44 protein-coding genes and 10 pseudogenes (1 of these 54 running past the window's edge) are annotated in these 57,671 nt (G+C 57.5%); 27 read left to right on the forward strand and 27 right to left on the reverse strand.

Features of this window, described 5'->3' with window-relative positions; genetic code table 11:
• A partial coding sequence (locus SB764_RS34175; RefSeq protein WP_410866114.1) for an IS3 family transposase occupies window positions 1-211 on the forward strand: 211 nt, incomplete at its 5' end.
• On the opposite strand, the gene SB764_RS34180 is transcribed toward SB764_RS34175, so the two are convergent.
• Together SB764_RS34180 and SB764_RS34185 are read right to left on the reverse strand one after the other, a co-directional pair.
• On the reverse strand, window positions 208-777 hold the full coding sequence (locus SB764_RS34180; protein ID WP_410866115.1) for a reverse transcriptase domain-containing protein: 570 nt from the start codon (window positions 775-777) through the stop codon (window positions 208-210). The genes SB764_RS34175 and SB764_RS34180 overlap by 4 nt on opposite strands.
• Entirely contained in the window at window positions 674-1,090 is a 417-nt protein-coding gene (locus SB764_RS34185) for a hypothetical protein (protein ID WP_348966422.1), read from the reverse strand. The genes SB764_RS34180 and SB764_RS34185 overlap by 104 nt, the downstream gene beginning before the upstream one ends.
• A 418-nt stretch (window positions 1,091-1,508) precedes the next feature.
• Here SB764_RS34185 and SB764_RS34190 point away from each other — a divergent pair, with 418 nt between their 5' ends.
• The 3 genes from SB764_RS34190 to SB764_RS34200 all read left to right on the forward strand — a co-directional run bounded on the left by SB764_RS34190 (window position 1,509) and on the right by SB764_RS34200 (window position 3,760).
• Window positions 1,509-1,730, forward strand: a complete 222-nt coding sequence (locus SB764_RS34190; RefSeq protein ID WP_373864848.1) for a DUF2866 domain-containing protein — start codon at window positions 1,509-1,511, stop codon at window positions 1,728-1,730.
• Between the two features lie 60 nt (window positions 1,731-1,790).
• Window positions 1,791-2,947 (forward strand): IS3 family transposase gene (locus SB764_RS34195; protein WP_205998011.1). Its coding sequence is split into 2 segments (ribosomal slippage): window positions 1,791-2,058 and window positions 2,058-2,947, totalling 1,158 coding nucleotides; the frame shifts between segments, so codons are not numbered across the junction.
• A gap of 636 nt (window positions 2,948-3,583) precedes the next feature.
• Window positions 3,584-3,760, forward strand: a complete 177-nt coding sequence (locus SB764_RS34200; protein ID WP_348966421.1) for a hypothetical protein — start codon at window positions 3,584-3,586, stop codon at window positions 3,758-3,760.
• A gap of 1,015 nt (window positions 3,761-4,775) precedes the next feature.
• Here the strand turns inward: SB764_RS34200 and SB764_RS34205 are convergent.
• Together SB764_RS34205 and SB764_RS34210 are read right to left on the reverse strand one after the other, a co-directional pair.
• A pseudogene (locus SB764_RS34205) lies at window positions 4,776-4,961 on the reverse strand (IS3 family transposase); the annotation flags it as partial.
• A 31-nt stretch (window positions 4,962-4,992) separates the two neighbouring features.
• Window positions 4,993-5,202 (reverse strand): annotated as a pseudogene (locus tag SB764_RS34210) (transposase); the annotation flags it as partial.
• Window positions 5,203-5,258: 56 nt separating this feature from the next.
• On the opposite strand from SB764_RS34210, the gene SB764_RS34215 reads away from it, so the two are divergent.
• A complete protein-coding gene (locus tag SB764_RS34215) occupies window positions 5,259-5,972 on the forward strand; it encodes an IS3 family transposase (protein WP_348966420.1) in 714 nt (237 codons plus the stop codon).
• Window positions 5,973-6,002: 30 nt separating this feature from the next.
• Here the strand turns inward: SB764_RS34215 and SB764_RS34220 are convergent, their stop codons facing one another.
• From SB764_RS34220 to SB764_RS34235, 4 genes and pseudogenes are all read right to left on the reverse strand, one after another.
• On the reverse strand, window positions 6,003-8,504 hold the full coding sequence (locus SB764_RS34220; protein WP_348966419.1) for a S8 family peptidase: 2,502 nt from the start codon (window positions 8,502-8,504) through the stop codon (window positions 6,003-6,005).
• Entirely contained in the window at window positions 8,482-9,504 is a 1,023-nt protein-coding gene (locus SB764_RS34225) for an ATP-binding protein (protein WP_348966418.1), read from the reverse strand. The genes SB764_RS34220 and SB764_RS34225 overlap by 23 nt, the downstream gene beginning before the upstream one ends.
• A 376-nt stretch (window positions 9,505-9,880) precedes the next feature.
• Window positions 9,881-9,973: pseudogene (locus SB764_RS34230) on the reverse strand (hypothetical protein); the annotation flags it as partial.
• A gap of 30 nt (window positions 9,974-10,003) precedes the next feature.
• Entirely contained in the window at window positions 10,004-10,363 is a 360-nt protein-coding gene (locus SB764_RS34235) for an IS66 family transposase (RefSeq protein ID WP_410866116.1), read from the reverse strand.
• Between the two features lie 628 nt (window positions 10,364-10,991).
• On the opposite strand from SB764_RS34235, the gene chrA reads away from it, so the two are divergent.
• From chrA to SB764_RS34265, 6 genes are all read left to right on the forward strand, one after another.
• Entirely contained in the window at window positions 10,992-12,227 is a 1,236-nt protein-coding gene (gene chrA / locus SB764_RS34240; protein WP_348966417.1) for a chromate efflux transporter, read from the forward strand.
• A 392-nt stretch (window positions 12,228-12,619) separates the two neighbouring features.
• Complete coding sequence (locus tag SB764_RS34245) at window positions 12,620-13,522, forward strand: LysR substrate-binding domain-containing protein (RefSeq protein ID WP_110330098.1); 903 nt, start codon at window positions 12,620-12,622, stop codon at window positions 13,520-13,522.
• A 109-nt stretch (window positions 13,523-13,631) separates the two neighbouring features.
• Window positions 13,632-14,381 (forward strand): SDR family NAD(P)-dependent oxidoreductase, encoded by a 750-nt coding sequence (locus SB764_RS34250; protein ID WP_110330097.1) that lies wholly within the window; start codon window positions 13,632-13,634, stop codon window positions 14,379-14,381.
• A gap of 134 nt (window positions 14,382-14,515) precedes the next feature.
• Window positions 14,516-15,844, forward strand: coding sequence for an MFS transporter (locus SB764_RS34255; protein WP_110330096.1), 1,329 nt, complete (start codon window positions 14,516-14,518; stop codon window positions 15,842-15,844).
• A 25-nt stretch (window positions 15,845-15,869) separates the two neighbouring features.
• Window positions 15,870-16,721, forward strand: a complete 852-nt coding sequence (locus SB764_RS34260; protein ID WP_348966416.1) for a transketolase — start codon at window positions 15,870-15,872, stop codon at window positions 16,719-16,721.
• On the forward strand, window positions 16,718-17,719 hold the full coding sequence (locus tag SB764_RS34265) for a transketolase family protein (protein ID WP_348966415.1): 1,002 nt from the start codon (window positions 16,718-16,720) through the stop codon (window positions 17,717-17,719). The genes SB764_RS34260 and SB764_RS34265 overlap by 4 nt, the downstream gene beginning before the upstream one ends.
• A 1,260-nt stretch (window positions 17,720-18,979) precedes the next feature.
• Here the strand turns inward: SB764_RS34265 and SB764_RS34270 are convergent.
• From SB764_RS34270 to SB764_RS34280, 3 pseudogenes are all read right to left on the reverse strand, one after another.
• Window positions 18,980-19,159, reverse strand: a pseudogene (locus tag SB764_RS34270) (IS5/IS1182 family transposase); the annotation flags it as partial.
• Window positions 19,160-19,162: 3 nt separating this feature from the next.
• Window positions 19,163-19,601: pseudogene (locus SB764_RS34275) on the reverse strand (IS3 family transposase); the annotation flags it as partial.
• A gap of 898 nt (window positions 19,602-20,499) precedes the next feature.
• Window positions 20,500-21,038 (reverse strand): annotated as a pseudogene (locus SB764_RS34280) (IS3 family transposase); the annotation flags it as partial.
• Between SB764_RS34280 and SB764_RS34285 the strand changes: the two are divergent.
• A pseudogene (locus tag SB764_RS34285) lies at window positions 21,039-21,536 on the forward strand (IS5 family transposase); the annotation flags it as partial.
• Window positions 21,537-21,655: 119 nt separating this feature from the next.
• On the opposite strand, the gene SB764_RS34290 reads toward SB764_RS34285, so the two are convergent.
• A complete protein-coding gene (locus SB764_RS34290; protein WP_348967017.1) occupies window positions 21,656-22,306 on the reverse strand; it encodes an NAD(P)-dependent oxidoreductase in 651 nt (216 codons plus the stop codon).
• Window positions 22,307-22,502: 196 nt separating this feature from the next.
• On the opposite strand from SB764_RS34290, the gene SB764_RS34295 reads away from it, so the two are divergent.
• Window positions 22,503-22,895, forward strand: coding sequence for a helix-turn-helix domain-containing protein (locus tag SB764_RS34295; protein WP_348967016.1), 393 nt, complete (start codon window positions 22,503-22,505; stop codon window positions 22,893-22,895).
• A 996-nt stretch (window positions 22,896-23,891) separates the two neighbouring features.
• A complete protein-coding gene (locus SB764_RS34300) occupies window positions 23,892-24,359 on the forward strand; it encodes a hypothetical protein (RefSeq protein WP_183717687.1) in 468 nt (155 codons plus the stop codon).
• 524 nt (window positions 24,360-24,883) lie between these two features.
• Here SB764_RS34300 and SB764_RS34305 read toward each other — a convergent pair.
• A pseudogene (locus tag SB764_RS34305) lies at window positions 24,884-25,914 on the reverse strand (tyrosine-type recombinase/integrase); the annotation flags it as partial.
• A gap of 129 nt (window positions 25,915-26,043) precedes the next feature.
• On the opposite strand from SB764_RS34305, the gene SB764_RS34310 reads away from it, so the two are divergent.
• Both SB764_RS34310 and SB764_RS34315 read left to right on the forward strand, forming a co-directional pair.
• Window positions 26,044-27,054: a DNA-binding protein gene (locus SB764_RS34310; RefSeq protein WP_348966810.1), complete on the forward strand. Its 1,011-nt coding sequence runs from the start codon at window positions 26,044-26,046 to the stop codon at window positions 27,052-27,054.
• Window positions 27,051-27,254 (forward strand): hypothetical protein, encoded by a 204-nt coding sequence (locus tag SB764_RS34315; protein ID WP_348966811.1) that lies wholly within the window; start codon window positions 27,051-27,053, stop codon window positions 27,252-27,254. The genes SB764_RS34310 and SB764_RS34315 overlap by 4 nt, the downstream gene beginning before the upstream one ends.
• Before the next feature lie 257 nt (window positions 27,255-27,511).
• Here the strand turns inward: SB764_RS34315 and SB764_RS34320 are convergent, their stop codons facing one another.
• Entirely contained in the window at window positions 27,512-27,862 is a 351-nt protein-coding gene (locus SB764_RS34320) for a hypothetical protein (protein WP_348966812.1), read from the reverse strand.
• Window positions 27,863-28,120: 258 nt separating this feature from the next.
• Here SB764_RS34320 and SB764_RS34325 point away from each other — a divergent pair, with 258 nt between their 5' ends.
• The 4 genes from SB764_RS34325 (at window position 28,121) to SB764_RS34340 (ending at window position 32,298) form a co-directional block, all read left to right on the forward strand.
• Window positions 28,121-28,507: a hypothetical protein gene (locus SB764_RS34325; protein WP_410866117.1), complete on the forward strand. Its 387-nt coding sequence runs from the start codon at window positions 28,121-28,123 to the stop codon at window positions 28,505-28,507.
• Window positions 28,405-29,511 (forward strand): IS5 family transposase, encoded by a 1,107-nt coding sequence (locus tag SB764_RS34330; RefSeq protein ID WP_348966814.1) that lies wholly within the window; start codon window positions 28,405-28,407, stop codon window positions 29,509-29,511. Before SB764_RS34325 ends, SB764_RS34330 begins: the two co-directional genes overlap by 103 nt.
• Window positions 29,512-29,755: 244 nt before the next feature.
• Window positions 29,756-31,453, forward strand: coding sequence for a methyl-accepting chemotaxis protein (locus SB764_RS34335; RefSeq protein ID WP_348966815.1), 1,698 nt, complete (start codon window positions 29,756-29,758; stop codon window positions 31,451-31,453).
• A 446-nt stretch (window positions 31,454-31,899) separates the two neighbouring features.
• Window positions 31,900-32,298, forward strand: coding sequence for a hypothetical protein (locus tag SB764_RS34340; RefSeq protein WP_348966816.1), 399 nt, complete (start codon window positions 31,900-31,902; stop codon window positions 32,296-32,298).
• 676 nt (window positions 32,299-32,974) lie between these two features.
• Here the strand turns inward: SB764_RS34340 and SB764_RS34345 are convergent.
• From SB764_RS34345 to SB764_RS34360, 4 genes are all read right to left on the reverse strand, one after another.
• On the reverse strand, window positions 32,975-33,778 hold the full coding sequence (locus SB764_RS34345) for a sulfite exporter TauE/SafE family protein (RefSeq protein ID WP_348966817.1): 804 nt from the start codon (window positions 33,776-33,778) through the stop codon (window positions 32,975-32,977).
• Window positions 33,779-34,004: 226 nt separating this feature from the next.
• Window positions 34,005-34,904, reverse strand: coding sequence for a sulfate ABC transporter permease subunit CysW (gene cysW / locus SB764_RS34350; RefSeq protein WP_348966818.1), 900 nt, complete (start codon window positions 34,902-34,904; stop codon window positions 34,005-34,007).
• Window positions 34,901-35,782, reverse strand: a complete 882-nt coding sequence (gene cysT, locus SB764_RS34355) for a sulfate ABC transporter permease subunit CysT (RefSeq protein ID WP_348966819.1) — start codon at window positions 35,780-35,782, stop codon at window positions 34,901-34,903. Before cysT ends, cysW begins: the two co-directional genes overlap by 4 nt.
• Window positions 35,783-35,801: 19 nt before the next feature.
• Window positions 35,802-36,821: a sulfate ABC transporter substrate-binding protein gene (locus SB764_RS34360; RefSeq protein ID WP_348966820.1), complete on the reverse strand. Its 1,020-nt coding sequence runs from the start codon at window positions 36,819-36,821 to the stop codon at window positions 35,802-35,804.
• 419 nt (window positions 36,822-37,240) lie between these two features.
• Between SB764_RS34360 and SB764_RS34365 the strand changes: the two genes are divergently transcribed.
• Entirely contained in the window at window positions 37,241-37,576 is a 336-nt protein-coding gene (locus SB764_RS34365) for a hypothetical protein (protein ID WP_348966821.1), read from the forward strand.
• 11 nt (window positions 37,577-37,587) lie between these two features.
• On the opposite strand, the gene SB764_RS34370 is transcribed toward SB764_RS34365, so the two are convergent.
• From SB764_RS34370 to SB764_RS34390, 5 genes are all read right to left on the reverse strand, one after another.
• Window positions 37,588-39,303 carry a peptidoglycan D,D-transpeptidase FtsI family protein gene (locus tag SB764_RS34370; protein WP_110329865.1) on the reverse strand — a complete coding sequence of 572 codons (1,716 nt, stop codon included), beginning with the start codon at window positions 39,301-39,303 and terminating at the stop codon, window positions 37,588-37,590.
• A 78-nt stretch (window positions 39,304-39,381) separates the two neighbouring features.
• On the reverse strand, window positions 39,382-40,674 hold the full coding sequence (locus SB764_RS34375; RefSeq protein WP_410866118.1) for an N-acetylmuramoyl-L-alanine amidase: 1,293 nt from the start codon (window positions 40,672-40,674) through the stop codon (window positions 39,382-39,384).
• Between the two features lie 92 nt (window positions 40,675-40,766).
• Window positions 40,767-41,984, reverse strand: a complete 1,218-nt coding sequence (locus tag SB764_RS34380) for a D-alanyl-D-alanine carboxypeptidase family protein (RefSeq protein ID WP_348966823.1) — start codon at window positions 41,982-41,984, stop codon at window positions 40,767-40,769.
• Window positions 41,985-42,072: 88 nt separating this feature from the next.
• Window positions 42,073-43,101: a sterol desaturase family protein gene (locus SB764_RS34385; RefSeq protein WP_110329874.1), complete on the reverse strand. Its 1,029-nt coding sequence runs from the start codon at window positions 43,099-43,101 to the stop codon at window positions 42,073-42,075.
• Between the two features lie 20 nt (window positions 43,102-43,121).
• Complete coding sequence (locus SB764_RS34390) at window positions 43,122-44,111, reverse strand: beta-propeller fold lactonase family protein (RefSeq protein ID WP_183040707.1); 990 nt, start codon at window positions 44,109-44,111, stop codon at window positions 43,122-43,124.
• Between the two features lie 1,072 nt (window positions 44,112-45,183).
• Here SB764_RS34390 and SB764_RS34395 point away from each other — a divergent pair.
• Complete coding sequence (locus SB764_RS34395; RefSeq protein ID WP_348966824.1) at window positions 45,184-48,051, forward strand: EAL domain-containing protein; 2,868 nt, start codon at window positions 45,184-45,186, stop codon at window positions 48,049-48,051.
• 103 nt (window positions 48,052-48,154) lie between these two features.
• A complete protein-coding gene (locus SB764_RS34400) occupies window positions 48,155-49,702 on the forward strand; it encodes a methyl-accepting chemotaxis protein (protein WP_348966825.1) in 1,548 nt (515 codons plus the stop codon).
• Between the two features lie 364 nt (window positions 49,703-50,066).
• Here SB764_RS34400 and SB764_RS34405 read toward each other — a convergent pair whose 3' ends face one another.
• Window positions 50,067-50,543, reverse strand: a complete 477-nt coding sequence (locus SB764_RS34405; protein ID WP_348966826.1) for a helix-turn-helix domain-containing protein — start codon at window positions 50,541-50,543, stop codon at window positions 50,067-50,069.
• A 395-nt stretch (window positions 50,544-50,938) separates the two neighbouring features.
• Between SB764_RS34405 and SB764_RS34410 the strand changes: the two genes are divergently transcribed.
• The 3 genes and pseudogenes from SB764_RS34410 to SB764_RS34420 all read left to right on the forward strand — a co-directional run.
• Window positions 50,939-52,033, forward strand: coding sequence for an NmrA family NAD(P)-binding protein (locus SB764_RS34410; RefSeq protein ID WP_348966827.1), 1,095 nt, complete (start codon window positions 50,939-50,941; stop codon window positions 52,031-52,033).
• A gap of 483 nt (window positions 52,034-52,516) precedes the next feature.
• Window positions 52,517-53,476 carry a CPBP family intramembrane glutamic endopeptidase gene (locus SB764_RS34415; protein WP_348966828.1) on the forward strand — a complete coding sequence of 320 codons (960 nt, stop codon included), beginning with the start codon at window positions 52,517-52,519 and terminating at the stop codon, window positions 53,474-53,476.
• 130 nt (window positions 53,477-53,606) lie between these two features.
• A pseudogene (locus SB764_RS34420) lies at window positions 53,607-54,110 on the forward strand (transposase); the annotation flags it as partial.
• 667 nt (window positions 54,111-54,777) lie between these two features.
• On the opposite strand, the gene SB764_RS34425 reads toward SB764_RS34420, so the two are convergent.
• A protein-coding gene (locus tag SB764_RS34425) for an IS3 family transposase (RefSeq protein ID WP_410866126.1) occupies window positions 54,778-55,976 on the reverse strand; the annotation gives its coding sequence in 2 pieces (ribosomal slippage) (window positions 54,778-55,661 and window positions 55,661-55,976; 1,200 coding nt in all).
• A gap of 309 nt (window positions 55,977-56,285) precedes the next feature.
• Window positions 56,286-56,594: pseudogene (locus SB764_RS34430) on the reverse strand (transposase); the annotation flags it as partial.
• A 276-nt stretch (window positions 56,595-56,870) separates the two neighbouring features.
• Between SB764_RS34430 and SB764_RS34435 the strand changes: the two are divergent.
• Entirely contained in the window at window positions 56,871-57,356 is a 486-nt protein-coding gene (locus SB764_RS34435; RefSeq protein WP_146230131.1) for a winged helix-turn-helix transcriptional regulator, read from the forward strand.
• 47 nt (window positions 57,357-57,403) lie between these two features.
• Here the strand turns inward: SB764_RS34435 and asd are convergent, their stop codons facing one another.
• On the reverse strand, window positions 57,404-57,671 hold the end of the coding sequence (asd, locus tag SB764_RS34440; RefSeq protein ID WP_110329857.1) for an aspartate-semialdehyde dehydrogenase. 848 nt of this gene lie beyond the right edge of the window; the window shows 268 of its 1,116 coding nt (coding positions 849-1,116); the start codon falls outside the window, past its right edge — the gene reads right to left on this strand; its stop codon occupies window positions 57,404-57,406.

Consider the following 57,671-nt stretch of genomic DNA (forward strand, 5'->3'; position numbering starts at 1 on the left):
AACGATTAACGGCCTGTACAAGACGGAACTGATTCATCGGCGCGCCCCGTGGAAAACGAAGGAATCCGTCGAACTGGCAACGCTGCAATGGGTGGCCTGGTTCAATCATCATCGACTGATGGAACCGCTCGGCTATATCCCGCCCGCTGAAGCTGAGGCAAACTACTACAGGCAACTCAGAAATACTGCGGATGCGCCTGCTTTAACTTAAACCCAATAGCCTCCACGATTCCCGGCTCGGTTCAAGTAGCCCAGGAAATCAAAGCGTTGCACCGGATAGCTGCCGCGTCGGTTATCGTCCTTGCAGTAGACGATTTTCGTCTTCTCCGGATGAAGCTGTAGTTTGCAAGCCGCAAGCCGGGCATCGAGCTCCGCTCGTAATTGCTTGGCCTGCGCCTCGCTCTTGCAGTGGCAAATGACATCGTCGGCGTAACGCTCAAACAGGACGCGGGGATAGTTCCGTGACATCCATTGATCGAACGCGTAATGCAAGAACCGGTTAGCCACAACTGCCCCTTGCTGTGTCCCCCGATCCCGCGATACCAAAGCGCCATCGGGCATACAAACCGGTGCGACCAGCCATCTCTCGACGTATAGCAGCACCCACTTGCAGTTCGTATGTCGACGTAGCGCGCGCATCAGAAGTTGACGGTCGATATCATCGAAGAAGCTTTTAATATCGAGATCCAGTACCCAGTCCGCGCGCCAGCAACGCTGACGCGCAACTGCGAGCGCCTGATGCGCTGAGCGGCCCGGTCGATAACCATCGATCGTCATAGAACACTGGCTCCAGAATCGGTTCGAGGTATCGCCGTACCACCATGTGTGCTATGCGATCCAAAACGGTTGGTATTCCTAACGGCCTTGTCTTGCCATCAACTTTTGGAATATCCACGCGGCGCACGGGTGGCGGAACATAAATGCCCGAGGACAGCCGGTTCCAGAGTCGGTAGAGGTTATTACTCAGGTCCTCTTCGAACTCGGCAATCGATTGCCCATCGACACCCGCCGCGCCGTGATTTGTCTTCACCTGCTTGAACGCTTCCCACACTTCGCGTTTGGAAATATCAAACGGCTTTGCCTTATCCATGCGAGGCCTCCCCTCGGGGGTTGCTCGCACGGTCAAGCCAGACGACGGCGCTCCTTCGGTCCAGCCCCATCACAGAGCCTTCAACCCTACTACGAACGCCTCCGCCCCTGTGCCCCGCATCGGTACTCTCATCCTTGCGGATGACTATCCGCTCGGATTTCTCCCTTGGCATCGGGACGACAGGTTCCTGCGTTCCTTATCAAAGCCTGGGTCAAGATCACGCCGCCTTCGTGCCGGAAGCCAGTTGGGCAGCAAGCAGGTTAGCCCCCAACCTTTGACGCGGGATAGAAGTTCAATGTCGTCTGCCCACGCTGGTTTAAGACTTGCTTAAGAAAGCAATTCTAAATTCTCAATCGATAAGCAAAAATTATCGACATTTATGTGGAAAGCCAATTGTATGGATAACAAAACGTTGAAAATGCGCGGCTTTCGAATTTCATTGGAAACGGTCAATCCATTTGGTCATGTCTGTCAAATTGTCGAATGGGTCGACCCAGAGGGGCATATCGCAAGGCGGGTCGCAGGCGCTCATCTCACAACTTCTGCGGTCAACGGATTGGCCCAGTCTTTTGTAGCGGGAGTTAGGCATACGTTGAGTGACGATGAGCCACAGCCAAAGGCAACTCTCCGAAAGCGGTAGTGGCCTTCCCCTGTTCTCCCGGACACATCAGCTAAGCTGACGTAATCCTGAGAGGATGGAATGAGCAGAACAAGAAGGCACTTCACCGACGAATTCAAACGCGAGGCGGTCCGGCTATGCAACGAGCCGGGTGCTGTCGTAACCCAGATAGCGCGCGACCTTGGCATTGGCGAGAATCTGCTGCGCCGTTGGGTCAGGTTGGCGCGAGATGGGGCGCTGGAGATGGACGCCAGCAAGCCACTGCGAGCCGAAGCACTTTCCGAAGTACAGCGCCTGCAGCGCGAGTTGAGGCGGGTCACGATGGAACGCGACATTCTAAAAAAAGCGCTCGGCTACTTCGCGAAGGACCCGCAGTGAAGTACGCCTGGATAGTACGGCAGCGCGGCGTCTGGCCGACTCGGGCCATGTGCCGGTTGCTCGGGGTCTCGCATAGCGGTTTCTACGAATGGCTCGGTCGAGCACCGGGCAAGCGTTCGCAGGAGAATGTTCGACTCGCGCGGCTGGTCCGGGAAAGTTTCGAGTTAAGCGACAAGACCTACGGTAGCCCACGCATCTGGCACGATCTGCGTGCAGCGGGCGAACGCTGTGGAGTGAATCGTGTTGCCCGACTGATGCAGCAGGCTGGATTGCAGGCTCGACAGCGGCGACGTCGCATGCCTGGCAATTCAGGGGCTGCGGCGGCTCACGGCATCGCGCCGAATTACCTGCAACGCCAGTTTGAAGCTGACGCGCCGAACCGGAAATGGGTCGCCGACTTTACCTATATCTGGACTGCGGAAGGCTGGTTGTTCGTTGCCGCCGTGATGGACCTGTACTCGCGCCGCATCGTCGGCTGGTCAATGAGCAATACGATGCACGCAAAGATGGTGGCCGATGCGTTGCTGATGGCGCTCTGGCGTCGAGGGCGACCAGCCGAATTGATACATCACAGCGACCAGGGCAGCCAATACACCAGCGAGGACTTCCAGTCGCTACTCAGGCAGCAAGGCATTACCTGCAGCATGAGTCGTCGCGGTGATTGTTGGGACAATGCCGCGATGGAAAGCTTCTTCAGCACCCTGAAGACAGAGCGTGTGAACCGAAGCGTCTATCGCACGAGGGACGCGGCGCGGGCCGACGTGTTCGATTACATCGAGCGTTTCTACAATCCGCATCGCCGACATTCAACACTGAACTTCCTTAGCCCGGTTCAGTTCGAGCAACGCATGACGGGCTAGTTTACCTGTCCGGAAAAGCGGGGGAAGGCCAGTAGTGTCACGACGACGTAAGTAGTGGGATGCTACTCCTACCGCATGATCCCTTGAACCAGGCTGAATCTCACAGCAGGGTTGCTGGCGACGGGTAACGAAGCGTTAGGAGACTCCCCTGTCGGCTGGGCGTCAGTGGAAGCGATGGCGACAACCACCTCCCGTTCTCCGTGCCCTCAGGGCAGACCCCAAACAGACAACCTACACGAAAGAGGCCGTGGCATAGATAATCGCCATTTTCATGCGTGCGCTTTGTGAGCAAGGCCTGTTTTGCTCTTCAGCGCTCAGTTACTGCTACGGCGAGCAGAAATTCGAACACGGGCGGCTCATTCGCCCTCAGAAAACCTAAATCGTGAACAATGCAATCGGTGGCAGCCTGCTCGCGCAGTTGGCCGAATACATCCAAGCCGGAACGCGTCAGAGGAGGAGTGGGGCCGAGGTCTGGAGAATTCTGGGGAGGCCCTCACGAAAGACCTCGTCGTCGATGAGCGGAATGCCGCCGTGGCAGGCCATTAACCACGCGCGTCACGTTCACATCCGCCCCAACTATGTGCAGTCTCCGTGTGCTGACGCGAGGCGCGCACTCGATCCATTGGACCGTCGGCCATGAACGACATTCAGAATGTGCGTTCGTTCGCCTCTGCGCAGCCGGGATGGCATCAACAACGCTTCGCTCCAGCGCGCCCCTCGACCCATTGGCGCAAAACGCTCTGCGCGATTACAAAAATAAAGTGGATCTTGGGCCTCGATGAAGCGAACCCAGCGTACCATTTTGAAGACTAACTCGCCATAGCCAGCGAGGCATGAATAGCCGAGACGGGAAATACTGGACATGAGACCGAAAGCATTGCTCACGTATTTTGTAATTTTCCCATGCTTTCTGCTGCAAACCGCGCAAGCGCTAGCGGATCAGATTTACATATGTGGCTATGTCAATGACAAGACTTCGATGTACAACAAAGATGATGTCATCATTTCCGTGGACGGTGAAACGGCCATAGCCGTCGCGTGTGCGCCGGTCTCGTCAGCTTACAGATCACGTTTTCATGTGGTCGAGAACAATTCTACGGACGTCGTTTTTTCTGCAGAAATGGTGCCTGGACTAGGTAAAGGGCCTACGTCTGTTTTTGGTCTGGATCGACGTAAAGGGAGGCTGTATCACTGCGTGGACCGATTCCGGATGCCCAGCGAACCCGTTTGGATTGCTACGTGTTTCCAAGTTAGCAAGCACCAGATAATTTAGGACAAGGCGATAGAATGATGGCTGATACCCAGCTACTTGCGGCGTCACCGGTTGTTGGTTCCAGACTGATAAAGATACTGATAATTCTGTCAGCCGCAGCATTCAATCGCACCGGAGACTTCCCGAGCGAACTAACGTTTCCCGAAATCGGCCAGGTCGAGATACGTGCTGAGGCCCGAGCTCCAGGGGTTAGAGACAGTGGTTTTCCTCGCCTGAGGACGCGATACGGCGACACGCTGCGTGTTACACGCAATAGAGCGGCGTCCACAGGAACGGCCAGAGATACAAAAGAAGGGCAGACTATGGCAGCACAGGACTCCCTCAGGAGGCACGCCTTCTATGGCGCGGGTAGCGTCGGCTTGAGTGCCCTGGGTCGAATGGCTCTATGAGGTGGGTGCAGCCTGTCGCCGAAGGTAGCGACGATTTACGTCATCTGCTGCAGGGAACCCGGCACAAATTTCGATCGGCTTATATGTCGTGCGTGTCCGGTGAAGTCTGATCGGCAAGTCGTGTCAACCGACGATTGACCCTGCCTCGTTACCACGTACAAGCAGATCATGCAGCGATCAACGCGGCCTCGTAGTCGACGGGAGTAAGAAATCCTATCGAGGTGTGCAAGCGCTCTCGATTGTAATAGCCCTCAATCCAGTCGACGATATCCAGACGAGCCTCTGCGCGCGTTTCGTAGTGAACCTGATAGATTCTCCCGACTTTCAGGGTCTTGAAGAAGCTTTCCATCGGGGTGGCCTTTGTTGAGGGCTACGAAGTGCACGAGCATCAGCTGAGTGAAGACGACGAAGTGCAGGCCAGCGAACGTTTCGGGCAATCGCTCGTAGTCTCTGGCCAGGCGCCGGAAGCGATTCAACCAGCCGAAGCTGCGTTCGACCACCCAGCGACGTGACAACAGAACAAAGCCCTTTTTCACCTCCGGCAACCTGACCACCTGAAGCTCGATGCCTTCATCGAGCGCGGCCTCTGCAGGTGAGGTCGGCTGAAAAAAGTGGAAGCCAACGTTTCGTAAAATCGTGAAACGGAGGCATGAATGAATCGAATTCCCAAAGCGGTCCCGAGCGCCTGCAGAAGCATCTTGAGCAGCACGGTGTTTGTGTCGGCGTACACCGGATAAAACAGTTACGCAGGAAATTGGGCCTGCGGTGCAGGCAGAAGCGCGAGTTCAAGGCCACCACCAATTCGAAGCATGATTTGCCCGTCGCGCCGAACCTGCTGGGCCAGGACTTCTCGGTTGCAGCGCCCGATCAGGCTTGGTGCGGCGACATCACGTACATCGCGACCGACGAGGGCTGGTTGTATCTCGCTGGCCTGAAGGATCTGTACAGCGGCGAAATCGTCGGCTACGCGATGAGCGAGCGCATGACGAAAAATCTGGTCATGCAGGCGCTGTTTCGCGCCGTCTCGATCCGGCGCCCGAAGCCGGGCCTGATTCAGTACACCGACCGCGGCTCGCAATATTGCGCACAGGCATACCAGAAACTCCTCAGACAGTTCGGTATGCGCGCGTCGATGAGTCGCCGCGGAAATTGCTACGATAACGCGCCGATCGAATCATTCTGGGGCTCACTCAAGAGCGAACTGATCTATCATCAGCGCTTCGCAACGCGCGAGCAGGCCAAGCTCGCCATCGGCGAGTACATCGAAATATTCTACAACCGGCAGCGCACGCAGGCACGTCTGAACTACCTGTCGCCCGCTGCATTTACGCGGCGATTCTATCTGGATCGTACCGCTGCTTAACGTGTTGGCCTCCACCAATTCCGACCGACCTCAGTTTTGCACAACGACACCCAACTTATTCGTGATGGCGGCATAGAGATCAACCTCGACCTGTTCCGTATGCAGAGAAACTACGAGGCTATAACGGGCAGGAAGATCGAAGCGCTTCAAAGCTGACCGAGTACGCCACCATCCCATGCCCGGATAGACAACGATGAAGCCTCGGCTGGCAAGCTCTGCAGCGGTTCCTTCCCAGACGTCTTGGTGTATCGAGCCTTTGTGCCGTTGTTTGTCACCAACATACCAGTCCGGATCTTTGGGGTTGACGGCATCGCCATTTTCGTCGCTCGCAACCGCGGCGCTAATCCGCGCAACGAAGTCGTCTGTTGACGTGTCTAAAGGACGTTGCACGTCAAACCGTAGGCGATGCGATGGATAGTGATACTTCGAAGTTTCGCCTCGGGCCGACGGATTGGGTTCAACGAAGTAAGAGAGCGTAACCCTCATTTGTACCCGGGTGTCCTGCAACGCTTCGAGTTCCTCACGAGGCCATGGAAGGGCGTGCAGATTCATATGCCGAGTAACGACACCTTTACCTTGTTTCTTTGCGTAAGGATGAACCTCATCTTCGATGACGAGGGTGAGTGAGTTGCTCGCACTCCAAAGGGCTGCGTCTAGATTTGGGACGCCCCATCCGCAGTGGCGGATGAGATTGACATAGTCCTGTTTGGTGGGTTTCTTCCCTTCGGGAAGAAACATCTCACGCATGGCCGGCGTCCATTGCGCAGAGTGCACGATCAATGCACGGATCGTCTCTGGACGCAATTCTGGGTATGCGGCCATGAGCTGCGCAGCCATGCGCGCGCCAAGTGCTGAGGCCGCGCTTGTCGCGTTCGTTGTGGTGAAAAGGCGCTCTAGGTGACGATGGTGGGTTGTGAGCAAATTGAGACTCGGCATCCCAGCTGCGCCAAGCTCATCGATACCAAGATTGCCGCCTTCGAAAACAACATCGGGCTTGAGCGGCCACGCGGAGTCCCATGTCCGAGAAGTCGTTGTAAACGGACTAAGGCCGCCATCTGATGCCAACGGGGAGACTTCGTCAATCTCCGTATCTGTCTTCTCGGTAAAGGCACCAACTGTGATGGCGTTCCAGGCCTGACCAGGATCGTGAATCAGATTTGTGGACAGACTTGCCGGATACTCCATCCAGGCATCGTGATGGCGGGTATTCCCCGCGGAAAGGACAATCAAGCGGGGAAACTCCCCAACACCGTCGACATCGGCCGCGAGTCGATCCACGGTGGCTGACCAGGATGACGGTCGGCCCCGATCGCGATAGTCCGATGCACTGACCGCGGAAGTGAAAACTCTCGGGCGAGCAGGGGCCGCGATCTCCGGACGGCTAACGGCTTCGGCAAACAGATAGGCATGATGTCGCGCGTCACCTTCGTTCGCAGCTTCTGCGGGAGTGAGCTTCACCGATTCAAGCCTGTGCGTAAGCGTGATGGGAATGGCCGATCCGAGGACATCAATCAGATCGCCATATGCGGCAAGACCCGCTAGCCCCGATCCATGGTTGGCCGTGTCGTCGGTTCCCCACGTTGGATCGACGGTGTGTGTATCGCCCTCATCTAAAAGCGGAGCGAGAAGAGGGTGCCCGCGATTCACGCCGGAGTCGAGCAGACACACACGCGGGATATCATCAGCGCCCGGTGGGAATTCCGTTAGCCTGAGGGCGTCACTAAGCCAGTCCTGTTGCTCCACAGATGGCATCCCGTCAAAAAATTCAGCGGTGTCTTTTGCGCGCCGAAGTTCCGCAACGCAGTTCAGTGACATCACAGATTTCGAGAACTGCTCTTCCGAGCCGTACATCAGCAGGACGGTCCGCTCGGGGAAATTTGCTTGTTTGTCGCTGACGATGCAACCGGCTGAAGCTGAAAGTGCCTTAAAGTCCCTTACGACAGCCGCGCGATCACTACGAATAGGCAACCAGACTTCCCACCAGAATTGTTCAGTTTTGTCGGCGGGGAGCATGTCGGGATCGTCAGTCCAGAGTGCGCGTACTTCAGCGGCGCGAATCGCTGAGATCGTGTTCAAGAGCGATTTATGGTCGAGTGCCTGACCGTTTTTGTTTTTCTTTTCTTCGATATACTCAGTAATGTAGCGATCGAAGTGCTCAAGCTTGCCGTCAGGGACGAACACGTTTGCGAAGGTAGTATCGCCTTCGGTATAGACGCTCAGAAGCTCGATTTTCTGTGTGTCGTTGCCCAGACTCTGAAATGGCAACTCAATATCGGGTTGGCCTTGGAACTGGATTTGCAAACCCAGCCCGCTTTCGAGGCCCAATTGGCGCTGTGATTCCGCGGTTGCGAGCGCCATCGGCTGAAGCGCGTCGAGTTGCGCTTTTAGTGCCTGGCCGTGCTGCTGACGCGGAAGCTCAGGAATTTGGGGCTTCTCACCGCCCCCGGACGGATGTGCGGTGTAATCAAGTGGTTTGGAGGTGCTATTCAGCAGGAAATGTTTGCGTCTCTCAGGTGCGTGCTGGTCCGCCATTTTTACTCGTGTGATTATGTTTTAGTTTTTCACTCAAACGCTTGCGTTCTGCCAACGCTTTCCCAAGTGCCGAGGCTCCGACTTGCGATTCATCGTGCATTACGGCTTCTTTGATTGCCTCATCGACTGCCCGACGGATCTCAGCATAGCTTAAGCCGAACGCCTCGCTCGCGATGGTCTTGGCCGGGAAAGGCTTCGGCCGGAAGCCTCCCAGTCGGGTACGCACCAGTTCAGTGGCTTGAATGGCGGTCGGCAGATGATATTCAAGGACGTCATCGAACCGACGAAACAGGGCGTAATCCAGAATCTCGGGGTGATTGGTCGCTGCAATGATCAGGCTATTTGACTGGTCCTGTTCGATCATTTGCAGAAAGCTATTCAGAATCCGACGGATTTCCCCGACGTCATTCGCCAGGCCGCGCTGTGAACCGATTGCGTCGAACTCGTCGAAGAAGTAGACGCCCCTGATATCGGCGATTGCGTCAAAGACTTGACGCAATTTTGCCGCAGTCTCGCCCATGAACTTCGTAATGAGCGCATCAAGTCGCACAAGAAAGAGTGGTACGCCAAGCTCCCCTGCCAGCACTGATGCCGTGAGGGTCTTTCCAGTTCCTGGGGGGCCCACCAGAAGGAGTTTGCGCCGGGGTGATAAGCCATGGTCACGAAGACGCGCGTAATGACGCTGTTCCTTCATGATTCTCTGAAGTTGGCTCTCGACGTCGGCGTCCAGCACCATGTCGGCAATCCGATTCTTTGGATAGCTGACGTGTAACAGGCTCGCAAGCTCTCCCTTAGGCCGGGCCAGAGGGACGAGAGTGCTGCTGGTGACCCCGCCGCGCGCCTTCGCGGCATCTATCATGTCGCGCAGTTCTTCTGCGAGCTTCCCATGGCCCACCTTGGCTTCGTGGGCGGCAACCTGCATGGCAACCGAATAAAACTGGCCGTCATCGCGATTGATGTGGGATTTTACGAGCGCCTTGAGCTGGTCTGCGCTGGCCATTTTTGTGCCTGATCAGGTATTGCGCCACCTAAGATTTCCGGTCTGTCGTATCCGAGAGCGGAGGGCCTACGGCCTGCGAACTGTACAAAGTCCGCGGAGGTCCGAGAGTGACGCTGATAATGTGATGCTGCCCTTTTTTGTGGGGCATTTTCCTAGCAGTATACCGGGAGATGCCGTCCATGCGCATTCAGATGGCCGGGCGGGCGATTTCTGTCGTCATCCCGACGCTTACTCTGGGCACGATCTGGGGTTTGGCAGCCACGGAGCCGCTGGCCGTGCCGGCCCCTTGACTACCTTTGACGATGCGCCCGCCGACGCGGGAGTCAAATGGTCGCCGGCCGTCGGCTTTATGTAAGTGATCAATGAACGACGCCCCTCAGGGCGTCTGCATGGCCCATGGGCAGTAGCGTTGCATAATCGTCAGCGGTCGGGTCGTAGCGAGCGGCAATTTCGCAAACAGCCAGACGAGATAGCGATACGGCTCGACACCGTTGGCCTTTCATGTCTCGACGAGCGAGTACAGATTGGCGCTGGCCTGCGCGCCTGCAATGGTATCGGCGAACAACCAGCCTTTACGGCCGACAACGAACTGCCGGATCGCGTTCTCGCACAGGTTGTTCGAGATCGGCCAACTCCCGTTCTCGACGGAACGGGTCAGCTTTGGCCACTGGCCGCCCATGTATTGCAAAGCCTTGCCAAGCAGGCTCGACGGCACGACGCCGGGCAGATGTTCGATCAACATGCGCTCGATGATGGCAAGCACACGAGCGCTGTAGCGCGCACGCAGCCGCTGCCGACGCTCCGGCTTCCACTTCGCACTGCGCGCCTCGGCGGCAAACAGCTTGCCGATCAGCGCCACGAACCGCGTCGCAAGCAGATCCGGCGAGCGGGCCGCTTTGCGTAGGACGCGATAAATGTGTCATCGCCGGCGCCGGTTCGACCGTTCGGAGTTCTGAGTCGCCGAAGTGACATTTTTGCTTCCACTCGAAGCGCTATAAAAACGTCACTTCGGCTCCGTCCGCATTAAATCTGCCACTCCGCATCGAAAAAGCCGCGACCGGAATTCCCGCGGCTCGATCAGCGCGAGTGCAGTTTCGTCGAAAAACGCGGCGGTATCGCTAATATCTGTTAGCGACTGAGCCGCGCTTTTGCGGCGATGTCGACCAGTGCACGCTGCTGTGTGTGGCCGGTCTCGGACGCTACGTCAGGCGCTAGCCGGCCACAAGCCGCCGCTCAGGCACACCGATATCCGGACATTCAGACGTCGGCTCCCACCTGTAAACGTTCCGTCATTTCGCGGTGTTGATGTGTGCCGTCAGCCCTCCGGCGTGCCGGTAAAATTCTGGGCTTTGTTGTTGGGGTGATGTTATCAGACGCGGTTATCGTGCTTTCACCAGTTGTGGTGGATCGTGGAGAACCGTTCGAAGACGCCCCAACTTACGAATCATCGCTCGCGGCAAGCCGTAATCACCGAATTTCAGGATCATATGGAAACTGGCATGACCTCATCGAGCCCAGCCCGAAGCGGCACCGCGCCAGAAGTTCTTGCGGTCTTTCTCAGGCTAGGAGTGACTTGTTTCGGCGGCCCCATAGCTCACATTGGCTACTTCCGCCGAGAATTCGTCGAGCGACGTCGATGGCTTGATGATGAGACGTTTACAGACTTGGTTGGCCTATGCCAGTTCCTTCCGGGACCAGCCAGCAGCCAGGTTGGATTTTCCATTGGCCTGCTCAGGGCAGGGTGGCTCGGTGGACTTGCCGCCTGGTGCGGGTTCACGCTTCCCTCCGTCTTGCTGCTGCTCGCTTTCGCGGCAATTGCACCGAGCCTGGGCGGACCGGTCGGCGAGGGTCTGATTCATGGCCTGAAACTCGTTGCTGTCGCTGTTGTGGCGCAAGCTGTGTGGGACATGGCCCGGCGCCTGTGTCCGGATCACCGCCGCGCCACCATCGCGCTTGCTGCGCTGGCCGTTCTCAGTGTCCTAACGACCGTGTACGCACAACTCATCGTGATCGCCCTGGGCGCGGCACTCGGCTTCGTATTTTGCCAAACCACGGCCTCGACAAGCACGGTCGGCGTAAGGCAACACGCACATGAATTCCGCGTCTCGCGCGCAGCGGGGGGCATAGCGCTGGTGCTGTTCTGCGTACTGCTCTTTGGGCTTCCGGTACTGGCGCACCTGGACGCTGGCCATGCCATCAGCGTTTTTGAAGGCTTCTATCGCTCCGGCGCGCTCGTCTTCGGCGGCGGTCATGTGGTACTGCCGCTCCTGCAGCAGCAAACGGTCACAACGGGCTGGGTATCGTCGAATGACTTTCTCGCTGGTTATGGCGCCGCGCAGGCAGTCCCCGGCCCCCTCTTCACATTCGCCGCTTTTCTGGGCTGGATTATGTCGGAGACACCGAATCACTGGGCTGGGGCACTCCTGGCCACCGCAGGCATCTTTCTGCCAGGTCTGCTGCTCGTTCTTGCCGCGCTGCCGTACTGGCAAGCGTTACGCGCCCGTCCGTCAATGGCGGCCGTCCTTTCTGGTGTGAACGCAGCGGTCGTCGGACTACTGGCAACAGCGTTTTACTCGCCCGTCTGGACCAGCGCTGTCCACTCCGAGATCGACTTCGCCATCGCAACGATTGGCTTTTTCCTGTTGACGCGCTGGAAGATTCCTCCACTTGCGGTCGTCATGATCTGTGCACTGGCTGGTGTTGCCGAAGCCGTAATGAGGTAAATCTCCGTCGCGAAAACTGCGAACGAACGTCTCCAACTGCCAGCCGCAAGAGCAGTTGGCAGCCAGTCACATTTTCTGAAGGCTTAACCGAGTAGCTGGGAATGCGCCGTGCCGAACTCGGCCATGGTCGTCCGCGCTAGCTCCGTACGGCCTTGTCGTGAAGGAGCGATTGCTTACGGGAAGGGGAAGTCAGGTAATCCATGAACGTCTCCTGAGCGGTTGCTGCACCGCGCAATATTTATATGAGGCAAGACTTTAGGCCACCAGGCGTGCCTGACACGGGTAACATTTCATCAGCTTTCGTGTCCGTATCGCTTGATGTCGAAGATGGCAGCGACCCCAGTCCGAAGGCAATGCAGTTTTGTTCAACCGCGGCTGAAAAAAATTTGACCATGAGAATTCCTCCGTTGAAGGCCATCATCGCCTTCGAGAGCATCGCACGCACGAAGAGCGTTAATCGGGCAGCAGAAGAGCTTGACCTCACAGCGTCGGCCGTGAGCCATCAGCTAAGCAATCTCGAGTCAATGATTGGCCAATCCCTGTTTCAACGGACAGGGCGTGGTCTCGTCCTCACGCCAACGGGCGAACGCTATCTGGCGGATGTCACGGGCTCGCTGGCAGACCTCAGCCGGGCAACTGAGCGTGCCTCGAGTCAGAAGGAAGTCGACATCCTGCGCGTGCATTCGAGCCCGAGTTTCGGCCTGATGTGGCTATTGCCGCGGCTACCCTCATTTCAGGAAGCAAATGGCGATGTTCAGTTGAACGTCGCCTGCTCGTACGAAAACGTATCGTTTTCGAACGGGTATTACGACATCGACATTCGTCATGGCTATGGAGAATGGAGCAACCTTGAAGTGCGCACGGTCCGGGGCGAATTCATTGCCCCGCTGGCGTCGCCCGCCTATCTCGAGCGGCATCCGGTGAAGACTCCAGATGACCTGCTGGCCCAGCGGCTCGTCTATTCGGAGACACCTCTCGTTCAGTGGCGCCAATGGTTTGGGCGGGCCGGGGTTGCTGGTGCGAACAAGACGTTCGACTTCTCGTTCGACCGTTCCTACATGTCCATCGAGACAGCTTCGCTAGGGCTCGGAATTGCTCTGGAAAGCGTGATGATGGCTTCGCAAAAGATAAAGGACGGCGCACTTGTGCAGGTCTTCGACAATAGCCATTCGGTCGAGGTTGGCGCACATCATCTCGTTTACCCTAGCCAGAACGCCGAATTGCCCCGAGTTGCAAAATTTTTGACCTGGATTGAAGAGGAAATTGAACGCTGCAAGGTGGGCTCGCAGGGATAACCCTGGGGGCTGAAAATTTCTCAGCTACGGTTGAGGGGAACTGCGTTGATGCAAGGTTCGCCGGCGGACAAACTTCGCCTACACCTAGTTCATCAATGGAGACACCCACATGTTGCTCGAGAATCAAGTCGTGATCGTCACGGGCGCGGCATCGGCACGCGGCATCGGTAAAGCGACGGCAAAGGCGATGGCTGCGCAAGGCGCGCGCATCGCGATTCTGGACCTGAACCTGGCGGACGCGGAAAGCGCTGCGCGTGACCTCGGGGAAGGTCATCTCGGTCTGGCGTGCGACGTCACCGACAAGGAAGCCTGCGTAGCCGCAGCAGATGCAGTCGCTGCTAAATACGGCCGAATCGACGCGTTGATAAACAACGCCGGGATTACGCAGCCCATCAAGACACTCGAAATCTCCAAGAACAACTTCGACGCGGTTGTCGGCGTCAGCCTTCTGGGCACTCTGTACATGTCGCAGGCGGTCATCCCCCACATGAAAAAGCAGCAACGGGGCAGCATCGTGTGCATGTCATCCGTATCCGCGCAACGCGGCGGCGGCATCTTCGGCGGCCCCCACTACAGCGCAGCGAAGGCTGGTGTTCTCGGGCTTGCCAAGGCGATGGCCCGTGAATTCGGAGGAGACCATATCCGCGTCAACTCCATTACGCCGGGCCTCATTCAGACGGACATCACGGGAGACAAGCTGACCCCTGAGATGCGCGCAGACATCATCAAGGGCATCCCGCTCGGGCGTCTCGGCGAGGCAAACGACATCGCCAACGCCTGCCTCTTCCTGGCGAGCGACCTCTCCACGTATCTGACCGGCATCACGCTCGACGTCAACGGCGGCATGCTCATTCACTGAAGGAGCGTTCGCTTCGGACTTTGCCGAGGCATACGACGCACTTGGATTAGCCGAGGCGTCCTGCCGCAAAAGCGGCTCAGAGACATGGCGCCGAGCCCATCACCGTGATTGGCTCGGATGACAGGAGACATTTCATGAAATCAAGACTGGCCACACCGGGAATAGGTGCAGACCTATCCGCTTCCAGCGATGCAACGAACTTCGAGGCGAGAACCTACGCAAAGGTCGCCCGTCGTCTGATTCCATTTCTGATGCTTTGCTATCTCGGCGCATATCTCGACCGGGTGAACGTGGGTTTCGCAAAGCTGCAGATGCTCAACGACCTTCGCTTTTCAGAAACCATCTATGGCGTGGGCGCAGGCATCTTCTTTCTGGGCTACTTCCTCTTCGAAGTACCGAGCAATCTCATCCTTCACAAAGTTGGCGCAAGAAATTGGCTCGCGCGCATCATGCTGACCTGGGCGGTGATATCCGCGAGCTTTGTATTTGTGAAAACGCCCGCTACATTTTATGTTTTGCGCTTTCTGCTCGGCGTTGCTGAAGCGGGATTTGCGCCGGGCGTGATTTTGTACATGACCTACTGGTTCCCCGCAGCCAGGCGCGCAAAAGCGCTCTCGATGTTCTTCATGGCTATTCCGATGGCCGGCATCCTCGGTGGCCCGCTCTCTGGCTGGATTCTGCATTCATTCCAGGGAGCCCAGGGACTTGCAGGATGGAAGTGGCTTTTCATGCTGGAGGCACTCCCATCGTTGCTTCTTGGTATCGCAATTTTTCTGTATCTCGACAACGGCATCGCCAGTGCCAAATGGCTTTCAGACGATGAGAAGGCGTTACTCAAGCGCAACGTGGAAAGTGACCGTTCAGCGACTACGCAACACGTGTCCATCCGCGCCTTCATCCGCGACCGCCGTCTTTGGCTAATGGCTGGAATTTACTTCTGTGTGGTCCTCGGTCAATACGGACTGACGTTCTGGTTGCCGACAATTGTCCGCCGCACAGGTGTTGCCGACCCGCTGTGGGTTGGTGTGCTGACCGCGATTCCCTACCTTTGCGCCATCATCGCGTTGCCCCTTCTCGGAAGTAGCGCCGATAAGCGACGTGAGCGCCGTTTGCATCTGGCAATTCCAATGCTGGTTTCTGCCACCGCGTTTGCCACACTGCCGATGTTGGGAAGCGTAGGCGCGTCGATTGTCTGCGTAAGCATCGCTGCTGCCGGCATCCTCGCCTCATCGTCGCTATTTTGGGCGCTGCCCACAGCGGTTCTCAGCGGCATGTCCGCCGCAGCCGGAATTGCCGCGGTCAACTGTTTCGCGAATCTGGCGGGCTTCTTCTCGCCCGCCATTGTCGGATGGCTCAACGACTTTACCGGCAAGGCAACAGCAGGCCTCATCTTCATTTCGACGGCCGTCGTGCTGGGTGCGGTGTTGGTGTTCTTCGTGCCCGCAAAGACTGTCAATCGCTAACGAACTCTTTCAAGGATACGAGTAAATGAGTACAACCGTCATCGAGGATGTGTCGCTCGCTGAGCGCGCATACCGCATCCGCCGCAACGCTTTGCTGATGGGCGAAGTACAGGGCCAAGGTTATATCGGCCAGGCGCTCGACATCGCTGACGTTCTGGCCGTTTCATATTTCGGCGCGATGAACTATCGCGCGGCGGAGCCAGACTGGGAGGACCGGGACCGATTCCTGTTGTCGAACGGTCATTACGCAATCGCGCTCTACGCCGCATTGTTCGAAGCTGGCATTCTTCCCGAAGAAGAGCTGGAGACCTATGGCAGTGACGACAGTCGTCTGCCGATGTCCGGTATGGCGAGCTACACACCGGGGATGGAAATGTCCGGTGGGTCGCTTGGCCAGGGGCTAACGATTGCCGTGGGCCGGTGTCTGGGACTCAAGCGCAAAGGCTCCAGGTCGTTTGTGTACACGCTTTTCTCGGACGGCGAACTCGACGAAGGCGCCGTCTGGGAAGGCCTTCTCTCCGCGGCGCACTGGAAGCTGGACAACCTGATTGCGATGGTCGACGTCAATAACCAGCAGGCCGACGGCCCGTCGACGCAAATCATGGCCTTCGAGCCGCTCGTTCCGAAGCTTGATGCGTTCGGCTGGTACGTACAACGCGTGAACGGGAACGATATCAATGCCGTGAAGGCAGCCTTCGACAACGCTCGAAACCTGAAGGAGGCGAAGCCGAGAATCATCGTGTGCGACACGAAGATGGGCTGCGGCGTCCCGTTCCTCGAGCAACGGGAGAAGAACCACTTCATCCGGGTGGACGCACATGAATGGAAGTTGGCGCTGGAAGCACTTGATGAAACTTTTGCAGGGAGCAAAGCATGAACTCGGTCGTCGATAAAAAACCTCGTCTGAAGACCTCGGCGATGATTGCGTCCATCGCCGGCGAAGGCCAGGTGACACGCTCCGCGCCGTTCGGGCATGCACTTGTCGAACTGGCTCGCGCGAAGACGAATGTCATTGGCATGACGGCCGACCTGGGCAAGTACACCGACCTCCATATCTTCGCGAAGGAGTTTCCGGAGCGCTACTACCAGATGGGCATGGCAGAGCAACTTCTCATGGGTGCCGCCGCTGGCTTCGCCCAGGAAGGAGCGCAGCCGTTCGTCACTACCTATGCAGTATTCGCGACGCGGCGGGCGTACGACTTCATTCACCAGACCATCGCCGAAGACAACCTTGATGTCAAAATCGTTTGCGCCCTGCCAGGCCTGACGACCGGTTATGGCCCGAGCCACCAGGCTGCTGAAGACCTCGCGCTCATGCGCGCGATGCCGAACATGACGGTAATTGACCCGTGCGATGCTCTCGACATTGAACAGATGGTACCTGCCATCGCCGCGCACAAGGGTCCGGTCTATGCGCGACTTCTGCGTGGCAACGTGCCCGTGGTGCTCGAAGAGTACAACTATCAGTTCGAACTCGGGAAAGCCAAGATGCTTCGCGATGGCAACGACGTGCTCATCATCTCGTCGGGCATCATGACAATGCGCGCGCTGGAAACTGCAAAAGCGCTGGCGTCGGACAAGGTGGACGTCGCGGTGCTGCACGTCCCGACCATCAAGCCACTCGACACGGAAACCATCATCCGCGAGGCAAAGCGAACCGGTCGCATGATCATCGTCGCCGAGAACCATACGGTTATCGGCGGTTTGGGTGAAGCTGTCGCAACCACGCTCTTGAGCGCCGGCGTTTCGTGTACGTTCAAACAGGTAGCGCTGCCCGACGAGTTTCTCGACGCTGGCGCATTGCCGACGCTCCACGACCGCTATGGTATTTCGACAAATGTCATGGCGGCCAACATCAAGCAGTGGCTGGCTTAAGAATGGGCCCGCAAGTTGGCGTTTGCTACCGACAATGCGGACGCCAGCAACTCTCCTTCGACGGGCGCTAGACACGGAGAATTCTCGACCGCGAGGTAGTGGGTAGGGAGGGAAACGGGCTTGGCAGCCCATCGCCAGCATTACCGCCTGAACAATCTACATACGCTCGCGGCGGTTGGCGAAACGGCACTGCTCGAGCAAAAACGTCCTTGCTCAAAACAAATGAAGTAATGCCGCCCGCTCGGTGTGCGACTCGGCGAACGTCTGCATTGAGTGAGGACACTCCGGATGAATGCTTTGGCCGGCCGAGTTGGGTCGATAACGGGAGTTCTTAGAGACGGATTCAAGTGCGACGCGTGTCGCCGTCCGCCGGACGTAAATCGGCAACGTAGTGGATGGCAAAGCTCTTCTCTGCCTTGTCACATTCAACAACCCGAAGATCGGAGATTGAAGCTGTGACCTGCTGTACGACCAGCAGTTGCCTACCCGGACGTGCGCGACTGGTAACGGTCGGGTTCGAAGCTCCGGGAACGACGTACCCTCTCTATGGGCGGTTCACCCGGGCGACCGGGCAGGGATCGACACTGCCAGCAGCCGTGCGGTGTGGGGGCCAGGCAATTTCCGCATGCACAACATATGTGAACTGTTGACTTAAACCTCGTTAGTCTCGAAGAGCCAAAGCTGCTGACAGGCTCTGACCAAAATGGTGGATGGCCGGTTGCATCTCTTTGAATTGGATGCACGTCGTCACGGTGCCATCGGGGAATAGACAGGTGCTAAACGGATAGATCCGCGCAAAGTGCTCGGGTCGGCAGGGATGGGAACGCGGGAATCCCGATTCTCCGCCCTCGTTCCGGTTCAAAGGAACGGCGGCAGGTGGACCGTGAGGAACACTGTTGGGGAAGCGGGGGTGAGAACGCGCAAGAAGCGAAGGGTTGCCTGTAATGGGTGACATAGGGGTTCAAGATTTGCCCCGACCTGAAAGGGTGCTGACGTGCGCGTGGTGCGGCTGTCGTTGGCCTGCATCAGGGATTCATCAAAGGGATGCTTGAGAGAGACCGGTTGGACTACGGTTCAGCGCCCTTGTCCCGGCAACGGGACGAATCGACGATGTAAAGCTGGCGAAGGTTGTGGATGCACAGGCACAACCGGCATCGATGTGATGCTTAATGCCGTGCGCGAGCCGTATGCGGGGAAACTCGCACGTACGGTTCTTCGGGGGCCGCGTTTCCGGGAGGGAGCGCGGCTACCCTCTAAAGGCTGCTCCGTCCGTCTGAAGATGTTCCAGCAGACGACGGAGCAACCGAATTCGAGAAGTGCTTCGTGAATGTCGGCCCGACGTTCGAAGCGAATGCGAAGACGACGGAAGTTGTGAAGCCACGCATGAGTACGTCTGACAACCCAGCGGAATTTTGACCCTGCCTCGTTTCCACGTACAGCAGATCATGCAGCGATCAACGCGGCCTCGTAGCGACGGGAGTAAGAAATCCTATCGAGGTGTGCGGGCGCTCCCGATTGTAATAGCCCTCGATCCAGTCGACGATATCCAGACTAGGCTGCGCTCGCGTTTCGTAGTGAACCTGATAGATTCTCTCGACTTTCAGGGTCTGAAGAAGCTTTCCATCAGGGCGTTGTCCCACGCATTGACACGACGGCTCATGGAGATCGTTGCCTTGAATCCGGCGGCCAGCTTTTGGTAAGCCCAGCTTGCATACTGGGCCGCTCTGTCGGAATGTAACTGTAGTCGTGGCGCCGGTTTGCGTTGCCAGCACGCGCTGCGAAGTGCCTGGCAAACCAGCTCGGCGTCGATGCGTTCGGACATTGACCAGCCCACTATGCCCCGACTCCCCAGATCGAGAATCGCCGCAAGATACAGCCAGCCTGTGCGACACGTGTCGCCGTCCGCCGGACGTAAATCGGCAATGTAGTGGATGGCAAAGTCTGTTTCTGTCTTGTCACGCGCGGCTCGCCGTGCCGTGACCTGCTGTACGACCAGCAGTTGCCTACCTAGACGTGCGTGACTGGTAACGGTCGTGTGCGAAGCTCCAGGGACAACGTACTCGTCGAGAGACGTCACCAGTGGCGACAGTGGTGATGACGCTGCAAGCCGCACTGCGGCGTGGAGACCAGGCAAGTTCCGCATGCGCAACAGATGTGAACCGTTGATAAACCTCGTCATGTATGACGGGCCGAAGCGGCTTGCAGGCCCGAGCCAAAAGGCACGCAGCTGGATGCTCCTTTGGGTTGTAGGAGTACGTCGTCGCAACGCTGCCGGGGAAAAGACGGGCGCTAAACGGACAGGCACGCCGCGGGGTGAGGTTGCGCCCGTGTTGCGGGTCGGCAGGAACGGGAACGTGGTAAGCCCGATTGTCCGCCTACGTCGATGTGCTGGCTATGGCAGGTGACTCGCAAGGGAAGCTGTTGGACAAGCGGGTATGAGAACGCGGAAAAAGCGAATGCCGGGCTGTAATCGCCCGGATAGGGGTTCAAACTTTGCCTTGGCCTGAAAAGGTGCGGACTTCCGCGTGGTGCAGTTGTCGCAGGTCCACGTTTGAGATTCATCGAGGGGAAGCTTGTGAGAGACCGGTATCACTACGGTTCAGCGCCCTTCATCTCAGCGATGAGGCGAATCAACAATGGGATGCTTGCGAAGGGCTCGTGCAGTGGGCGAGACCGGCGTCAGTGCGACGTTTCATGCTGTGCTCGAGCCGTATGCGGGGAAAGCTCGCACGTACGGTTCTTCGGGGGCCGCGTTTCCGCAAGGAAACGTGGCTACCCAATTCGCCGGTCCTGACAAACGTGATGTCACTGACCCACGCGCGATCAGGCTGCCAGCCGTCGAAACCACGATCGAGCAGGTTCGGCGCTACGGGAAGGCTGTGCGTCGAGTCCGTCGTGACCCGCCAGGCACGCCTGTAGACCGGGCGCAAGCCCTGGCGCTGCAAACTACGCCGCACGCGCTCTTCGCTCGCCGGCCGACCTTGGGCTCGCAATTGCCGCACGATACGCGCACGGCCGTAGGCGCCGCGATGCGCGCGATGGATGGCGGCTACCTCCGCATCAAGGGCCGCGTTCGCTTGCGTCCTCGCGCTGGGCGCACGAACGCGCCACTGGCAATATCCGCTGCGTGAGACGCCCAGAATCTGGCATAGCCGGGTGACGCTGTACTGGTCGCGGTAATCGTCGATCCAGGCGTACCTCACCGCGACCCCTTCGCGAAGTACGCCGTCGCTTTTCGAAGTATCTCGATATCCAGTTTCGCGCTGGCGAGCTCCTTGCGCAGCCGGCTGTTCTCTGCCTCCAGTTCGCTGATCGGGCGCACCAGACGCAGAAGGACAACGAGTGGTACTTTGGCATGAAGGCCCATGTCGGCGTCGACGCCGACTCGGGTCTGGTGCACAGCGTGGTCACGACGGCGGCCAACGAGTCGGATGTATCGCAGGCCCACGCCCTGCTGCACGGGCACGAGCTCGAAGCGTTCGGCGATGCGGGCTATACCGGTGTGGACAAGCGCGGTGAGATAAAGGGCAAGACGGTGAAGTGGCAGGTGGCGCTCAAGCGCGGCAACATCAAGGCGATGCTCGAGGGCGCGCTGAAAGATCTGGTGATCGGGGCCGAGCGGACCAAAGCGCAGATTCGCGCGCGGGGCGAGCACCCGTTCCGTGTCGTCAAGAACCTGTTCCGGAATCGTGAAGTGCGCTACAAGGCGTTGGCCAGGAACACGGCGTAGCTGTTCAGCCTGTTCGCGCTGGCGAACCTGGTGTCGGCGCGTCAGCGGCTGTGGCCATGCCATTGGAGCAGTCCGTCTGGAGTGTGAAAAATGCAGGAAGTCGGCCGCGCGGGCGCCCAGAATTTGCCTTGACGGCCTTCCCGTTTTAGAAAACGCGAGCCGCATACGCCAAACCAACGGCGATCGGCTCATTGATCATCGTTTCCCTAGTAAGCTATACCGATTTGCGCACGGCGACGTGTTGGGTTTTCAATCTCATCGACAACTGCACGGGCAAAATCCACGCCGCTGATGGCGGAATGACCCGCTTCATCGAAAAGCGCCACGTCGTCACCCACGCGATACCGCCCCAGGTCCTGGCCCGGCTGCCAAGCTGAAAACTCGAGTGCCGGCGATACAAAGAGCCAGTCCAGCGTGGTGTTGTCATTCAGCAGATTGTTGAGAACATCCATGTTCTCTTTCGCCTCTCGCACGATATCCTGGGGAACCTCGGGCGGAAAGCCACTTCCTTCGACCATGCGTGGTGCACCCGGTGAAGGGCGAAGACAGGAAAAACCACCGACCAAAACGAGACGCGCTCCTACCTCGCGGGCCTGCTGGGCGAGCCGGTCGTAGGAGCGGGTTAGTGTGCCTACGCTGTCGCCGCGTGGGGAAAGCGCTCCGACCACGACGTCGACCAGATCAATTGGTGCACTTCCCTCGAGCACGTCAGCTGTCTTGTAGGTCACGCCATCAATCTTTACGTCTGGCAGCGATCGGCTGATGGCAGTGACGGCATGCCCGCGTCTTGCCGCCTCCCGCGCAATAGCGGAACCGGCATATCCATTGCCGCCCACAACCGTCACGTTCATTTTCATATAATTTAACTCACTGGATTGTTTTCTAGGTAGCTGTTCCTGTCGATACTTTGCGAATCAGGGAACGTACGTATTATGTGGACTCGATGTCTGGCTTACAAGAAGTCACATTGGTGTGCTCAGGTCACATCGGCGCGACCTTCGGCAGGCTGAGTCGGTTGAAACCTTGTGCAGAAATCAAGATAGAGGAATCAGAATGTCAGCAGCGGACGGAATTCTTCCGCCATTTGGCACCGATCTTCGGCAGCCTTGTATTGTGCGCGATGTGGTTGATTTGGCTGGCGACCGGTGGAGCGTGTTGGTGCTTGCACACCTAGCGAATTCACCGCTGCGCTTCAACACGTTGCAACGCTGCATTGGAGGTATTTCCAAGCAGGTGTTGTCCCGCACCCTGAAACGCCTTGAGGAAGACGGATTCGTCAGCCGTAAGATCTATGAAGTTACTCCGCCACAGGTAGAATATGCGCTTACTGGATTAGGGAAATCATTCTTAGAGCCCATGAGAGTTCTCTTTGCGTGGGCCGAATCGCACACCGACGGCATCGCTTCCTCCCGTCAGCGCTTCGCCGCTATGCGCTCACCGCGTTGAGTCGTCTGCCAGCTTTCGGATCTCATCGTTTATGCCAGTCGAAGGCAGGAGCCATGATCTGCATCTTGAACCGGGGGGGGGCGCTTCCGAAAACGGAAAATAAATGATGATCGCCCCCATTTTTCCCGCGCTTAATGGATGCATGGTTGGCTAGCTTAAATCTATCCGGGGTCGTTGTGCGGATCGTCCCCCCGCCACGATGAGATTCGCGTCTGACAGTCCTAAAAAAGTATCTGGTGCAAATATGCGCTATGGTCGATTACTCTATAGCGGCAAGGATATCTTATCGAATCGACAGGACCGCTTTCCAGACGGCAGGCGCATCGAAATTCTCGAGACGAGCTTCGCCAGGTCGAACTGGGCTTTGCGAATGCGTTGCATCAACTCGACGTCGACCAACGTGATCGTTGCGCTCCTGAAACGTTTAGATTGTTGTCGGCTCTCTTTTCACGCAGCCCAGCAATCAGTAGCCGTCCTCTGCAATAAATCCTGTGACAAGGATAGCCTGGGCAAGATGTGTCACTAGGTAACGGTCGACATCTCGATGACGAAACCGCACGAGTGCCAGTCGCGCGCGTAGCGCGAGATCGGACGCGTGTGGCCTTGCCATTGGAAGCTGTAATGCGTTGGATCGTGCTGTTGCGGGGCGGCCAGGTTTTCTGCGCAGCATGATGCTTCGGTCTCTCCGGTTGGGCGGCTTAAGGGCGACGAATGGTATCCGGTTATGGGGTGAGCGGGCTAGTATTGCAAGAGATGCCTGCTAGGCTGCTCCATTCGTAGAGCCGCTGTCTCCCGGTGTTCCTGCCAGTGCGCCAGCGCAGTCGGTACACCGGGAGACAGCGGCAAACAGTCGGCGTTCTGTCTGGGGCTATGAAGTGTCTTTCTGCGGTCTGGCTGGATGCGCAGAACGCAGGAGGAAGCGGTGCGCGTCGGGTGCACGTCATGAGAAATGTTCCAGGCGGTGCCGGGAAGCCGCGACACGCAAATGATTGAACCATGAAGAAACGGAATATGCCCCACCGCGCGCGGGAGGTGCGGACGAAGGACATGCTGCTGCCACTGACTGCGGCCGCCGTGCGTAGCATTTCCCTGGAGAATCATCTTGCGCTCGCGGCGATGCGAAGCGGCAATGGCACACCCGACACCATGGTCTCGCTGCTGCGCGTCCTTTACATGACGTATTTTCTGTGCAGGAATGACTGTCCTGAACAGGATCTCGCTCTGTTCCTGAACGCTGAGTTAGCGCTCGATGAGAGCATCCGGGCTGCGACGATGGGGCTGGACTGGCAGTTGCGGGCAGGGCAAATCCCGCTGATTGAGCAGGTTCTCATGCGTGCAGACGAACTGATCGCCAGCGTGCCGAAGTATCGCTATGTCGATGCCTGGAAGCATCTCGAAAGTTTCACGCGCTCTGACCGGGCGTCGGTGCTCCCAGGCAGCCACCTGAAGGTGGTGTCGAAATAGCAAGGGGTCTACCAGTTATTGGTGACTCCCGGCAGAGAGCGCATGCTCAGGCATCCTCTCTGTCTATTTGCCCAGCCGAGTGGCTTACGAATGCCCGTGAGATCGCGTAGATAGCCGGCAAGAGTTCCTCATCGCGTTGCCAGTCAACCTGCGCGTCAAGCTCGCCGCCGGTGATACGGGTGTCGGCGAGACGCGAAAAGCTGGCTCGCACAGCGAGCCGGATATTTTCCCTGGCATCCGGGGTTGGTGAAGGCCTGCTCCTCGATATCGAGCAGAGTACGCCACGTCACTGCTGGAGCCGGACGCCACGTAGCTGATCGCCGTGCGCTGACATTGCGCTGCAACAGCAGTACGACGATACGCTGCAGATCCAGTGCAGCGCGTTGCGCCGCCCGTTTGAGTGCAACGGGATCGTTTTCCTGCGCGGCGTTTGCCGGGAACGGGGTGTCAGAAGTTTCGAGCATATCCGGCTCGTGGGGGCAACTATCGTGTCGTCCAGCGCACCACCTTCGAGTGCTGCGCGGGCCGAGGTTATCGCGGATGAGTCGCAGGGCGACATTGCCATCGGCCATGTGCGAACCAGCGCTGTGGCGTAGCCAGTGAGCGGAGTGGCGCTCGAGCCGCGCGGCGCGGGCCGCGTACTTTTCGCCGCGCAGGCGCAGCCTTGCCGCAGCGCCCGCGAAAATGCTCTTGACGATCGTGAGCAGCGCCGCGCGCGTGAGCGGCTTGACGGACTGGCCGAGCGGGAGGACAAGCGGGGTGTCCTCGTTCTGCGCAGACAGAGGGGGCAGGCCACGCTCGCGGCGGTATAGGTCCAGCTTGACCATCATCTCGTCGGAGGCGGCAACGATCCGGTCGCGGTTGCCTTTGCCGGGGACCTTGAGCCACCAGCGCTCGTGACTGTTGGCGTCACGTCGGCAGAAGAAGCGCCCCATGGTATTGCCACTGACTTCAGAGATGCGCAGTCCGCCAAGGTAGAGCTGGGTAAAGAGCCAACGCGCGCGCCAGTAGCGTTGGCGCTCACGGTCCGTCTCACGGGCAGCGAGTCGATGTAGACCTTGACCTCCTGCCACAGGTCGCGCTCCAGAAAGCGCGTGACGCGCGGCGCCGCCCGGTGCGTACGCTGGCGTGAGAGCGACAGCGGATTGCCGGCCAGATAGCCGGCGCCGACGAGCCAGGAGGACAGGGCGTCCACGATCACCATCACCTGGCGCTGGCTGGTTGAAGCGAGCGGCCCATGGAACGGACTCCAGCGCGCATCGTCGCGGGGGAACTTGCGCCCTGCGCCGTCTTCGCCTCCGCTGACCCAATGTGTCCGAGGCTGCGGATCGGCGAGAAAGCGCTGGTCGGCGAGCAGATCCTCGTGCGTGAGCGATGACAGCGGCTTGCCGAGCTGGACGATGGACCAAAGCAGCAGCCGTTCGGCTTCCTTGCGGTAATTGTCGAAGGTGGTTTTCGTGGCGGCGACGCGGTCATCCGGCAGTTCAAGCACGTCGAGCGGACGCGGCGCAGCCAAGGCTGTTTTCAGCGGATTCGGGCGGCCTCGGGGTGTCACGCGTTCAGTGTTGCAATTCCCCTTTAATACTTAAACAGTATAAAAGTAATGTCAAATACATGGTCATAAATCGTAGAAAAATAACCAATTACACAGTAATATAACGGATATCGAAACTATCTTTTCGCCATGCCCGACGCAATATCCGATGAGGCCCGGCTCCAGGCTGAGATTGAGCGCCTCAAGGCCGAATTCCCGCATACTCGCGATCTCTACCGCGAGGTCTGTGCGCTGCTGTTCTTCAGGTTCGGTGTTACGCCGACGGCGAACCGCCTTTACCAGCTCGTGCGCCGCGGTAGCATGAGTACGCCCGTCGCAGTCCTCGCCGGCTTCTGGGCCGAACTTCGCGAGAAAAGCCGCGTGCGCGTCGATCATGCCGACCTGCCTGAGGAGCTGCGTGAGTCAGCCGGCGAACTTGTGGCCACGCTCTGGAAGCGTGCCGCCGCCGCGGCCGATGATTCACTCCAGGCGCTGCGCAGCGAGGTGGAAGATGCGCGTCTCGCCGCCGAAGCTTCCGTCGCAGTTGTGCAGGCGAATCTTGTCCGCACTGAAGCAGCGCTTGAGCAGCGCACGACAACGTTGCTCACCGCGCAGGTGCGGATCCAGGAACTCGAGCAGGCTCAGGCGGCGGCCGTAGCAACGCGCGAAGCGCTTGAAGCCGAAATTGCACGGCTGCAACAGGGCGGGCGCGAGCGCGACGCCGCGCTGGCTCAGGCTCGCGCCGATTTCGCGGCCGAGCTCGAGCGGCAGCGGGCTAGCACGGAACTGGCCGAAGCGCGCTTGCAAGCCGCTGAGAAGCGCGCGCTGCTCGAGATTGAGCGTGAACGCGCGGCGAGCACGCGTCTGCAGCGCGAACTGGAAGGCGTGCAGCAGCGGGCGGCTCGCGACGGCGAGCGGACACAGGCCGAGATCCAGTCATTGCAGACGCAACTGGGAGATTTGCGCCATTCGACGGGCATGCTGGAGGGGCGATTTGAAGCGATGCGGGCGAGCCACGCTGCCCAGACTCAGGAGATTGAGTTCCTGAGGCAGAGGGCGTCCGGTCCGGGCATTGGCGCTCGCCGCGCACCGAGACGCGTTGCCCGGCAGTCCGCAAGCTCAGCTAAAGCCGCAGCGCGCAAGCCAGGCGCGAAGACATGAGGCGTACGGAACGCGGGAAACGAAAGTCGGTCTGCCCGAAAATCGGTGCGCTGATGCGCTACGGGGAGCGTGTGGTGCGGGTAGTGGCCGAGGCGCGCGGTCAGCGGGTTATCATCGAATCACTTGACGAAGACGGACGCTTCTTTCGGAGCACGGTGAAGTGGCACAATCTGGCGCCACTTCTGGCGCAGCTGTTCTGAGAATGTGTTTCGGATTAGCGCCCTTTCGCGCCCCGGTACAAGTCTTGCCTCCTGGACGGTTCTACTTAAACTTTGTCAGTCGGCGAGCGGCGCGAACGAGGCAGCGTAGCGTGCTCTAAAATTGGTGACCTGATGCGTTATGGAGAGCGTGTGGTGCCCGGAGCGCTGGTTGGTCGGGTGATCCAAAACACTGGATGGCAGGATTTTGCGTGACTCGATGAAGTGGGTAATTGCGGGGCACCCCAGTGTGAGGGGCCTTAATCTTCATTTTCGACCCAGGCCCGCAGTCTGGCGATTTCGATTGCGCGTCGGCGCTCTGGCACACCTCTGCGGGTCAACCACCGCTCCGAGTCTGATTGCCAGGCATCAATGTCGAACCACGTCCAGTCACCGACTTCACGTTTGACTACTCGCGTGGTTTCCACCCCCGGTGTGTCCGATTCGATGAGCAGAACGACCTTCGCCTTGGCGTTCGCGAAATTGTCTTTCTGCAGCGCGAGCGCAAACGCTGGCATTGCCCCGTGGGAGGTCGTTTCGCGCCGGGCGGGGCGCCGATCTTCGGTATATTGTTTTTCCGGCCGGTCGCCGGCTTTTTCTTGCAGAGTCATGTCAGTAGCGGGCTAGTTCGGCATGAGTGGAGCACCACACGTTTGCGCCCCCGCCCTTCGAAACAGTTGTCCTGCGTATTACGGAATCCGCGTGAAAAACTTTAACGCGGGTTGAAAACGTTGCTTGTGTAACTTGCACGATCCGGTAGCGATTTCTTTCGGCTGGCCGTCGGTCGCCGTCGGTCGCCGTCGGTCGCCGTTGGGCGCTGGCTGTAGCGCCTCAAGCATTCGAAGAGTATTTGTGTGAGCCGGATATTTATGAAGCGGCAGGATGCCATCCGCCTGCTGATCAAGAAGCCCGTGATGACCACGGACACGAAATCTCCAAGCGTACCGTCTTCCGGTAACTACATCGCTGCTCTGGATAGGCTCCTGCTTGATGTTCGGGCGGGGCGCATCGACGAATTCCATCTCGATAGCAATAGCGGCTCCCACATCATCATTACAAACTGGCAGGCTGTTGAAATATCTTCCGCGCACGTCATCCGCGCGGGACGCGTAAACGTTGAACCGAAGAGTCAGACAACACTGAGGCTGAGGCAATGCGCGGAGCGGACGGCAATACCGAGTCGATGTTCACGATGTCCCGGCTGGATGACTTCGTTGCGGCCAATCACCCGTTGCGACCGATTAGGCAATGGTTGAACGATGCGCTCACTCGCATGGACCCGGTCTTTTCGCGCATGTACGAGAGCGACGCGAAGGGCGGACGCCCAAGTATCGCGCCGGAGAAGTTGATTCGCGCGCTGCTGTTGCAAGTGCTGTATTCGATTCGCTGCGAACGCATGCTGATGGAGCAAATCTCCTACAACATGTTGTTCCGCTGGTTCGTCGGACTGGCGATGGACGATGTGGTTTGGGACCACTCCACCTTCAGTAAGAACCGCGACCGACTGATGCCCCATGATGTCATGGTCAGTCTGTTCAATGAGACGGTCGAGACTGCGCGCGTGCGTGGCCACCTGCCGGCCGAGCATTTCAGCGTCGATGGCACACTCAGTCAGGCCTGGGCCGGACACAAGAGCTTTGTGCCGAAGGCGAACTCGGATGACGACTCGCCGCCTAACGGCGGTGCTGGCTCTCACGAGAACTGGCATGGCGAGAAGCGTAGCAACGACATGCATGAGTCCAGCACGGACAGTCGGGCCCGGCTGTTTCGCAAGAGTCGTGGCACGGGCCCGATGCTTTGCTACATGGCGTGCGTGCTGACTGATAACCGGCACGGCCTCGTGGTGAACGCACAGGTGACGCAGGCGAATGGCACAGCCGAGCGCGATACAGCAGCCGGAATGCTTGCGGACGCCGCGCAATTCGCCGATACATTGGTTACGGTCGGTGCTGACAAGAACTACGACACGGCCGACTTCGTTGCAACGTGCCGCGCACACGGCGTGACGCCACATGTTGCGCAAAACAATGGCCGCGCGGATGGCTCCGCCATCGACGCACGCACAACGCGCTGGGCCGGCTATGCCATCAGTCGGCGCAAGCGCAAATGCATTGAGCAGGTTTTTGGCTGGAGCAAGACGTTTGGCAGGATTCGGCAGGCGATGTTTCGGAGCCTGCAGCGAGTTGGCCAGGTCTTCCTGTTGACTCATGAGGCCTGCAACCTGACTCGCATGCGCACGCTCGCCGCGAAAGCGGCATAGGAGCGACCAGCAGCGAGGAAAATGCCATTTTCTCCACCTGAATGAAAGGCTTCGAGCATTAAATCGACATCAACCACCCCCGTGCAGGGACTCGACGAAATTGAGTGCTCAAGGCCGGCAAGGTGTTTTTCAACAGCCTGCTAAAGAAAACTGGGATTTTGCCGTTTACTTAAAAAGTTGTTTGACATCTAGTGATCATATAAATCTGCACAAGAGAATTTAAATAAATTTAGACGAAAGACTGATGAAAAATCTGGAAAGCTTGAGGGTTGGATCACGGTTAGCACTAGGGTTTGGTGCACTTGTTGTCATGCTGCTTTCGATGGCATCACTGAGTCTATGGAAGCTCTCAGCGATGAACGATGCACTGACAGACCTCGCGACGTTTAACGCTGCGGAAACAAATTCGATTTCGCAGGCACTGACCTATGCCAATCAGGCGTCTGCTGCCGCACGAAATCTAATTATTCTGAACGATTTGCCCCGTATGCAGGAGCAACGGAGGATCTTTGACGAGCAAGTTGAAAGGTCCACCGATCTTTTCGCGAAAACACGGGAACTTTTTAACCAGGATCCGGGAACAACCGACGACGAACGGCAATTCCTGCGGCGATCGGAAGAGCTGCGGCGCGCAGCTATGCCTCTGGTACAACAAGCAGCCAATTTGGGATTTAAGAACGATCCGGCCGCACCGGAATTCATGATCACCCAGGCTGGGCCTGCAATAGATCTCTGGTTGAAAGAACTGGGGTTGTTCCGTGATTACGAGGTGCAGCAGGTTGGGTCCTCTGCGGCGCAAGCACGCGCGACCTACCACGCTGCTCGTGTGCTCTTGCTCGTACTAGCGGTGCTTGCCGCGACCTTTGCGATTGCGATTGGATGGGTAATAACCCGAAGCATTCTTCGGCAGCTTGGTGGTGAGCCAATGGATGCTGCAGCGCTGGCCAGCGAGATCGCGAACGGCAATCTGCGCATCGCCGCGGGACTGAAAGACGGTGACCGATCCAGCCTGATGTACTCGCTGGACACCATGAAGAAAAGGCTGGCGACAATCGTGAGCGGCATCAAGGCTTCCAGCGAGGCGATTTCGGTCGCTGCGAGTCAAATTGCCCAGGGCAATACGGATCTCTCCCAACGCACGGAAGAGCAGGCCGCGTCTCTCGGGGAAACTGCATCGAGCATGGAGGAACTGACTTCCACTGTTCGCCACAACGCCGAAAATGCAACGCAGGCAACAGCACTCGCAAATACTGCTTCCGCGGTGGCACAACGGGGCGGCGAAGTAGTCGGACAGGTCGTTGAGACCATGCACGGTATCGCGGGCAGTTCCAGCAAAATGTTCGAGATCATCACAGTGATCGAAGGCATTGCGTTCCAGACTAATATTCTGGCGCTCAATGCGGCGGTGGAAGCGGCCCGCGCCGGCGAGCAGGGACGGGGCTTCGCGGTTGTAGCCGGCGAAGTTCGCACGCTCGCCCAACGCAGCGCAACGGCAGCCCGGGAAATCAAGGAAATGATCAATAACGCGACACATCAGACGGATGCGGGATCGAAACTTGTCGAAGACGCCGGCAGCACCATCAACGAAGTAGTCCAGTCGGTTAAACGCGTAGCCGACATCATCAGTGAGATCTCGGCTGCATCTGCGGAGCAGAGCACCGGCATCGGGCAGGTCAATACCGCTGTGACCCAGATGGATGAGGTCACGCAGCAGAATGCTGCGCTGGTCGAGCAAGCCGCAGCTGCAGCCCAGTCCATGGCCGAGCAGGCACAGGCACTGCGCAACGCGGTAGCGATCTTCAGGGTCGACGATGCAAGAGATCTGAATTCATTGACTGTGGGCGAAACAAAGCTGGCGCCCCAATCCGCTACGATAAAGAAGCCCTCCGGATCGCTAACGCCGAGTCGCACGGAAGCCGCAACTGACTGGAGCGCATTCTGATCGTTGCAGTTGAGCGCGGTCATGACAAACCAGCCGCGCATTCACTGCGAAAAGGTCACCGTCTGTCCTGTAGAATGGTCCCGCAGCGTCAGGACGACCGCTGCATGTTTCAGCTGTCAATCACGCGGACGCGTGACTTTGCATTCCACCCGTGTGTAGCCTGTTCATAAGGTGCGTCACTCACCATATCCAGCCAGCGTGCACGATCCTGCATTGTGTTCCGACGGTGCGGTAAGTACAGCGTTGCGTTGCACATAGCAAACGCCGCTACAGTTATCCCGTGCAGTGTCCTTGATATCTCGCTGACTGCGATTAGACGTGGCCGAGCAACACTGCGGATATGAGCGTTCACTACGACACCGCGAAATTGCATCAGAGACGTCGCTCCAGTATTCGCTTGCGCTTCCCCGCCTGGCAGGTTCCCCAAATTCTGCAAGACGGCGCCGATGTCCCGTAATCGTCCCAGATGGGGGATAAGGGCAATCACAAATACTTTTAACCTTCAAATGAAGAAAAATAAACTTACCGCCTCCCCTGACTCAAAGCAACAGGAAATTACAAAGGTAATGACTGTTAGCGATCTGAAGACACTGATCAAATCGAACGCGATCATGATCAGTCATCTCGGAGCACGGATTGCTGTATTTCAACGATTTTCGGAAGCTGTGCGCTCGCATACTGACACTTCAACGAAATACGAAATACTCGTTGCTTTGCGAAGTGGTGTTGAGAGCACCATGGCTCTTGTAGATGACATAGCAATGGAAGTCGAGGTTGACTCTACGTACGAGTATCACAAGGCGATGCTTGGCCAGCTTAATGAGCTGATGTCGATGCTGAAATGAATCAATTATCCGGATGCGGAGAACGAGCTCACTGGCTCGTTTCGATTACCCATCCAGCGTCTTATGGGCCATCTGAAGGAGCTTGAGAGCTATCTTTGAAAGTGGTGGTGCGACAGGTGTCGCCGTCAGCCGCGCGTCAAGCGGCAGATAGTAGGCGGTAAAGTCCTGCTTGCTTGCATTGTTGCGCGTGGGGTGAGATATTGATTGTGGTGCCGCGACCTGTTGTACAACCAGCAGTTGCCTATCCGGACATGCGTGACTGGTAACGGCCGGGTGTGACGCTCTGGAGAGAACGTGCCTCTGAATCGAAGGTTCACCTCGGTAACGAGGAAGTGAAAGACAACACCAGCAAAACCATTCAGCGACTCTGCTCAGGCAGCTCGCTGATCTGGACTGCCACTATCAGTTGAGCTTTCCATCGTGAACGCTTCTTACCAGACCCTAACGCCGGCAGACTGCATGTCGCGGATAGTGGAAACAAATCTGATTGGATCCATGTAGCTAAAACCTGCTCAGCAGATAAATCCGCTAGTGAGAGATTTTTAGGAAAAAATGAAGACCAAAATGTCCTTATTTTGGACTACTTTTCAACCGAGATAGCAGAAGATGTGAAGGGAAATGGCCCAACAGACTCGCCGATATGGGCGACGTCGGCGACAACGAGGCAGGCGCGCGGCTAAAATAAGCTTCTGGCGCTTGTACAGATTAGCCTCAATCCGATCACCAGCAATACTGCGCAGGAACACCGCGTAAAAGCCGCCGAATTCAATCGTCGGTTTGCGCGAATGCCCGCGTAAGTGCCGATCAACGCAATCGGCAGCAAAAGCGCGCTCGTGGTCAACGTTGTTTCGCTGAAAAGGCCGAGCGTCGAGAAGCTCACTAGCTTGCACAGGTTGACCGCCGCGAAAAATGCAGAGGTAGTACCCGCGAAGCAGCGGTTACCCAGGCGAAACGGCAGCAGATACATTGTCAGAGCGGGCTCGCCCGCGTTCGCTAGGAAGCTGGCCAGTCCGGACAGGGTGCCCCATGCGAGGCTCGCTGTCGGGCGAGGGCGCACCGAATCGTTCGCAGCTTCTACGGCGCGCCCATGCGGCCGGCCGCGGAGCCAAGGGAACACCCCGCGGCGCAACGCGTAGTCAACAGACATCACGCCGACGCCGAGCCGCAGGCACACCGTATCGATTCGATGGATCACCAGAATGCCCACGCCCGCGCCGACAACCGCGGCCGGAATAGCGAGCCGCAGGATGGGCCAACTCCATTCGCCACGGTATTGCCAAAGCGCGACGAGGTCGGTCACGCACATGACTGGTAGCAGGATCGTAACCACTTGTGTCACCGGCAGGTAGAGCGCCATCAGCGGCACTGCGACGATGCCGAGGCCCAATCCGAGGCCGCCCTTGGAAAGGCCCGTGAGTAAAAGCGCGGGAATGCCCGCAATGTAGAACCCTAAGTTGGTGACGAATACGGCGTGCGGCATGGCGTAGCGTGGTTTTGCGCGATTAAACGTAGCCGCCATGCTACGCGAGTCGGAACAACAATGTGAGCAATTGTCATTTGGGAGTTTTCCCTGAACGACGTTCGTTGAACCTCGAGAACAAAACACCTCGCAGCGCGGAACCGCCGCCTGTGATTGATTTATTGCGCCCTACGATAGAGAAACAGGCTGTCCTGAGCGAATGGCTCCTGCGGTTCAATGGTTGAATTCAGTGCCGGATACGACGTTCGAGCCGGTGCTTGATGGCGAGCGTTGCCATGGCGATGAACGCGAGCAGGCTCGCCGCCGCGAATGCGCCCGCGAAGTTGTAGCCGTCGTACATCACCTGCACATAGAGCGGCAGCGTGTTGGTGAGGCCCGGTACGTGCCCCGAGACCACCGACACCGCGCCGAACTCGCCCATCGCGCGCGCGTTCGTGATGACCACGCCGTACAGCAGGCCGAGGCGCACGCGCGGCAGCGTCACGCGCCAGAACATTTGCCACGCGGTGGCGCCGAGCACGAGCGCGGCCTGTTCCTCGTCGCTGCCTTGCGCTTCCATCAGAGGAATCAGTTCGCGCGCGACGAACGAGAGCGTGACGAAGGTGGTGGCGAGCACGAGGCCGGGCAGCGCGAACACGATATCGACGTGATGCTGTTGCAGCCACGGCCAGAACGGACCTTGCGCGCCGAACACGAGCATGAACAGCAGCCCGGCGATCACGGGCGAGACCGAGAACGGCAGGTCGATCAGCGTCTTCAGCAGACTTTTGCCGAAGAAGTCGAAGCGCGCGACGAGCCACGCGACGGCGAAACCGAACACGGTATTGAGCGGCACCGAGATCAGCGCGACGATGGCCGTGAGGCGCATGGCCGATAGCGCGTCGGGATCGCGCAGCGCGTCGAGAAAGGCGCTGAGGCCAGACGAGAGCGCGGCGGAAAAGATCGCGGCGAGCGGAAGAATCAGAAATAGCCCTAGAAATACGGTGCCGATTGCAATGACGAGCGCGCGCGCGAGCCGCGGTTCGCTCGTTAAGGTGTCGTTGATGCGGCGGCGCGCGGGCGTGCGGGAAGCGTTGCGCGTGTCGTCGCGGCGCGCGAGTGTGGCTGGCGATTGCGGTGCGTTCATGGGCGTTTCTCCGAGCGATGCGCGCGCGCCGACGATCTCGGTTCGAGCCAGCGTTGCAGCAGATTCAGTGCGAACAGAATCGCAAACGACGCGAGCAGCATGACGAAAGCGATCGAGGCTGCACCATCGAAATCGAATTGTTCGAGCTTGGTCACTACGAGCAGGGACGTGATCTCCGAAACGAAAGGCCGGTTCCCTGCGATAAAGATCACCGAGCCGTATTCGCCGACGCCGCGCGCGAACGCGAGGCCGAATCCGGTCATCAGCGCCGGGCGCAACGCGGGCCATACGACGCGCCGCAAGGTCGCCGCGCGCGAAGCGCCGAGCAGGCCTGCCGCTTCTTCTTCCTCGGTGCCGAGTTCTTCGATCACGGGCTGCAAGGTTCGCACGACGAAGGGCAGGCCCACGAACGTGAGCGCGATCACGATGCCGCGCGCGTTGAACGCGAGGTCGAAACCGTGCGCCGCGAACCACGTGCCGATCCAGCCGTTCGGACCGAAGATGAAGGCGAGCGTGATGCCGGCCACCGAGGTGGGCAGCGCGAAGGGCAGGTCGATCAGCGCGTCGATCCAGCGGCGGCCCGGAAAGCGATAGCGCGCGAGCATCCACGCCACTACGATGCCGAGCACCGCATTGATGGCGGCGGCGACAAGCGCGGTGCCGAACGTGAGGCGATACGAGGCGACGAGACGCGGCGTCCAGATCGCATCGATGAAATGCCCCCAGCCGCCCGACGCCGCGCGCAGCACGAGCACCGAAAACGGCAGCAGGACGATCAGGCCGAGCCACGCCAGCGTGTAGCCGAGCGCGAGGCCGAAGCCCGGCAACGGGCTCGGCCGGCGCCACGCGGGCAAACCGGCCCAGGAAGGGATGCTCATGCGCATGACCGGAACGGGCTCAGTTGGGCTGGAAGATCTGGTCGAACACGCCGCCATCGGCGAAATGCTTCGCCTGCGCCGTGTGCCAGCCGCCGAACATCGGGTCTTCGATACCGATGAGCTTTACGGCGGGAAAGGTCTTGGCGTACTTCGCGGCGATCGCGGGATCGGCAGGGCGATAGTAGTTTTGCGCGATCAATTCCTGTGCGTCGGGCGCGTAGAGATGTTCCAGGTAAGCCTGCGCGATCTTGCGCGTGCCGCGACGGTCCACGACCGAATCGACCACGGCCACGGGCGGTTCGCAACGAATGCTGATCGACGGCACGATCACCTGATACTTGCCCGGCGCGAGCTTGTTGACCGCGAGCAGCGCGTCGTCTTCCCACGCGACCAGCACATCGCCGATGCCGCGCTCGACAAACGAATTCGTCGCGCCGCGCGCGCCCGAATCGAGCACCTTCACGTTGTGATAGAGCGACTTTTCGAAGGCCTTTGCGCTGGCCTCGTTGCCGCCTGGCTGCTGCATTGCCCAGGCCCATGCGGCGAGATAATTCCAGCGCGCGCCGCTCGATGTTTTCGGATTCGGCGTCACGACGCCCACGCCCGGTTTCGCGAGATCGCCCCAATCGTGAATGCCTTTGGGATTGCCGGCGCGCACGAGAAACACAATTGTCGACGTATAGGGCGTGCTGTTATTCGCGAGTTGTTTTTGCCAGTCCTTACGTACGAGATCGTGCGCGGCCAGCGCATCGATATCGGACGCGATGCCGAGCGTGACCACATCCGCCTGCTGGCCGTTGAGCACCTGGCGCGCCTGTGCGCCGGAACCGCCGTTGGTCGTGCGAACGGTGACCTTCGTCCCGGTGGTTTTGTCGTACCAGGTCGAAAAGAGCTTGTCGTAAGCCGTGTAGAGTTCGCGCGTGGGGTCGTAAGAGACGTTGAGCAGCGTGGTGTCGGCGAAGGCGTGCATCGAGGTGAAAAGGCTGCCGGCGAGAAGCAAGGCGCGAGCGAGAGCAGGTAGCGTGCGAGTTTTTTTCATGGATGCAACGGGCGGCGTGATAGGAGCGGCGAGCTTAAGGCGCGGGTTGGACGCGCCCAAATCACGATTTGCCGATTGCTTATGACGCTGCGGAGAATCGTTACGTGTTAACGAATTCTTGATGGCGTGGGGCGTAGGATGGAAGCGCAGCGTTGTTTATGGCGTTATTGTCGTGCGCACGCCGGGTCTTTTAATGGTGCACGAATGGAACGATAAAAGGCCTTTATTTAAGGGATTTTTGTCGTTTGTTCGCCGCTTGTTGGGTCATCTTCTGACTAAGCAATCAGACCTCACACGCGCCATCCAGCGCCGCTTCCAATGTTGCCCCCGCGCGACACAGGAAAATCCTCCGCGCTCAACGAAAATTTGATAAGGGCTGCCGCATACTTCGGTGTGTTTCCGTCACGGATAGCCCGAGCATGGCGCACTATCGCAAGTTCTCGCATGAACCCCGGCAGTTATCGGCGGGGATAGTGGGCATTTCGCTCACGGTCGCCGCAATCGGCTTCGTGCTGATATTCGCCAGAAGCGCGAACGCGAACGATCAATGCGTAACCAGAAGCCGATTCGCCGCGCAAACATCCGTGAATGCCTTTCTCGAACGCGCCAGACTCGACGCCTCGGGTCACGCCAGTTTCGAATTGGCTCCCTCGCGCCAGGCCGCTCGACACGGCTGGAAGGTGCCGTTCGAACTCGACGGCCAAAATCTGGTGGCGACGGTAAAATGCGACGGCGGCGTCAGCCTTGATCCCTGAATCACGATGTTTCACCGATGCGCGGTAACGTCCGCATCGGGTTCGACGCGTAGCCGCGTCATCGTGGGCGAGGCGATGGCCTCGAATGCCGAACCGGCGACCGCGCCGCCGAAATGCGAGCCCTTGGTCGGCGATTCGATCGACACCGCAATAATAACGCGCGGATGCTGCGCCGGAATCAGGCCGACGAACGAGGCCCGATACTGGTGATAATCATAGCCGTGCTGGGTCCAGCGATAGGCGGTGCCCGTTTTCGCGGCCACCGTGTAACCGGGCACCACCACCTGCGACGCGGTTCCACCTTTGCTCACGACGTTCTCCATCATCGCGCGCACCGACTGCGCGGTCTTCACCGAGAAAATCCGTTTGCCGGTGACCGGCGTGTGTTGCTGAAAGATCGTCGCAGGCACGAATACGCCGTCATTGGCGAAGGTCGTGTAGGCCTGCGCGAGTTGCAGCAAGGATGCGGAAAGACCGTAGCCGTAGGCCATCGTTGCCTGCTCGATGCGCCGCCAGTGATGCCAGTCGCGCACCGTGCCCCCCGCTTCGCCCGGCAAGCCCGCGTGCGGCGCGAGACCCAGACCAAGATTGCGGAAGTTGTGCCACATATCGCGCGCCGAAAGCAGCATCGATATTTTCGAGGTGCCGACATTGCTCGACTTTTGAATCACGCCCGCGACCGTGAGCGTGCCGAAATCGGCGTCGTCGTGAATGGTTTGGCCGTCGAGATTCAATTTGCCGCCGTCGGTGGTCACGATCGAATCGGGCGTCACGCGCTGCTGCTGAATGGCGAGCGCGATGGTGAGCGGCTTCATCACGGAGCCGGGTTCGAACGCATCTGTTGCAGCGCGATTGCGAATGGCTTGGGGATCGGAGCGGGTGCGGCTATTCGGGTCGTAACTCGGCCAGTTCGCCATCGCGAGAATTTCGCCCGTGTGCGGGTCGATGACGATCGCCGAACCGGATTTCGCGGCGAAGCGCGTGACGGTATCTTGCAGCGCCTGATAAGCCGCATATTGAATCGGCAGATCGATCGAGAGATGAATATCGTTGCCGTTTTGCGGCGCGAGCCGCGTGAGATTTTCAATGGCATTGCCGCGTGCGTCGTGTAGCACGTCGACGCGGCCGTTGGCGCCGCGCAATAGCGGCTCCGCGGCGCGCTCGATGCCTTCCTGACCTTTACCGTCGATGCCCGAGTAGCCGACGATATTGGCGGTGATGCCGGCCTCCGGATAAAAGCGCCGCGAATCGGGACGATAAAACACGCCCGGCACATTCAATTGCTGCGTAAGCGCGGCGACATCGGTGGGAATCTGGCGCGCGAGATAGACGAATTGGCGATGCGAGGCGAATGCGGCATCGATCGCGGAGGGCTCGATCTGGAGAAGATGCGCGAGCGCCTGGACCTGCGATGCCGACGCCGGTTGCGAAGTCGATGCGGCATCGACCCAAACAGTATCGGTCGGAATGCTCATTGCGAGCACGCTGCCATTGCGGTCGAGAATCCGGCCGCGCGCGGCGGGCAGTCCACGATCGCTGACCTGGCGAATCTCGCCTTGATGCTGATAAAAACTCGCGTCGTAGCACTGTACCCACGCGGCGCGCAGCGCCAGCGCAAAAAACGCTACAGCGAACACAAAACCAAGCGCACTTGAACGGCCATGGCGCGGTTTGAGCGTCAAGGCCGCATGACGGGAAAGACTGAGAAACTTGCTGGGAGGCGGCATCAGCGTGTTCGGGGCTTCTCCGAAGAGCGAACTTCCGGGGTTGACGGATTGAAATGGCACGCGCGTGAACGTCGTCAATCAGACGGTCACGCGGCGTTCGAGCGGCGGGTGACTTGCGAAATATTTGCGAATACCGTCGTAAATCGCATCGGCCATTTGCTGACGGTAAGCGGGATTCTGGAGTTTAAGTTCTTCACTCGGATTGCTGATGAATGCCGTCTCCACGAGAATCGACGGAATATCGGGCGCTTTCAATACCGCAAAACCCGCTTGCTCCAGACCGTTGCCGTGAAGATGATTGATCTTGCCGATCGATTCGCGAACGAGCGCGCCATATTTGAGCGAGTCGTTGATCTGCTGTGTCGTCGACATATCGAATAGCACCGGCGCGAGCGCATGATCGGCGCTTTTGATATCGAGCCCGCCGATGACGTCGGAAGCGTTTTCGCTTTGCGCGAGCCAACGCGCCGCCGCGCTCGATGCGCCGTGTTCCGAAAGCGCGAACACCGACGAGCCCGACGCAGCGGGCGTGGTGAAAGCATCGGCGTGAATGGAGACGAACAGATCGGCGCGCGCGTGGCGAGCTTTGGTCACGCGCGTGCCGAGCGGCACGAAGAAGTCGTCGTCGCGCGTCATCATCGCGTCCATGTCGGGCGACGCGGCGATCTTCTCGCGCAGGCGCCGCGCGATATCGAGCACCACGTGCTTTTCATAGGTGCCGCCGCCGCCGATCGCGCCGGGATCCTCGCCGCCGTGGCCCGGATCTATCGCGACTATCAGCTTGCGTTGCGTGCTGCGCTCGGGCGTCGATGCGGGGGCGTTGTGCGTGGCCTGCGTGGATTCAGTGGCTCGTGCGGCGAGCGTGTCGAGTGCGTCCTGCGGTTTGCCGTCCGCCGGATAGAGATCGAGCATGAGCCGATACGCGTATTGGCCCGTAGGCGCGGTCGAAAACACTTTCGGCGTGACCGCGCCCTTGAGATCGAGCACGATGCGCACGACGTCGGGCGTGAATTGCCCGACGCGCACGGCTCGAATATACGGATCGTTGGGATGCACGTTCGAAACCAGCGCGCGCAAAGCCTGATCGAGCGTGAGTCCTTGCAGGTCGACCACGAGGCGATTCGGCGAGGCTAGCTGGTGTTCCTGCACCTGCAACGGTTGCGTGGACTCGATCGTGACGCGCGTGTAATCGGTGGCGGGCCACACGCGCACGCCGCGTATCGTCGGCCGTGTATTGGCGAGCGCGAGTCCGGGATCGATGCCGACGAGCACCAGCGAGGCGCCGAGTTTCAGCAGACGTCGCCGTGCATAGGGATGGCGATTGCGTGGGTGCGGTTGCGGCATCGCAGCGGGATTCTTATTCGATTTCATGGCGGCGTCCTGTATTGTAGAGTGAAAAGCGCGAATGCCAGAACGATACGCGCGGGAAGGGCTGGTAATGAGGGACCAGCTAATGCGGGCGTTTAAACTTTGCTGCCGAGCATGAGCTGAAGCGAATCCCAGGCGCGGTCGAGCAAACCGGCTTGAGGCACGGCCCAAAGCGTTGCGAGCGGCACCTGCGTTAGCACCTTGCCCTGATCGAGAATGGTCACCGTGCCCACCTGTTCGCCAGCGCTCAGCGGCGCGAAGAGCGGTGTATTCACCTTGATGCTCGACGTAATCTGGGCGCGCGTCCCGGCGGGAATCGTGGCCACAACATTCTGCGTCGGCGCAACGTCGACGTTGAGACGCGTGCCTTTATAAACGCGCGCAAGCGATATCGCCTGGCCCGCGCGGAAGAACGGCACCGCATCGAATGCGTGATACGCGAAATTGAGCAGCTTGAGACTGTCTGCCACGCGAGCGGGCTCCGTGGGCTCGCCCATGACGACGCTGATCACGCGTCGCGACGTGCCGGGTGCGCCTTCGACATCGCGATTCGCGCTGGCGATCAGGCAATAGCCAGCCGCCTGCGTGTGCCCGGTTTTCAGACCGTCCACGCTCGGGTCGAGCCAGAGCAGGCGGTTGCGATTCGGCTGGCGAATCCGGTCGTAGGTGAATGTCTTCGTCGAGAAGATCGGGTAATACTCGGGAAAGTCGCTGATGATATGCGCAGTCAGCGTGGCCAGGTCGCCCGCGCTCGTAAAGTGCTGCGGACTGGGCATGCCGTTGACGTCGGAGAAATGCGTATGCGCCATGCCCAGACTGGCGGCTTCGGCATTCATCATCTGCACGAATTGCGCCTGACTGCCGCCCACGAGTTCGGACAGCGCAATCGCGGCGTCGTTGCCCGATTGCACGATCAAGCCATAGAGCAGGTCATGCACGCTCACGGGCTTGTTCGGCTCGATGAACATGCGCGATTCGTCGGTCCCGACGCTGCGCACCGCTTCGCCCGGCAGCACGGTCTGATCCATCGTGATGCGCTTCGCGTGCAGCGCCTGAAACACGAGATAAGCGCTCATCAGTTTGGTCAACGACGCGGGTTCCGCGCGCGCATCGGCATTCGACGACGCGAGAATCTGATCCGAACCGGCGTCCATCAATACCCACGCGCGAGCCTGAAGCGCGGGCGGCGCCACTTGCGCGGACGCCTCGGTGCTCGTTAATGCGGTCAATGCAGTCAATGCGGTAATGAACGCGGCGCACACGGTACGGCGTGGAAAAGAAAACAGCGAGAGGCGGCAGGGCGTGCGGCGCATGATCGGGTGTAGATTGATTTGAATAGTGAAAAGCGGCGGCTATCGAACGAACAAACAAAAGAACGAGCGATCGAACGATGGACTCGCGTTAGCTACGCTCATAACGCGAGTCGACTGCGGCCGCCGATGCAGCCGTCATGCGTGCCTTGATACGGCAGAGCGCAAGCCATTGCTGCGCCCAGACACCCTTGCCGTAATTGCGTCCCCGCTGTTCCGGCCGATCCAGTTGATCGGTAATGCCGGTGGGTTCCACTGCGGTTTCCCAGGAAGCCGTGCGGAAAATCATGTCCCACCATGGAAATAGCACGCCGAAATTGCAGCCATAGGCCGTGCCGGTATGGCCGTATTCCATGGCGTGATGGCGTCGATGAAACGACGGGCTCACAATGACGCGTTCGAGCCACCATCCATAAGGCAGGCGCGCATTCACATGCTGGATCGCCTGCAACGTATTGCTGACCGCGACCAGTACGACGAATTGCCCCGGCTGAACGCCGATGAACAAACTGACCACGGTAAAGAAAGCCGTTTGCACGATGTCGTCGACGAAATGATTGCGGTCGTCGTTCCAGAGCGACATCTGGCGCTGACTGTGATGAACCGCATGCAGTTCCCACCAGATGCCGAACCGGTGTTGCCAGCGGTGATACCAGTAGCCGAGAAAATCGAGCACCACGAGATAAATCGCAAATGAAACGAGTGGCTGATCGGTCAGGCCGGGCGCGATCTCATCGAGATTCACGGTCCAGATGTTTTTGACCGTCATCCACGTTTCCAGATGATTGATCGTGGGTTGGAGCCAGACGAAAAAGAGCGCATTGACGATGCCCAGTTTCGCGATCCACGTGTACCAGACGTCGGGCCACAAAGCGCGACGCTGTTCCCATTGTTCAATCGGACGCCATGCCTCAAGCGGACGCAGAATCGCGAACGTCACCGCAATTTCGAGCACGCCGACCACCGCCCAATAGAGCGCGTCGTAGGCGTCTTCGTCGTAGTCCATCAAATGAAGATGGAACAGCAAGGGCTGGACGATGTAGATATAGGCGTCGGTTTGAAGCAAACCGACGAAGCGCTCAAATTCAAGGCCCATTCCTGTTCCCATTGCATGCAGCATCGTTTTTTCCTGCCAGCCGATCAATCAGGATTGGGCGCGTAGACGGGCGCGCGGTCGCCCATGAAAATGCCGTGCGGAGAGCGGCCCACTTCGATCGTGGATACGAGCTTGCGCGTCGCAAGGTCGATCACGCCCACGTGGCGCGAGAAGCGGAAGGTCACCCAGAGATGGCGGCGATCGGCTTGCAATTCCATATCGTCGGGGCCGGGCATGAGGCCGGTGATATCGCCGGTATTGGTCAGCGTCTTGTAATCGAGAATGCTGATGGTGCTGTCGACGCGATTCGTGACAGCGACATGTGTGCCGTCGTCGAGCGAGCGGAAATTGTGCGCGCCACGTCCTGTATGAATCTTCTTGACGACGGTGTGCGTCTGCGTATCGACTACCGTCACGTTGTCTTCGCCCGTCATGCCGACCAGCAGAAAACGGTTACCGGGCACCATCCACAGGCCGGCTGGATCGTCGCCCACATGCACGCGCCACCGTATCGTCTGCGTCGGCAGGTCGATGGCCGCGATCTCACCGGATTCCTGCAACGAGACGAACACCGTCTTGTTGTCGAGCGAGAACGTCATGTGGCTGGGCATTTTGCGAATCGGCACGTGTTTCGCGAGCGAGAAATGCTGGCCGTCGTAGCGGTAGATATCGACGCGATCGAGTCGAAGCCCGTTCGTGACGAACCATTTGCCATCTGGAGAAAAGCCGAGCTGATACGGATCTTCCATGTCCTGAAGCCAGCCGCGCACGGCGCCGGTGTGCGGATCGAGGAACATGAAATTGTCGGAAATGGAATTCGCGACGATCAGCGTTTTGCCATCTGGCGTGATCATCAGATGATGCGGTTCTTTACCCGCAGGCATCACCGCGACGACCTTGCGCGTCGCTTCGTCGATCAGATTGATCTTCGCCTCGCCGGAATCCAGCACGACCACGTTCTCGGCCATCGCGCCGGGAAGAACTCCCGCGAGCGCAATCAACAGGGTGAAATTGTATAAACAGCGAAAGCGCATCGAAATAAACTGGATGACGGTTGAAAGGCGCGGGTGAAGCGTGGAGAATCAAGCGGCGTGCCGCGAAGTTGAGCGCGAATGTATCGGGAAAAAGCCGTGTATTCCAATTACTCGTTTTCATGAATGAATGAGTTATTCGAATAACTGGAGAGAATTTCACCGTATATGGATGGGAGATTCAGTTCGTGAAATAAATAGTTACGTATTCGCGCACTTTTTTCTGCGTTGGGCTATAAGATGTCGAAAATGTAATTGTTTGGACGGTGTGCTGTTATCGGCGAGCGAAGATAATGTTCTATTACGGTGCAGGGACACCAATCGCTCCGTTCTAAAGCGGGCCGCAGCCCGGCTTTTAGCGTCAGGACGTGCCGCTAGTACGGGTTGGTGCGACGCCAACGCGTGGAGAGCTTTCACAGAGCAACTGGACACCACTGTTGCATGAAATCGCTGCCATCTAATTTTAATGCACGGTCGGTCGTTTTTTTGACACGTTGCACATCAAGCTATTCCGGCACTGGTGATGAGGTTGAGATGGCGTTGGTGTGCGACGTCAGTCGCCCAATCTCCTCGAGTAAAAAGTGAGTCTGCTTCATTCTAATGTGTCGTAATTGACGGCCAGCGACAAAAAGGGGCATAACGTCTGACTTGGAGAGTTCCTTACTATCCGCTGCTAGTAAGCCGACCGAACGGTTTTTCGCATTTTTATCCAAATTTTGTTGTGTAGCTTCGTGTAGCGTTATCTGGATAGCGATACGACAGGCAATCGTTTTCCACCAATCGTATGTACCGATTTCGTCTAATAAATATGTCGAGCGCCAGATCTGAATGCTAGTTCGTAACGCGCATCCGAGATGGCCATCCATCCAAAGGTTGACCTGACAGGTCAACTGCGGAACGAATGCGAATAGCCGCCTTAGCGAACTGTTGAAGGAAGGCTATGACGTCTCGACGGATCGAAAAAATATGGGGCTGGAACGTAATAAATTCGTTCCGGGAAGGCAGCTTAGTGCTTGGCGCTGTATGGCGAATGCACAGCGCCTGACGTACAGAATTCTTAGTGAAGGCAGTTGGCATGTCGTTTGTCAAAAGTTCCAAATTTGGCACCCAGATTGGCGTGTCGCTTTTTGCCATGGTGGCACTTCTGGTTGTTCTCGGAACCGCGAGCCTCCATGCAATACGGGGCGAATACCAGTACGTCAGCCAATATCAGGACAGGTGGGCGAAGCGGGCGCGGATCTGTCTCCGTATGCAGGTGACCTTGCAGTCGATTCAGGCAATCGCATCCCGTCTCACGCAAGCACGGGACGAAGAAAAAGGTGAAGCGCTAAGGAATTCATTCGATAGCGCCGTGGATGAATACCGGAAAGAGGTAGAAGACTACGAGCGATACGCAGCCGAGGCGGGTGATCAGGAAAAGATCATTTGGCATGATATGTATGCGTTATCCTCACTGTATCTGCTCGCAAACCGACAGCCGCCTTTGCGGGGCGATCAGTCTGCCCAAGCTAACGCCGATCAGCCCGACGTCGCATCCTTGGCGTACGTCGGGGTGATCCAGAGCGACGCGAGTGATATCGTAAAGCTAATTCTGGTCGATAGTAGAGAAAAGCTGCAAGATGCGAACGCCCTGGATGAGCGGGCGCAGCGCGCTGTTGGACTTATTCTATTGATCGCAATCTCGATCGCGATATTTTCGGCTGCGGCTCTTAGACGATCACTTTTCATACAGCTCGGAGCGGATCCAAGGGATCTGGTCGAGCGAGCGAAAGCCATCTCATTGGGAGACTTTAGCGGTCAGATCGCGCTTCGCAGCGAAAACCCGGATAGCCTTGCATTCTCTATCGCGACCATGCGGGACAAGCTTGCGTCATTTATTACGGAAAGCAGGAACGCAGCTGCCCGATATCAGGCGCTCTACGAAAAGACGCCGGTTATGCTGTTCTCAGTCGACAGCTCGGGAAAAATTCTGCATGTCAGTGACCGTTGGCTTCAATCCACGGGATACGCACGGTCTGACGTCTTGGGGAGACCCTTAGAAGAATTCTATCTTCTGAAAGGCGGCGAGTGCGCTGAAGTCGAGATCCGGCAGGTGTTTGCCGGGGGGGAAGTAGGGAAGGTGACGCGCACAGTGCTGTGCAACGACGGGTCGACGATCGATGTCGAGGTCGCTGCGGTTGTTTCGTCGGACGCTAACGGCGCGTCGATGTCTCTTTCGTCATGGCAGGATGTCACGGAGCGAAATCGCATTCGAGAGGCGCTTCTAGCCGAACATCGCCGGCTAAAGGTTACCCTTGACTCAATCGGCGATGGTGTAATCGCGGCTGACCGGAAAGGACGAATTGAGTATGTCAATCCGGCGGCAGAGGAACTGACAGGTTGGAAAAGTGCAGAGGTGCAAGGTAAAAGCATTTCAAGCGTGTTGAATCTATCGACAAAAGACGGCTCCTACGATGGCGTAAGGCGAGGCATAAATTCCTCCAGAAGCTTTACCGGAACTGAACATCGAACGCTAATTCACAGAACTGGTGAAGCTAAGATCGTGGAATGCATGGCATCTGCTATACCGGGTTCAGGCGATAGCGGCCCGATTGGTACGGTTTTCATTGTTCGAGATATCTCGGAAACCGTCCGACTACATGAGGAGCTGATGTATCGGGCTACGCACGATTCCCTCACAGGTGTTCTGAATCGAGATGAGTTTGAGGCGCGGGTTAGCCATGTCGTGACGGGAGCGCAAAAGGCGACGACATTGACGTACGCACTAATGAGCATAGATCTGGACCAGTTCAAGATCGTAAATGATGCCGGCGGTCACGCTGCGGGGGACCGTGTGCTCAAGCAGGTAGCGCAGATTGTATGCGGAGTCATACGAAGCGAAGATACTTTTGCCAGGGTCGGTGGCGATGAGTTCGGGTTGCTGGTTTGCCGCGACAGCACTGAATCTGTGCATTCCTTGGCCACGAAAATTTGTCGGGGGTTGGATAATTATCGCTTTCGCGTTGGAGATGTCTACGTGCACGTAGGTGTCAGTATCGGGTTGGTAGTGCTGGATGGGAGCTGGACATCAAAAGAAGCGTTACTGCGCGCCGCAGATAGCGCCTGCTACGCCGCGAAGGCATCTGGACGCAATCGGGTTCATGTCTACACCCCAACTGACGGTGTAATTGAGTCTCAGCGCAACGACATGCAGTGGGCTAGGCGTCTGGAGGCAGCACTTGATAGCGATCAATTCATTCTCTACTTTCAACGGATCGTTCCGCTGAAAGAGCGTACTGAGCAAGTACATGGTGAAGTTCTTTTGAGGCTTAGAGATACGGGCGACAAGCTTATCGGACCGGGCAAATTTCTGCCGGCTGCAGAACGTTTCAATCTTGCCAGCAAGATTGACAGATGGGTTGTACGGAGTGTCTTTCGTATCCTTAACGATCATGCCGATAATTGTGACAAAATTTCGACAATTTCTATAAATCTATCAGGTAATTCTATAAGTGATCCTGAATTCACGGAATTCCTTTCGCAGGAAATACGTATAGCAAAGTTCAAAACGGGGATAATTTGCTTCGAGATCACAGAGACGGCTGTCATCACAAATTTTTATGCGGCAAGTTTGTTCTTTTCAACAATGAAGAAGGAAGGAGTGCGCTTTGCGCTAGATGACTTCGGGAGTGGTGCATCTTCATTTGGCTATCTGAAGGCTCTGCCGATTGACTACATAAAAATAGATGGTCAATTTGTTCGAGAGCTCGAATCTGATCCTGTCAGTCAGATCGCAGTAAAGTGTATAAATGACGTGGCAAGAGTTACTGGGAAGAAAACCGTGGCAGAGTTTGTTGAGACGAAAGAAGTAGACGACATGCTAATGGACATGGGCGTGGATTACTCGCAGGGCTATTTGCACCACCGTCCGTCGCCTTTGGACGAACTTTTCGATATCGACTAAGCGCGGCCATTTTAATCTGCTAATAATTAAATTAATTTAAGGGCGGCTCGACGATAAGGTCGAGAGTTTGTCTTGTATATTTTTTGTAAAATCACTAGAAGAAATGTCACTTTCTAAACGACTCATAGCGATGCTCTCAATCGCATTGACTGCCATGATCTTCGTTGGTGGTGTTGGACTATTGCGACTGTATGAAGCACAGCAGCGATTCGAGTACATTCAGACTAAGATTATCCCGAGCATCAAGGAGCTCGAAGAGGCACGTTTAAATGCTGATGGCTATTCGCGTTTGGTCTTCCAGTATCTCTTGAGCACAGATGATTCGGACAAAGCGCAAGTCCAACAGCAGATGGATCGAGTTGCAGCGTTATTGGGCCAGCATCTGGCAACGTATGCGAAGGATGACCTTTCAGACGGGGCAGACCGCGAGATGCTGGAAGACGATAAGGCAAATTTTTCCACTTACCAAGCGGAGTTAGGCAGCTTCAAGGCGAAAGCCCTTGCCGGCGATATTGACGGTGCCAAGAACATGTTGGTTGAGGGCGGAGTTGTGGGGGTGGCGGGTGCCAAATTGCGGAGCGGTCTTTCGGATCACATCGAATACAACGTTCGGCTGAGCCATGATTTGGGTGGCCGGAATAACGCGGACTACTCGCAAGCGTTGTGGCTGTTGCTGGCTTGTATGGCGGTGGGAGGGATCATGAGCGGTGGGCAGGGAGTGATGTTATACCGCTCAATGACTTCTGGCTTGAAGCGGATGCAAGGCGCAATGGAGCACGTCAGCGACTCACTGGATCTGACTCACAACGTAAAGATCGATCGCGAGGATGAAATCGGCTATACGGCAGTCGCGTTCAATGCGTTGCTGGCTAGCGTTTCCAAGGTCGTTGGCGAGGTGAGGCAGACGGCGAACGCTGTGAGCATTGCGTCTAAGCAGATTGCTGTCGGCAGTACGGACTTGTCCCAGCGTACGGAAGAGCAGGCGGCATCTTTAGAGGAGACAGCCTCGAGTATGGAAGAGCTTACCGCGATCGTAAGGCGAAATGCCGATAACTCAATGCAAGCGACAATGCTTGCCAAAATGGCATTGGAAGTAGCGAGGCACGGTGGCGATGCAGTTAAACGTGTCGTGGAAACTATGGGGATGATTTCCGACAGCTCGGCGAAAGTTGGCGAAATCATTGGCGTAATTGAGGGAATTGCGTTTCAAACAAATATCTTGGCGCTTAATGCGGCGGTCGAGGCTGCGCGCGCTGGGGAGCAAGGTCGCGGGTTTGCGGTTGTGGCGGGGGAGGTTCGAACACTTGCGCAAAGAAGCGCGACCGCAGCGAAGGAGATCAACGACCTGATTGGCGAGTCAATGACGCGTGTGGCCGCGGGTTCGAATTTCGTCGCAGAAGCGGGTGGCAGGATTGGCGAGATCGTGGAGTCAGTCCAACGCCTCGCCGACATGGTGGACGAAATCCTGACGGCCTCGGAAGGCCAGCGCACCGGTATCGAACAGGTTAATCAAGCGGTTGCCCAGATGGATCAAGTTACGCAGCAAAATGCGGCATTGGTCGAACAAGCTTCGGCCGCCGCACAATCGATGGCGGAAGAAGCGAACAAAATGCAAAGTGCTGTTGCAAACTTCCGTATTAACGATGTGTGAGATCGGCCAGTGAGGATACTCGGGACAGAAAATGGTTGGACGAGACGGGTAGTGGCCTTGTCTAGCGGCGGCCACGGCCACAGATAGGATAACTCGCTGACTGAAATGATCAACGGCATGGACGAGACAGAACTGATTCCCTGCGGGCACCATTGAGATGACCGAATTGGTTGAAGTGGCAACCACGGTAGGGGTAAGCAGGTAAAACAACAAATGGCAGCGCATGGGGCCAGTAGGCTATATCTAGCCTGCTGAAGTTGAACCAAACTACTGGGACAATATCGGAGATTTTGCTGGGCTACGTCAGCGGGGGAGGTCAACGGGTTGAACTCAACCCAAGGCACTTCATAATTCCCAGTGTGATTTAGCGACTGTCGGTATCGCTCAAATTTTTTCGAGCGCGATCCGCTTGAGATAGGCGCCAGCGCATCAGATCATCTGCTCCTCGACCAGCTTGTACTTCTACGTCTTGCGGGCGCAACTTCTTGCCGGTGCTCAGGTCTACCAAGGTCCAGCCCACATCAGCCCCAGACTTCCGGTTCACGAATTTCAGCGGAGATTCGTTCCCGTTTGAATCATTCCAACTATCGCCGATCTGAGCGAGCAGCATGAGTGCAGGTGCAATCTGCCGCCCTTTCGGCGTTAGAGTATATTCGAAGCGCTCGGGGCTGAACTGGTAGCGCTGTCGTTCGAGAAGTCCATTCGCCTCAAGATGTTTTAGGCGATCGCTAAGCGTTGCGTTAGTTACGCCGCTTGATCGGCGCAAATCCTCGTACCGCCTGAGGCCTAAAACTAGGTCTCGCAGGATCAGTAGACCCCAGCGGTCTCCGATTGCTGCCATGACAGTGGCAACCGAGCATACCATCCCATCGAAACCCTTCGAGCGCATAAACAGTACCTCTTGTATTCGCCATACCTGGTTGCGAGAGATTTTATTACAAGATGCTCCGGGCTGTAAGGCTGACACTATTGAAAACTACCTGACGGTCGTGGCCGGGCGAGGGCTTTCTTGCTTGAGACTTATGGCATTGAACAGTCACCTCGCCTCGCGCCCAAATGTCTTCGAAAGCGAACATTCAGAAGATAGGTCTTGCCCCACCGAACAGTAACTCTTATTATTGTAGTATCGTGCCAGTCGGCGTTGACAGACCGGTGGGCACGAAATCATCATCGTCGTTGATGCGAAAATTGACCGGCAACCGGGCAGTCTGCCTGGTCCCAGACTCGGAAATAAGCATGGCATTTCAGGATCCCTCAAGAATCTTTGTCGTGGGTGGTACCGGAGCGCAAGGTTTCGCGGTCATTCGGGGCTTGGTTTCAGACAGGAAGTATTTTGTTCGAGCATTGAGTCGTGATCCTGCATCCCGGCGAGCCACAGCGCTGACAGCGCTCGGCAATGTGTCGATACTCAAGGGAACGTTTGCGGATGAGGCAGTTCTTCGCGCTGGGTTTCGAGATTGCGACGGGGCATATGTCAATATCGACGGATTCAACGCGGGCGAGAAAACTGAAATGTACTGGGCTATCCGCAGTTATGAGATAGCCATTGAAGAAGGTGTGAAATTCTTCGTGTACGGCAACCTCGATTACGGGCTTAAGCAGTCCGGCTATGACTCACGGTTCCGTACTGGGCACTATGACGGGAAAGGTCGGGTCGGCGAATGGATTCTGTTTCAGAATCAGTTCAATCGCGAACGTATGGGTGCGGCTCTGCTAACCACCGGTCCCTATATGGAAATGGCTTTCTCGGCAATGACGCCAATGACGCCCTCCATAGAATGCGGGGTCGCAACTTGGCGAGTGCCGCTTGGCATGGGCGCAGTACCCCATGCTGCATTGGAGGATTGCGGGTATTACGCAAGGTGGCTCTTTGATAACCAGAGTCGTGCCAATGGAATGGATCTGGCGGTGGCCATAGAGCACGTTGAATATGGCAAGCTTGCGGAGGCGTTCGAGCGAGTGACAGGGCATCCGGCGCGCTATATTGACACTGAGCTCGACGCCTATTGGAGCGGCCCGCTAAAGGCTGCCGCAAGCCTTCCGGCTGGATATAACGCCGATCCCCATGACAAAAGCACGATGAGTTTTCGCGATAATTTCACGGGGTTCTGGAACCTCTGGAAGTTTGGGATCGTGAAGAGAGACTACGCTTTACTTGATGAAATCCATCCAACACGAATCAGAAGCGTCGAATCGTGGCTGCGGCGAGAAGATGAGCTGGGAAAGGTGCAGGGTAAGGGGGGGCTTTGGGAGCGGATTCAGCCCGAAAACCTGTTCAAATCGCCGCCACTATTGAAATTGTCCGAGGATAGACGGAAAGGTGGGCTGTGAGCTTTAACGCTAACTGTTTTGGTTGCATCTCAATGACGGCTGCCCTCGCCTCTTGATTTGTGGACGTGGCAATCCGCAACGCGGCTGCGCGAGCCGCTCTGGTGATGCACAGTGTGCATGGATTGATTGAGTCGAGGTAGCTTGACCGGCACCTCCGGAACGGACCGTTCAGTTCCTACGTGAGCAACAGCAACGTCGGACAGCTCAATCGAGATGGTCAATCTGTCTTGCGTCGACCGCCTTTGGTGCGATGGGGCGAACAGCAGGGTAACCGGTCTAACGGCGCTTGTAGCTGTACTGATTGATTCGAAAGAGCATTACTGCGGTTTTTAAATTCCAATCTGGGCATTAATTTATCCGATATGCAAACTAGGTTTTGTCATGAAAAACGTAGGGAATCGTAGATTTCGCTCTATTCGATTTTTTGCAAATGATTTCTCCACCATATGATGGATAATCTTAATATGTCATGCGGGATGAAAATTGCTGAAAGATAAGCAAAATTTGCATGCGCGAGATGTCCATTACACGGCCGCGGGACGGGGTGGAAAGCTACGCTGGATGTTTGTCGGAAGATGTGGCATTCGCGCTGGATGGGGGGCTCTGCTGTTTGTCGCTATATTCGCCATCGCGGATGTTGGTCTGGGATTTGTGGCGGGGCACTTTTTGCCCCGGCCTGACAACGCCCACGTACAGCCTCTGGCGAACGGGTTGGTGATGAACTGCATAAACCTGTTCGCTGTAGCTGTCGCTACGGCGTCCCTGGCCAAAATCGAGGGCAGGTCGTTATTCGCCTATGGGCTGCAAGGCAGCGACCGCGGACCTCGGCTCCTCTCAGGAGCGGTTTTCGGTTTCGTAGCGATCTCCATCCTGGTGTTGTCATTGTGGCAATTTGGTCTTCTTCGTCTCGACGTCTCGACGACTGAGCGCGGATTTCAGGCGTGGCGATACGCCGTCATATGGGCCATCGCATTCATCATGGCCGGAATCTCCGAGGAGTCTTTGTTGCGGGGCTATCTTCAATACACCCTGTCGCGAGGTATGGGGTTCTGGCCGTCTTCGGTGTTCCTATCTCTTGTGTTTGGTGCGATGCACTGGACTAACCCGGGCGAAACGCTGGTTGGCGTTCTGGCGGCGACGTTGATGGGACTTATTCTTTGCATGACACTCTGGTTCACCGGCTCACTCTGGTGGGCGATTGGCTTCCACGCCGCTTGGGACTGGGGTGAGTCTGCGGTATACGGGAATTCAGATAGTGGGAGGCTTATCGAACATGCAGTATTCACCTCGGAACCATTGGGAAATATGTTGCTAACCGGAGGTGGTGCCGGCCCTGAGGGTAGTCTATTGATCTTCCCGCTAATGGGGATAATCGCGCTGCTGATCTGGGTACGTTCAGGTTTGAATCCCAGTTCGTCGTTCACGCAAACTTCCCGTGAATGATGGGGCGATGTGCTTCGTCAAGCGAAAGGGGCTGGCTTTGGTTGGTAAATGGTACCGTCGTGCAGCATGAGGTTCCCCCGACTGTTGATTTGCAAGGAATCCTGACGCGGGGATCCGTGCAAATCAACAGATCGCTGTCACAGACGGCCTCAAGAGCATGCCCGAAGCGCTTGCAGCCGTGTTGCCGGCCACCACGCTGTAAACCTGCATCCTGCATCTGATCCGCATCAGCCTCGATTATGCGAGCTAGAGAGATTGCAGATCGCTTGCCGCAGCCATTCGCCGGATCTATCCCGCTGCGAGCGCGGAAGCGGCGCGGGCCGAACTGGATGCGTTCGCCGAAGGGCTATGGGGCCAGAGATTCCCACCCTGTCGGTGTCGCTTGACGCAATGCATGGGATCGCATGATCCCGTTCCTCGCGTTTCTACCGGGAATACGAAAGAGTATTTACACTACGAACGCCATCGAGAATATCAACTCGCAGCTAAGCAAGATCATCAAGGCCGGGGGCACTTTCCCAGCGACGATGAGGCAACAAAACTCATCTGGGTGGGGCTTCGCAACATTACTGCCGGTTGGGGGGGGGGGGCTCACGATTGGGAGGCGGCGATGAACCAATTCGCTATCCTCTATGCGATCGATTCTTCGAGCATCCGTGCGAATGTAGATCTGAGAAGCGCGGCGCGTTACGGCGGGCAACGCTGTGCAGTTGCACGGGCTTGTGATTGCGGCTTCGTTCGCTGTTTTCATTGCACATTCCTTGCATACTTGATTCGAAAATAACTGATAAATTCAAACACTTTCGTTTGACATATTTAAAGTACATGCTGATAATAAATAACTCGGATACGATCCAATCGAAAGGCAGACTCCACCACGCCTCGTAACTTGCGCTAACAGCTTTCCGACTGGCGTTGCTTTTTGCTAGCTCGTGATGTTTTGTGTCGGTCCAACATATCCTTCGTTTGACGTTCTATTCTCGCTGTATGTGGGAGGCGCAGATGCTGGATGACGACGTAAGATTCGTAAATAGGTTAGCTTTCGGTTGTGGGTTACAGTTTGAAATTCGGTTGTATTTCGTTTTATATTGCGCAATCCTATTTGGAAATTGTCTGCGGCCCATAGATCTGCTGCTCCGGCACATCCGGGGCAAGTTTCGTTGTCGTTCGCGCTTCGCCCCCAAGTAGCGCGATTTGTGCCGGCCACTGTGGCCGGCATTTTTTTTGGTGAACTTCCTAATTAGGTAGTCCTGTTTTAGTACGATGGAGTTGCCCCTGCAATTCAGGACACGCGGACACTGTTAGGTTGATGGCACCGCTGCGCGTCTGAACTCGCGAGGCGAGCGGTATTTCAGGGCTTTGTGCGGGTGGCGCTCATTGTAGTGCTCAAATGCGATGGCCAGACGCGAGAGCGCTGTTGGTGCGTCGGACTTGTCCATAAACGCGACGTAATTGTGCTTCATGGTCTTCACGAATGATTCGGCCATGCCATTGCTCTGCGGCGAACGGACCGGCGTGGTTAGCGGCTCAAGTCCCAGTTCACGAGCGAAGCTGCGAGTGCGGTGGTCGCTGTATGCCGAGCCATTGTCCGATAGCCATTCGATGGTTTGCGTAGCCTGCGTGGTGCCGAAGCGCTGTTCGACGGCAGCCAGCATCACGTCGCGCACCACATCACCACTATGGCCGCCAGTCGTCGCCGCCCAGCTAATCGCTTCCCGGTCGCAGCAGTCCAGGGCGAACGTGACGCGCAGCGGTGTGCCATCGTCGCACCGGAACTCAAAGCCATCGGAGCACCAGCGGGTGTTGCTTCGGTCAACAGCAACACGACCGCCATGCCGTCGAGTGTCTCGTCGCACGCCGGGGCGCCGCAGCAGCAACTGATGCTCACGCATAACCCGATACACGCGCTTGTGATTGATGCACGGCGCGCTGGTCTGTTCCCGACTACGGCGCAGCAGTGCCCAGATACGTCGGTAGCCGTACGTGGGGAGGTGCGCTACATCGGCCTGAATCTCGTGGACCAATGCCGAGTCGTCAGTCGGTTTGGCGCTACGGCCGTCGCGCCAATCGGGCGAGCGAACCTGTTTCGCTGCTACACCAGAGCGCGCCACGCCGAGAACTTCGCAGACCGTTTTCAAAGGTCGTCCCCCGGCAGCAAGGGCGAGCGCGCAATCAAGTTTTTTGAGCGGCCCCATTCAACAGCTTCTTTCAGGATTTCGACTTCCATCGTCTTTTTCCCGAGTAGCCGTTGCAGTTCCTTGATTTCCTTGATTGCGGCGGCCAGCTCAGATGCGGGCACAACGGTCTCGCCAGCCTTCACCGCCGCCAGACTGCCTTCCTGATATTGCTTGCGCCAGCCGAACACCTGGTTGGCATTCACGCCGTGCCGGCGTGCCACCGCCGACACGGAGGCGCCCGGCTCCAATGTTTCCTGCACGATGGCGACTTTTTCCTGCGCGGTACGCCGACGACGGCGCTCCGGCTCGGTCAGAATTTCGATGGATTCCACGTAATGACTAGGCTTACTGTTAGGCACAAGACTATCTCTATTTTAAGAGAGTCCTCGTGTCCTCAGATACGCGGGGCTGCTCCATACGACGTGAAGTCGCGTGGACGATTGTTCCATTTGTGTTCGCCCGGAAGAGGAACCGATTGTTCGGTCTATCGTAACCTCCTCGTGTCCTTCATACGGAGCACGGTAGGTCCAATTGTCCGTCCTCGCCGGCGTACTGGCAAAGGCAGGTGACCCGTGAGGTGACTGTTGGAGTAGTGGATATGAAGACGCGGAGAAGGCGCATGGTGGACAGTAATATTCGACTACTTCTTTCAGGATTTCTGCCTCCTGCGTCTTCTTGCCAAGCAGACGCTGCAGTTCCCTGATTTCCTTCATCGCTGCAGCCAACTGTGAGGCTGGTACAACGGCCTCTCCAGCTTTCACCGCCGCCAGGCTGCCGTCCTCGTATTGTTTGCGCCAAACAAACACCTGGTTTGGGTTCACCCCATGCCGACGGGCAACCGCCGAAACCGTTGCTCCCGGCTCCAGGGTTTCCTGCACAATGGCCACTCTCTCTCGAACCGAACGCAGACGACGGCGCTCTGGCTCAGTCAGAACTTCAATGCTTTCCACAATTTGCGTAGGCTTGAAACTAGTCACAAGACTACCTCCTATTTTAAGAGGTGCCGCGTGTCCTGAGAATCAAGGGGCTACTCCATGGAACAGCTTCAGACGTGCAGAACAGCTATGATGAAATGGTCTCTAAGACATACATTACAATACCGACGTCCTGGAGGTTGCAGTCAGGCATAAGTATGGCTCATTCTCCACGCCTGTCAGGGCCGCTTTTCGCCGGCGTGGCAGTAGCCCTCTTTGATAGACTATTTGACGGAAATCGATATGAAGCGGAAAAGCTTTGCCGATATGGACTGCGCCGTCGCGCTGGCGTTAGAGCAGGTCGGCGAGTGGTGGAGTCTGCTGATCATACGCGATGCGTTACAAGGCTCGACACGCTTCGAACAGTTCCGCGACAGCCTGGACATTTCGCCGACCGTATTGTCGAAGCGCCTTACGTACCTGATCAGCGCCGGGCTAATGGAGCGGTATCGAGATTCGGCTGACGCCGGCCGGGATTCGTACCGCGTCACAGCAAAGGGGCGAGACTTGTCCCCGGTGCTGATCGCGCTATTTGCTTGGGGACGCCGCTATGTCAAAGGGCATCGATGGGGCATAGATTTCGTGGACCGTGAAACCGGCGAGGCCGTCGACCCCGTGCTGATCGATCGCAATACAGGAAAAGAAGTCAATCGCAACGATCACGCTTTCGTACCCGGCAGATATCCCTCCGAAGCGACGCTCAAGCGCTTAAAGCCGCTTGAGCGCTAAACGGCTTCACATGCGCACCAGCCCGAATTCTGGCGTGAAGGAGTATGTTAGGTCGTACTTAAGATAATACCCAAGACACGGCGCAGCGGTTCAGCGGCCCCCCAAAGTAACTGGTCGCCAGTAGTCAGAACGCTGTAAATTCCGTCGCCAAGGTTCATCTTCCGTAGCCTGCCGACCGCGACCTTCAACGAACCGCTAACAGCGGCAGGACTCAGGCGCCGTATCGATTCTTCTCGGGTATTCGGAACGAAATCGACCCACTCGTTCCCATTCCCGATGAGTTTCTCCAAACTTTCGACGTCCCGGTCCTCCTTC

This window comes from Paraburkholderia sp. SIMBA_027 (genome assembly GCF_046535315.1).
Classification (GTDB): domain Bacteria; phylum Pseudomonadota; class Gammaproteobacteria; order Burkholderiales; family Burkholderiaceae; genus Paraburkholderia; species Paraburkholderia tropica.

Bases quoted from the DNA above. Each gene is read 5' to 3' on its own strand.
- SB764_RS34400 (WP_348966825.1), top strand. From the start codon at position 48,155: ATGTCACTTTCTAAACGACTCATAGCGATGCTCTCAATCGCATTGACT.
- SB764_RS34295 (WP_348967016.1), top strand. From the start codon at position 22,503: ATGTCAGCAGCGGACGGAATTCTTCCGCCATTTGGCACCGATCTTCGG.
- SB764_RS34315 (WP_348966811.1), top strand. From the start codon at position 27,051: ATGAGGCGTACGGAACGCGGGAAACGAAAGTCGGTCTGCCCGAAAATC.
- SB764_RS34320 (WP_348966812.1), bottom strand. From the start codon at position 27,862: ATGACTCTGCAAGAAAAAGCCGGCGACCGGCCGGAAAAACAATATACC.
- SB764_RS34360 (WP_348966820.1), bottom strand. From the start codon at position 36,821: ATGAAAAAAACTCGCACGCTACCTGCTCTCGCTCGCGCCTTGCTTCTC.
- SB764_RS34340 (WP_348966816.1), top strand. From the start codon at position 31,900: ATGTCCCGTAATCGTCCCAGATGGGGGATAAGGGCAATCACAAATACT.
- SB764_RS34435 (WP_146230131.1), top strand. From the start codon at position 56,871: ATGAAGCGGAAAAGCTTTGCCGATATGGACTGCGCCGTCGCGCTGGCG.
- cysW (WP_348966818.1), bottom strand. From the start codon at position 34,904: ATGAACGCACCGCAATCGCCAGCCACACTCGCGCGCCGCGACGACACG.
- cysT (WP_348966819.1), bottom strand. From the start codon at position 35,782: ATGAGCATCCCTTCCTGGGCCGGTTTGCCCGCGTGGCGCCGGCCGAGC.
- SB764_RS34330 (WP_348966814.1), top strand. From the start codon at position 28,405: ATGCGCGGAGCGGACGGCAATACCGAGTCGATGTTCACGATGTCCCGG.
- SB764_RS34405 (WP_348966826.1), bottom strand. From the start codon at position 50,543: ATGGCAGCAATCGGAGACCGCTGGGGTCTACTGATCCTGCGAGACCTA.
- SB764_RS34335 (WP_348966815.1), top strand. From the start codon at position 29,756: ATGAAAAATCTGGAAAGCTTGAGGGTTGGATCACGGTTAGCACTAGGG.
- SB764_RS34345 (WP_348966817.1), bottom strand. From the start codon at position 33,778: ATGCCGCACGCCGTATTCGTCACCAACTTAGGGTTCTACATTGCGGGC.
- SB764_RS34265 (WP_348966415.1), top strand. From the start codon at position 16,718: ATGAACTCGGTCGTCGATAAAAAACCTCGTCTGAAGACCTCGGCGATG.
- chrA (WP_348966417.1), top strand. From the start codon at position 10,992: ATGGAAACTGGCATGACCTCATCGAGCCCAGCCCGAAGCGGCACCGCG.
- SB764_RS34215 (WP_348966420.1), top strand. From the start codon at position 5,259: ATGAATGAATCGAATTCCCAAAGCGGTCCCGAGCGCCTGCAGAAGCAT.
- SB764_RS34380 (WP_348966823.1), bottom strand. From the start codon at position 41,984: ATGCGCCGCACGCCCTGCCGCCTCTCGCTGTTTTCTTTTCCACGCCGT.
- SB764_RS34290 (WP_348967017.1), bottom strand. From the start codon at position 22,306: ATGAAAATGAACGTGACGGTTGTGGGCGGCAATGGATATGCCGGTTCC.
- SB764_RS34365 (WP_348966821.1), top strand. From the start codon at position 37,241: ATGGCGCACTATCGCAAGTTCTCGCATGAACCCCGGCAGTTATCGGCG.
- SB764_RS34385 (WP_110329874.1), bottom strand. From the start codon at position 43,101: ATGCTGCATGCAATGGGAACAGGAATGGGCCTTGAATTTGAGCGCTTC.
- SB764_RS34300 (WP_183717687.1), top strand. From the start codon at position 23,892: ATGAAGAAACGGAATATGCCCCACCGCGCGCGGGAGGTGCGGACGAAG.
- SB764_RS34190 (WP_373864848.1), top strand. From the start codon at position 1,509: ATGCGCGGCTTTCGAATTTCATTGGAAACGGTCAATCCATTTGGTCAT.
- SB764_RS34225 (WP_348966418.1), bottom strand. From the start codon at position 9,504: ATGGCCAGCGCAGACCAGCTCAAGGCGCTCGTAAAATCCCACATCAAT.
- SB764_RS34310 (WP_348966810.1), top strand. From the start codon at position 26,044: ATGCCCGACGCAATATCCGATGAGGCCCGGCTCCAGGCTGAGATTGAG.
- SB764_RS34260 (WP_348966416.1), top strand. From the start codon at position 15,870: ATGAGTACAACCGTCATCGAGGATGTGTCGCTCGCTGAGCGCGCATAC.
- SB764_RS34245 (WP_110330098.1), top strand. From the start codon at position 12,620: ATGAGAATTCCTCCGTTGAAGGCCATCATCGCCTTCGAGAGCATCGCA.
- SB764_RS34250 (WP_110330097.1), top strand. From the start codon at position 13,632: ATGTTGCTCGAGAATCAAGTCGTGATCGTCACGGGCGCGGCATCGGCA.
- SB764_RS34180 (WP_410866115.1), bottom strand. From the start codon at position 777: ATGACGATCGATGGTTATCGACCGGGCCGCTCAGCGCATCAGGCGCTC.
- SB764_RS34325 (WP_410866117.1), top strand. From the start codon at position 28,121: ATGAAGCGGCAGGATGCCATCCGCCTGCTGATCAAGAAGCCCGTGATG.
- SB764_RS34375 (WP_410866118.1), bottom strand. From the start codon at position 40,674: ATGAAATCGAATAAGAATCCCGCTGCGATGCCGCAACCGCACCCACGC.
- SB764_RS34410 (WP_348966827.1), top strand. From the start codon at position 50,939: ATGGCATTTCAGGATCCCTCAAGAATCTTTGTCGTGGGTGGTACCGGA.
- SB764_RS34255 (WP_110330096.1), top strand. From the start codon at position 14,516: ATGAAATCAAGACTGGCCACACCGGGAATAGGTGCAGACCTATCCGCT.
- SB764_RS34200 (WP_348966421.1), top strand. From the start codon at position 3,584: ATGAACGACATTCAGAATGTGCGTTCGTTCGCCTCTGCGCAGCCGGGA.
- SB764_RS34390 (WP_183040707.1), bottom strand. From the start codon at position 44,111: ATGCGCTTTCGCTGTTTATACAATTTCACCCTGTTGATTGCGCTCGCG.
- SB764_RS34185 (WP_348966422.1), bottom strand. From the start codon at position 1,090: ATGGATAAGGCAAAGCCGTTTGATATTTCCAAACGCGAAGTGTGGGAA.
- SB764_RS34370 (WP_110329865.1), bottom strand. From the start codon at position 39,303: ATGCCGCCTCCCAGCAAGTTTCTCAGTCTTTCCCGTCATGCGGCCTTG.
- SB764_RS34395 (WP_348966824.1), top strand. From the start codon at position 45,184: ATGTCGTTTGTCAAAAGTTCCAAATTTGGCACCCAGATTGGCGTGTCG.
- SB764_RS34220 (WP_348966419.1), bottom strand. From the start codon at position 8,504: ATGGCGGACCAGCACGCACCTGAGAGACGCAAACATTTCCTGCTGAAT.